The organism is Campylobacter volucris (assembly GCF_008245045.1).
In the GTDB taxonomy this organism is placed as follows: Bacteria; Campylobacterota; Campylobacteria; order Campylobacterales; family Campylobacteraceae; genus Campylobacter_D; species Campylobacter_D volucris.
In genome coordinates, this window is the sequence record NZ_CP043428.1 from 973,754 (window position 1) to 1,031,424 (window position 57,671).

Consider the following 57,671-nt stretch of genomic DNA (forward strand, 5'->3'; position numbering starts at 1 on the left):
TTTCTTTGAGTTTTAAAAATGTTCCTTTTCCAAGTTTATCTAGCACAGGCACACCGCTACTTGCACCTATATATTTATCAATCATATACAAATTTTCAACAGGCAAAAGCAATTTATCATTATTTAAATATCCCAAAGCTACAAATTCTTTTTGAGCACCGCTGATAATGATTTTTTCAAGTCCTAAAAATTTAGCTATACCATAATCTTCATGCACTACATAATCACCCACCCTAAGCTCATCGATAATCAAGCTTGCTTTTTTAATTTTTTTGTGTTTTTGTTTTTGATTAAGTGAAATAATCATACCATCTTGGATGATTAAATTTAATCTAATATCGCTCATTTTTAAAGTGATATTTGAAGTTTCTTCTATCTGTAAAGCCTTAAACAATACCTCGTTTTTAGCTAAAATGAGAATTTTTTTATCCTTATGAAAAGAAAAAAAATCTTGATTATAAACACTGATTAAATCTTTACAAATTTTAGCTTGTGGTATAATTTTTTGATTGATAATGCTAATATCTTCTTCAAATTCTTCAACTTGAAATTTTTTAATACTTACAAAATTTAAATTCAAATAATCATAAAAATCATCAATACACCAAAATCCTAAAGAATTAACATCATTGATAATACTTTGACTTTCAAAATTTTGAATTTTTTCTTGCAAAATATCATATTGTTCTTGAGTAAAATTACTCAAAAAAGGACAAATTTCTATACTAGATAATTCATTTGGTATAGATTTTTGCGTATTGATATCAAAATATCTAATACTTTCTATCTCATCTGAAAATAATAAAATTCTATAAGGTTGCTCTTCATTAATAGCAAAAATATCAATAATTTCACCGCGAATAGAAACTTCACCTTTATCTTGAACTATATCTACAAATTCATATCCACTATGTAAAATATCTTCTTTAAATTTTTCTAGTCTAATGAGAGAATTCTTTTTTAAAACTATATTTTTAAGATTATTTTTCCCAGGTAATTTTTGTAAAATAGTTCTAATTGGAGAAATTAAAATTTTTTTATGGATTTCTTTATGGTATGAATTTAAAACTTTGCAAATTTCAAATAATTCTTTTGAAAAAGAACGCAAATCACTCCCAAAATGCGCTCTAAAATCAGGCAAAACAAAAGTTTTGAAATCTAAATACAAGCAAACTTGAGCTAATTCATCTGCTTCTTTATCATCTTCACAAATTATAAGCTCAGCTTGATTTGCTTGTAAAAATTCATATAAATTAGCTTGCATCTTGTGATTTTTCTTCTATTACATCAACCATTGCTACTTCTTCATCTTTTTCTACGATTTTACTACTTCCGTTAAATTTACCACCATTTTCTATGCTAAGTTGTTTTACAATGATATTTCCATTTAAAACACCACCTGATAAAATTTCTAAAGAATCAACACTCATCTCACCTTCAAAAAGACCATTAATAACGATTTTATTAGCCTTTACTTGTCCTTTTAAAACACCGCTCTTACCTATAACAATTACATTAGATGAATGCACTACTCCTGTAATTTCTCCATCTAAATGAAGCATAGAGTCAAAATAAAAATTTCCCTCTATTCTTGCACCGCTTGAAATGACTGTAGTTTCGGATACTGAAGCAATAGAGCCTTTATTAAAGATTGCCATGGAACTCTCCTTTCTTGTTCAAAAATTTGTTCATAATTTTTATGGTTTAAATCTATAAAAATCTTTGGATCTAAAAGTTTATTAATAAATCTAACTTCATAATGCAAATGCGGACCTGTAGAAAGTCCAGTATTACCCGTATAGCCTAATAATTGTCCTTTTTTAACAAATTCTCCAGCTTTTACAACATCTTGGCGTGTCATATGAGCATACACAGTTTTAAAGCCAAAATTATGGATTAAAATTACAGAATATCCATATCCATTGTTACTATATGCAGCATACTCAACCACCCCATTTGCGGGAGCATAGATTGGTGTTTTTAAAGGCGCTCTTAAATCAATCCCAGGGTGAAATTCTTTTTTATTTAAAATAGGATGATGACGCCAACCAAAATTTCCAGTAACTCCATTATCAGCTATAACATGACCATTTGGAATTTGGGTTAAAAATAAATATGCTTGATCATTAGTTAATTTCACCTTTTCTAATCTTTCAGGTATATCTAAACTTTCATCTTGTTTTAAACCAAGATTTTCTTCAATATCAGCAAGTTGAGTTTGTAACTCATCATATAAAGCAGTTTTTTCTTCTAAATTTTTTTGCATACTTTCATTTTGAGAAAACAATTTAGTATTTTTGGCGCTTAAAGTTTCTTGCTCTTTTAAAAGCTCTGATCTTTTAGTCGCTAAATAATTAATATACAAAGCCCCTAAAACTATCACTATAAAAACAAAAGAAGTAAAATAAATAATTACTTTTTTAATAATTTGACTTAACAAAAAATGCCTAGAGCCATTAACATCTGTTATAGTAAGTGTAAATTTATCTTTCACGATACCCTCTTAAAAAATTTTCAACTAACAAAAAAGAGCCAAAAACTAAATACAAATTATCATTTTCTATATGATTGAATTTTTTATATTTAATATCTAATTCTTTTAAACTTTCAAGCAATTTTTCTCCAGCTAAAGGCCTATTTTCAGTTTTATAATCATAAATTTCAACTATTTTTATAATAGGCTTTAAAGCTTTTAAAATATTATAAAAATCTTTATCTAAAAAACAATTATAAACTAAATGAACTTTTTTTTCCTTGAAAATTGAAGCCAAAGCTAAAGCAGCCATTTCATTATGACCTACATCGACAAAAATATTATCAGAAATTTGCTCACATCTTCCTTTTAAATCAAGCTTTGGAAGATTTTGCATACTTTTAATTAAACTAGTTTTATCTTTATTTAAAATTATCGAAAAACTCTCTAATGCAAGCAATAAATTATCTTGCAAAAAATAAGCTAAATTATATTTTTTAGTATATTCTTGTGTAATATTTTTTAAATCTTTATCTTGAAAAAATGAAGTAATTGTAAGTTTTGAATTTTTTAATAAAGCTATGTGTTTAGCCAAATTTAAGACAATTAAATCTTGATTAGATGAAATTATAGCCTTATCTTTCATAGCTTTTAATTTAGTTCTTGCGATATTTTTAAGTGTTTTTCCAAGAAGTTCTTGATGATCAAAGCCAATATTAGTAAAAATTGTAAATTCTTTATCAAAAACACTTGTAGCATCATACTCACCACCAACTCCAGCTTCAAAAACTACATAGTCACATTTTTCAAAAAGAACCAATGCTAAAAAAGTTGCATATTCAAAATAGCTAAGTCTTGATAAATCTTGCTTCATTTTATCTTCTAAAATTTTATGCGCTTGCTCTAAACTCTCATCATCTACTATAGTACCATTTAGCCAAAATCTTTCATTAAATTTAAATATATGAGGGCTAGTATAATGACCTACTAAAAACCCCTCTTGTTTTAAAAGCATGGCTAAAAATCTGCCTGTGCTTCCTTTGCCATTAGTACCAATGATTTGTATATTTTTAGTTTTGCAAAATACATTTTTATATTTTTCATACATGGCAAACATAAAAAATCTACTAATTTTTTTATAAAACATTTCTTTTTTAGCAAGGGTTTGTTTAAAATTCATTGCACACTTTTATCGATTAATTCTTTTAATATATCCCCATCTACAAAGCTATTTTTTTCTATATACGATGTTGATAAATTTAGCTTAACCACTTCATCTTTATAAATAAATTTATAATCATCTATGGATTTTAAAGCTTTTTGGGTAAAAATTTGTGCATATTCTAAATCCTTGCCAGGAAGTATAACCAAATAAGAACTTTCATCTAAAATCCAAATTTCTTCAGTATTTTTACACAAACTTTTTAAGACTTTTTTAAATTTTTCTCCAATTGTTTTAAAACTATCAATCCCATAAGTATCAATCACTTGTTCTATATGACTAATCTTAAAAAAACACAAAGCATAATTAACCGCATATAAATGATAATTTTCATCTAGTTTTTTTAACTCTTGTGCTAAATTCCACTGTTCTCTTTGCTCATCATCACTTGTTGCGTGAATTTGAGTTTTGATTTGAGCTACTTGCTCATTAGCTTGCAAAAGTTTTTCTTTTAAAATATCAAAATTAATTTGCACATTACCATTTTCATCTTTGGTTAAAGTATTTATAAATTTAACATCTTCTTGAGTATTATCATAAAGCTTAGAAACCATTTGATTTAAATTTTCTAAATGCTTATTAAAAAAAGAAAGATTTTTTTGTATATAGTTTCTATCTATAGTATCTTTTTTTTGCATCATCAAACAAAATTCATGGACAAATTCTTTTCTTGCGATTAATTTTGGATTTTCTTTTAATTGTTCTTTAAAATTATTTATTTCTTTGCTTTCTCCAAATAAAGGATCTAAAGCTATAAGTAGCAATTGTGCTTGTTTTTCATAAGAGCGTTCTTTTAATGCAAGGATTAATTTTTCCACCAAAGAGTGAAAATCTAAAAAATTTTTAATATTAAATTCATCAAGCTTTTTTAAAAGCTCATTATCTTCATAATTTTTTTCAAGTTCTTTCCATTTTGCTCTTAAAAGATAAATGGTTTCAATATCCATTGCTTGCGATAAACGATGTAAAGAATTTTGAGCTAATTCTTTGATTTTTTTATCTTTGCTTATACTAAGTTGCTGGATAATTAATTCTAATAAAGCGTATACATCTTCATATTTTCTACTAGTTTGTCTATTGAGTCTTGATACTAAAAATGCTAAAAATTCATCAATGGTGTGGATATTTTTTCGTTTTAATTCTTGCTTATACACATCATCTAATAAATTAATATACTTTTCAATTCTAGTTTTATTAGGGCTTGCTATGCCTGATTTTTTAGCACATTCTTCAAAAATTTCACTATAATTTTCAGGAGTTGGGTAGAGTTTTCTTTCTTTTAATTTGATTAATGTTTCTTTTGCAATCTCATTAATATGACTTGCCATTATCTATAACCTCTAATTGCTACAATAGAAACAAATTCATCAAAAGCTTGCCTTGATGCATTTTTAATCGCTTCAAATCTAGCTTGATCGCTAATAACCGAATTTGGATTTATATCAAAATAATAACTACCTTTAGTATTTACAAGCTCTTCCTTGCCATCTTTATAACGCAATTTAAACTCCAAATACAATTCTGCTTTATAATTAATAACATAACCATTTTTGTCATAAATCATAGGAGTAAATTTTAAATCTTTCATGGTAACAATAATTACACTATCAGCTTCATTTTCACTTGTAATGCTTCGCCCAAGTTTATTAAGCATTGATTCTCTTAAAACATCACTAATATAAACACTATTTTGTGGATCTTGCTTGCTGATATTAATTTGTAAAAATACATTTTCTCCTAATGTTTTTCCAGCCATATGAGAAGATGGAATATATCCACAAGCTGTTAAAAACACAACTAAAAATGTAAAAATTATTTGTTTCATTTAACAACCAAATTTACAAGTTTTTTATCAATATAAATTTCTTTAAGCAACTCTTTATTAACAATCCATTTTGAAACATTTTGCTTAGCTAAGGTTAAAATTTCGTCTTTATTTGTTTGTGAAGAAATTTCAATTTCCCCTCTTTTTTTACCATTTACACTAATTGCTATGGTAAAACTATCTTTGATAAAAACTTCTTCTTTAATATCTAAAATTTTAAAATTTTCACATTTAAACAAATGCTCACTAAGTTCAAAGCAAACATGAGGGATAATAGGCTCTAAAATATTTAAAATAATATAAAAAGCTTCTTTTAATAATTTCTCATTTTGTATTTGACTTAAAGCATTTAATGCTTCCATACAAGAAGCAATTAAAGTATTGAAAGCAAAATTTTCCTCATAAACTTCAAAGGACTTTTTCAAAGCTTCATAAACTTTCATTCTTGCGTATTTTTCGTCTTTATTTAAATCACTATGAACTATATCTTCTAAATTTCCAGGGGTTAAATTTATAGCTCTTTCATAAAGTCTATTGATAAATTTAAATGCTCCTTCTAAAGCACTATCATTCCATTCTAATTCTTTAGCAGGCGGGGCTGCAAAAAGTATAAATAACCTTGCGCTATCTGCTCCATATTTTTGGATGATATAATCAGGATCTACAACATTTCCTTTTGATTTGCTCATTTTAAAACCATCTTTAGTAACCATACCTTGAGTTAAAAGCCTACTAAATGGCTCATCATCCTTTAAATATCCTAAATCCCTTAAAGCTTTTTGGAAAAATCTAGCATAAAGCAAATGAAGTATCGCATGTTCTATACCACCAATATATTCATCAACACTCATCCAATAATCAACACTTTTTTCATCTACAGCTTTTTCTTGCCAAGTAGCACTATCACTTGCAAAACGCGCAAAATACCAAGAACTTTCAAAAAAAGTATCTAAAGTATCGCTTTCTTTTTGGGCTTTTTTACCACATTTTGGACAAGTGCATTTTTTCCAATCCTCATGCTTATCAAGTGGATTGCCCTCACCATTGATCACCACATCTTCTGGTAAAGTAATAGGCAAATTTTTTATTTCTTGAGCTACTATACCACAATCTTGACATTTAATCATCGGTATAGGAGCACCCCAATATCTTTGCCTTGAAACTCCCCAATCGCGAATTTTAAAATTAGTAACCTTTTTACCAATTCCTAATTCTTGCATTTTAGCAATAATCTTTTCTCTAGCTTCATTGCATTCTAAATTATCAAATTCAGCACTATTGATTAATCTTCCTTCTTTAATAGTGTGACATTCTTTGTCATTGTCATCTTTAAAGATTACTTTTTTTATATTAAGCTTATATTCTTGTGCAAATTCATAATCTCTTTCATCATGAGCTGGCACACTCATAACAGCCCCACTACCATAATCACTTAAAACAAAATTAGCAACCCATAATGAAATTTTTTCTCCACTTAAAGGATGAGTTGCATAAAGATTTAAAAAATACCCTTCTTTTTTTGAAGCTTGTCTTTGGCGAGGAGTTTGATTTTGTATATTTTGAATTTTTTCTACAACATCTTTTTCTAAAAGATTTTTTGTAATTAATTCATTAACAATTTCATGATCAGGCGCTAAAGCAATATAAGAAACTCCATATATAGTTTCTGCTCTTGTGGTAAATACATTGACTTTTGTTACGCTTATTCTCTCATCTTGCAAAGCAAAATCAAAGCTAAGCCCTTCGCTTTTTCCTATCCAATTTTCTTGCATTGTTAAAACTTGATTTGGCCATTTACCTTCTAACTTTTTAAGATCATTTAAAAGTTCATCTGCATAAGCAGTGATTTTAATGTAATATCCTGGCATTTTTTTTCTAACAACATCATGCCCGCAACGCCAACATTTTCCATCTTCTACTTGTTCATTTGCTAAAACTGTTTTATCATTTTCACACCAATTAACTTCAGCCTCTTTTGTATAAATTAGTCCTTTTTCATACATTTTTATAAAAATTTCTTGTTCAAATTTGGTATATAAAGGATCAGAAGTAGCTAGCATTTGTTTGTTAGAAAATGAAAAACCTAATGAAAATAATTCTTTTTTCATATAATCAATATTTTCATAAGTCCATTTTTTAGGATGAATTCCATGTTTTATCGCAGCATTTTCAGCAGGCATACCAAAACTATCAAAACCTATTGGATGTAATACATTGTATCCTTTTTTTCTATAATATCTAGCAATAGCATCTCCAATGGAATAGTTTCTAACATGACCCATATGAATTCTACCGCTAGGATAAGGAAACATAGATAATACATATTTTTTAGGTAAAGAAAAATCATTTTTAGGCTCAAAATACGCACTATCTTGCCATTTTTGCTGCCATTTTTTTTCTATTTTTGCTGCTTCATATGCCATTTTTTCTCCTAATTATCATCCTCTATATTTTTAACAGAATCTACTATAACTAAAATCATAGAAAATATATTAGCCAATAATGCGCCTATTGCCAAAGTATAAACCATAACACTTGCTTCTGGATTGATTTGAGTTAATGCAAAAGCTGGGATTAGATGCAAATCTGCAACCAAAGAACTAGCAAATAATTCTGCTGCTAAAAAATTCCTAACTCCAATTTTTAATAAAGTAGAAATCAAATTCACACAAGCTGCAACAAACAATGCAACATCATTTTGATCATATAAAAAACCTGCTATTGTTGTTAGGCTCATTAGAGCAAAAAATATATAAATAACCTTACCCCAATTCATCTTAAACCGTTCCTTTTTCATACATAGATCTTAGTTTTTCCTTCTCTTGTTTTTTTTTGATTTTCTCTAATTCTTTTTGACGGTACTGCGCAACACTAAATTTAAACCATAAAAGTGCTGGACTTGCTACAAATATAGAGCTAGCAGTTCCTGCTACAATACCTACTATCATAGTTAATGCAAAACCTTCTATCATACTTCCACCAAAAAAATACAAAACTACAACCGTGATCAAAGTCAAACCTGTAGTAAGTGTTGTTCTTGATAAAGTTGCAGATACTGATTCATTTATAATCAAATCAAGTTTTGAATTTTTACTTGTCTTAATACCTTCTCTAATTCTATCAAAAATAATAATAGTATCATTTAAAGAATATCCAAGCACTGTTAAGACTGCTGCTAAAATATCTAAATTTACATCTATTTCAAATAATGCTATAGCACCCAAAGTAATCACAATATCATGAATTTCACAAACTATTGAAGCCATTGCAAAACGCCATTCAAACCGAATGGCAAGATAAATTAATATAGCAATTAAAGAAATACCTACTGCCATTAAACCTTTGTTTCTTAATTCATCTCCAACTTTTGGTCCCACTACATCCACACGACGCACTTCAAATTTACCCGTATCTTGCAATAAATTCGCTATGCTAAGCCCAATATCAGAACCCAAACTATCGCTGCTTCCAGAAAAACGAATGATTATTTCATTTTCGCTGCCAAATTCAGTGACGCTTGCACCTTTTAACGCTTCATTGTTAGATAATGCTTGTCTAATATCTGCAATAGGAGCTTTTTGTTCATATTGTAATTGGACTAATGTTCCACCGGTAAAATCTATACCAAAATTTAATCCTTTGGTAAATAAAATAAAAATTGAACCAAAAAATAAAATAAAAGATATAGAGATTGCCCCAAATCTCATTTTCATAAAATCATAAACATGCTTTTGACTAAAAAATTGCATCAAGGTCTCCTATATCCAAACCACAATCTTGTATTATTACTTTTTTCCATTCGGTTCATAAACATTTCAAACATTCCATGAGTTCCTACGATAGAAGTAATCATTGAAACCAAAATTCCTATGCTTAAAGTTACCGCAAAACCTTTTACAGCACCAGTTCCATATGCATATAAAACTATAGAAGTAATAAGCGAGGTAATATTTGCATCCAAAATAGCACTTATTGCATGTTTGTATCCACCTTCTACGCTTTGCCTTATACTTAAACCTTCTCTTAACAATTCTCTTATTCTTTCATTGATGATAACATTAGAATCTACTGCCATTCCTACTGTTAAAACAAGTCCAGCCATGCCAGGTAAAGTAAGCGTAGCTCCAAACATTGCCATCACTGCAATAATCATCAAAATATTTGCAACCAAAGCAATATTGGCAAAAATTCCTGCTATACCATAATACATAACCATAAAAGCTATCACTAAAATAGAAGCTCCAGTTAAAGCGATCATGCTCATTTTTATACTATCAGCTCCTAAAGATGGCCCAACACTTCTTTTTTCAAGCATTTTCACAGGAGCCAAAAGCGCACCACTTCTTAAAGCAATAGCCACATCATGTGCTTCTTCTACAGTAAAACTACCACTAATTTGGCCGCTACCACCGCCTATTCTTTCATTGATTCTTGGAGCTGAATATACCTTATTATCCAAAACTATAGCTAAGCGTTTTCCTACATTATTTCCCGTATAATCTCCAAATTTTTTAGCACCTTCTGAATTTAAAGTAAAATTAATAACAGGCAAATTATTGCTTTGTCCAAAACCTACTTTTGCATCCGTTAACATAGAACCATCAAGAATTGGGATGGATTTAACAAGATATTTTATTTGTGGATTTTTAGCATCTTCTATAATCAAATCTCCATATTCAGCTGCTTGTGCTGGAGTAAGATTATTTACTTGATCCATTCTTACATCATCTACTTCCATTAATTGCAAATGCGCAGCTTTTGCAATAAGCTCTCTAGCTCTTGCTTCATCTGCAGCTGTTTTGATACCTGGAAGTTCGACTAAAATTTTATCTTCTCCTGATCTTGCAACATTTGGCTCTGCAAGGCCAAACTGATCAAGTCTATTTCTAATAGTCTCAACAGCTTGCAATATAGCTTGTTCATGAGTAAGCTTAATTTCTTCTTGGGTTAAAGATATTTTATAATGAAAATTTTGATGATTGATTGCCAAACCCTTAATATCTTTTAATAATAAGTCAATTTTAGGGACATCATTTTCATCTAAAAGAGAAAATTCTATACTATCATCATTAATCTTAATTTTATCAACAATAATATCTTCTTTATTGATAGAATAACTAAGCGAAGAAGCAATTGATTTAATTTTAGATTTAACTGCTTCATCGACTTCAACGCCTAATAACATATACAAACCACCTTGCAAATCAAGGCCTAAATTTATCTTAGCTCCATTTTGGGTTTGCATAAAAGAAGGTATAGAAAAAATTAATCCTACAAGAAAAACTATAAGAAAAATAATACTTCTATAAGTAATTTTTCCACTACGCATCAATTTTCTTTGCTATAAAATCTCTAGAAATTTTAACAATTACATTTTCATCATTAAGCTTAACTTTGATAAAATCCTCTTCTGGTTTTACCACTTCACAGATTATCCCACCGCTAGTGATGATTTTATCACCTTTTTCTAAAGATGAAACCATTAGCTTGTGATCTTTTGCTTGTTTTTGTTGTGGTCTAATAACCAAAAAATAAAAAATTGCAAAAAGTACAACGAGAGGCAACAATGAAGTCCAAATATTTCCGTTTTCTGCCATTTCTTCCCCTTTTTTTAAAATTCATAAACTCTAATTCTACCATTTTTAAAATAATAAAAGCCTTTTTTTCTGCGCTTTTAATTTCAAATTGTATTTATTTTTCTTTTTTTGAAAATTTATTTTTAGAATTTATTAGTCCTTTTTTGAGTATTTATGGATTAGTGTTACTACTAAGAAGTAAAAATAAAATGTCTTACTTTTTCACCGGATTTTTCATAGGAATTTTGTGGTTTTGGTGGATTGGCTTATCTTCAATTTATTTTAATCTTTCATATTTAATTCCAATTGAGATTTTAATTATTGGAATTGTCTATGGTTTTTTATTTTTCATATGTTATTTTTTAAAATTTGATTTTTTAAGACTTTGTGGAATATTTTTATTAAGTTTTATACACCCACTTGGTTTTGATTGGTTAAATTGGGGAATTTTGAGCGTTTATGGTATTTTCGAAGCAAGCTACAAAGGGGTGATTGTCATATTTTTAATAGCTTATTTTTACTATGAAGGATATATTTCAAGATATTATAAAATGGCTATTATTTTAATACTTATTTTAATAGGTGCTCAATATGAACAAAAATATGCTCAAGATTTAAATTTAAATTATAAATTAGTGCAAACTAATATTTCTCAAGATCAAAAATTTATTCAAGAAAATTTACAAGCACATTCTAATATGATTATCGATGAAATTTTAGAAGCTATAAAAGAAAAAAAAGAACTAATTATTTTTCCAGAAACAGCATTTGCATTTGCGCTAAATAAAAGTCCATATTACATACAAGCATTAAAAGAATTATCACATAAAATCATCATTATAGTAGGAGCAATTAGCACAACTGCTACTAATACCTACAACAGTACTTATGTTTTTAACAATGGTGATATAGAAATTTTTAACAAATACTATCTAGTTCCTTTTGGTGAAGAAATTCCTATTTTTAAAAATTTCTTTAAGAAATATTTTTACAATTTGGATGAATTTTCAAAAGGTGAAAAACTAAATCAATACACTCTAAATAATCAAATCATAACTAATGCAATATGCTATGAAGCAACAAAAGAAAAACTATATCAAAATTCTAATATCGTTATAGCCATATCAAATAATGCTTGGTTTAATCACTCAAGTCAATATAAACTTCAAAATCTTTTATTAAAATTTTATGCAAATAATTATAATGTAAATATTTACCATGCAACAAATGGAAAAGAAAGTATGGTGGTTAAACCTAAAGAAATATTACTATTAAAAATAAAAGAAAAATTTTTAAACAAATGAAGCCTAAGGCTTCATTTTATAAAGATTTAAATTCATCCACTGCATCAAGTTTTTCCCAAGGATAATCAGCTTGTCCTACTTGACCACGAGCAGCAACATTTGCATATAAAAATGTATCTTTACTTGGTTTATCAAGATTAAATTTATTTTTAATCCAATTTGGAGTTAGTGGGAAAGTTTTCATTACAAAATCACTTAAAATATCATCATTTAATCTGGTATTTGTACCCATACAATCAACACTCACTGAAGTTGGTTTTGCAACACCTATAGCATATGAAAGTTGAACTATACATTTTTTAGCAAGCCCTGCTGCTACTATATTTTTAGCAAGCCATCTTGCAGCATACAATCCACTTCTATCAACCTTTGTATAATCTTTGCTAGATTGTGCTCCACCGCCTATTGGAGCATATCCACCAAAACTATCTACTATAAGCTTTCTTCCTGTTAAACCACTATCGTGTAAAGAGCTGTGATTTACATATTTTCCAGTTGGATTTATCAAAATTCTTGTTTTTTCTGGACAAAAAAGCTCTTTTGGTAAATTTGTATCTAAAATTAACTTCATCACCAAAGCTCTTAAATCTTCTATTTTCATGCTTTCTACGCAAGGAGCTGAAACTACTATAGTATGAATACTTTGAGGTTTGCAGTTTTCAAAATTTTCTTTAGTTACATAATCAATAGTAACTTGAGTTTTAATATCTACCCCAAGCTCGTGAGGATTTTTTTTAGCATATGCATAAACTTTATCACAAAGCATTCTTGCATAAGATATTGCAGCTGGCATATATTCATTTGCTTCATTGCTTGCAAAACCAAACATTATACCTTGATCTCCTGCTCCTATTTCTCCATCTTCTTGATCAACACCTTGATTTATATCAGGACTTTGTTCATTTAAAAAAACCATCACATCTAAATCATCAGGATGTAAGCATTGTTTTTTACTAAAATGTGGATGACCATCATATCCAATTTCTGCTAAAGCTTTTTTAACTATATTTTCATAATCTTTTTTTTCTAATTTGTGTTTAGATTTAATTTCTCCACCAATTACAACCTTATTACCCGCAACAAAAACCTCACTTGCAACCCTAGAATCTTTGTCATTTTCTAAAAAAGCATCAACTATAGAATCAGCTATAATATCAGCGCATTTATCAGGATGACCAGCACTAACAACCTCTGAAGTAAATAAATACATTGTTTTCCTTATAAAAATTTCAATTTCACAAAGCATTTATTTTAACAAAGTTTAACTTAAAAATCAAAAACTTTAAGCTTTACTTTGATAGAATAAACTATATTCAAGTAAACAAAACAACAAAGGTTTTAAATGAATTTATTCTCTTGTATAATCAAGCGCTATAAAGATGGAAATTTAATTTTACAAATTTGTATAGGTATAATTTTAGGAATAATAATTGGTTTAATATCAAAAGATTTAGCTGTTTTTGCAAGTATATTTGGAAATTTATTCACAGGAGCTTTAAAAGCTATTGCTCCAATTTTAGTATTTATTTTAATCTTAACCACAATTTGCACCAAAGAATTCAATCATGGAAGTTCTAAAATCAAACATATTATTTTATTGTATATTTTTGGTACTTTTTTAGCTTCATTAAGTGCTGTTAGTATTAGTTTTATTTTTCCTGTTGAACTTGTATTAACTGATATTCAAAAAGCTTCTAGCTCTACTCCAGCTAATATCAATGAAGTTTTTAAAACTTTGTTATTTCAAATGGTGGATAATCCTATACATGCTTTATCTTCTGGAAATTATTTAAGTATTTTAGTTTGGGCTATAGGTGGAGGTTTTGCTCTAAGACATTGTTCTAATCAAGCCAAACAAATTTTTACAGACATAAACGAAGGAGTTTTAAAAATAGTTAAATTTATAGTCAAACTTGCTCCTTTTGGGATATTTGGACTTGTTGCTAATTCTGTAGCTCAAACTGGAGCAGATGGTTTGTTAAGTTATGTAAAATTACTTATTGTTTTAGTAGCAACTATGTTTTTTGTTGCTTTTGTGATTAATGCTTTAATTGTATTTTTATATACTAAAAAAAATCCTTATCCTTTAATTTTTATTTGTCTAAAACATAGCGCTGTATTTGCATTTTTTACTAGGAGTTCTGCTGCAAATATACCTGTAAATATGGCACTTTGCTCTAAATTAAATATCAACAATAGTCTTTATAGTATCTCCATTCCTTTAGGAGCTACTATTAATATGGCTGGAGCAGCTGTTACTATAGCCATATTAAGCTTAGCTGCAGCTCATACTGTGGGTATTGAAATAAATTTTTTACAGGCTATTTTATTAAGTATTTTAGCAACTTTTGCAGCATGTGGTGCTAGTGGAGTAGCTGGAGGATCACTTCTTTTGATACCTCTTGCTTGTTCATTATTTAATATTGATTATAATATTGCCATGCAAGTAGTTGCTGTTGGATTTATCATAGGAGTCATTCAAGATAGCGTAGAAACTGCTCTTAATAGCTCTACAGATGTTTTATTTAGCGCTATTTGTTCTGATAATGAGCTTAATTTAAAAATTTAAGGAGTTCTCATGAGGCATTTAATCACCACAAAAGATTTCAGCAATGATGAAATTTTAGAACTTTTTAAATATACTAAAGAATATTTAGACGAAAAAGAACGCAATGATTTAAAAGGCAAAAGCGTTACAACTATATTTTTTGAAAATTCTACACGAACCCAATCAAGCTTTGAAACAGCTGCAAGAAGATTAGGAGCAAAGGTATTAAAACTAGATGTTTCAAGAAGTAGTTCTAGCAAAGGTGAAACTCTTTTTGATACAGCAGCAAATCTTGATGCCATGGCTCCTAGTGCAATAATAATAAGACATAAAAATTCAGGAGTACCCCATACTCTTGCAAACTATACTCATTGTCCTATTATAAATGGAGGAGATGGAAAACACGCTCATCCAACCCAAGCTTTGCTTGATCTTTTTACCATAATGGAACATTTTAATTATGATGTTATTGGAAAAAAAATTGCCATAATTGGAGATATTAAAAATTCCAGAGTTGCAGCTTCAAATTTAGAATTACTTCCTAGATTTGGTATAGATATTTCTTTGGTCGCTCCACCTCATTTTATGCCAAATTATCCTATAAAAAAATTTTATAAATTAAAAGATGTAATTGATGATGTTGATATTATTATGAGTCTTAGAACTCAAACTGAAAGACACAATGTCCCAACTTATGCTTCATTGCAAGATTATGCTAATGATTTTTGTATTACCAAAGAGCTTATAAAAGATAAAAATATTATCATTTTACACCCTGGACCTGTGCATCGTAATATTGACATTAGCGATGAAGTCATGGTCGATAAACGCTCAAAAGTTCTTGCGCAAGTAAAAAATGGAGTTGCTATAAGAATGGCTGTATTAAAAAAATTAATTTTAGAAAGATAAACTATGCAAAATTGGGATTTAAATGTTTTATTTAAAAACGAACAAGAATTAAATTTATATCTAAATCAAGCAAACAAAGAAGCACAAATTTTTAGACAAGCTTACGAAAATAAACTTTCTACCTTAAATAATGAAAATTTTTTAGCAAGTTTGCAAGAATATGAAAATTTAATTTTAAAAATTTCTCATATTTTAACTTTTGCTTATTTAAATTTTGCCCAAGATACCACCAAAGGTTCATTTTATGCTAAATATGAAAATTTATGCAAAAAAATAGAAGAAAATCTGCTTTTTTTTGAATTAGAATTTTGCCAATTAGACGAAGAAATAAATCAAAAATTTATAGAATTTTGCAAAGATTATGCTTTTTATCTAAACAATCTTATCAAGCATAAAAAACACAATCTTTCTCAAAAAGAAGAAAGAATTATATTGCGTTTATCAAACACTGGAGCTAGTGCTTTTTCAAGATTATTTGATGAAACCTTTAGTGCGTTAAAATTTAAATTTGAAGGCAAAAAACTTAGCGAAGAAGAAATTTTAAGTAAGCTTTATGATGCTGATAAAAGCATTAGAAAAAAAGCTGCAAAAAGTTTTAGCAAAGTCTTAAAAAAACAAAACAAACTTTTAGTTTATATATTTAATATGATCAAAACTGAGCTTGCAAGTATTTGCGAATTAAGATCTTATGAAAACCCTGAAACTCCAAGACACATTAAAAACCAAATTTCAAAAAAAAGCGTTGATGCTCTTATTATGACGGCTGAAAATTCTTTTGATTTGGTTGCTAAATTTTATAATGCTAAGAAAAAAATTCTTGGCTATGCAAAGTTAAAAGATTATGATAGATACGCTCCAATAGGCAAAGACATGAGCGTAGAATTTGATAAAGCAAAAGATATAATATTAAAAGCTTTCAATGGATTTTCTCCGGTATTTTATAATATTGCCAATAAAGCTTTTAACGAAGGATGGATTGATGTTTATCCAAAAGAATTTAAACAAAGTGGAGCTTTTTCTCACTCAAGCACCCCACTAAGCCATCCTTATATATTGCTAAATTACACCAATCAAAGACGCGATCTTTTTACCTTAGCTCATGAGCTTGGACACAGCATTCATCAACAACTTTCTTATAAAGTTAGTTTTTTAAATCAAGATACACCACTAACCACAGCTGAAACTGCGTCTGTATTTGCTGAAATGCTAATTTTTGATTACATAAAAGACAATTTAAACAAAGAAGAGCTTTTGTCTTTATACGCAGCAAAGATTGAAGATATTTTTGCTACCTTATATAGACAGATTAATTTTACTACCTTTGAAAGAAGATTTCATGCTACCCAAGGGGAGCTAAGCGCAGAAGAATTAAGTAAAATTTGGATAGAAGAATCTCAAAAAATGTTTAAAGATAGCATTGAGTTAAGCAAAAATTATGCTTTGTGGTATTCTTATATACCTCATTTTATCCATTCTCCATTTTACTGCTATGCTTATGCTTATGCTCAGCTTTTAGTACTTGCTTTGTATGGTTTATATAAAAGTAAAAAATGTGAAAATTTTGTTGAACTTTACATCGAATTTTTAAGTAGTGGTGGTAGTAAAAGTCCAAAAGAATTAGTGTCTATGTTTGGTTTTGATATAGAAAGTGATGAATTTTGGAATATAGGCTTAGAACAAGTTAAAATTTTAGTGGATGAATTCTTAAGGTTAAGCGATGATAGATAAAATTTTAAACGATAAAAACTTTATTAATTTAATGGAAAAAAGTATATATGAATGTTTGCAAATTTTAATTGCCCAAGATATAGAATTTAGCATACTTGTAAATACAAAATTTGTGACTTTAGAGCCTCCTTTACCGCAAGAACTTGATGTAGTGAGTAAAAATCCATATTGTGTTTTTGCATTAGGAGGATACACTTTTAAATCCATAGTTTTAAACAAAGAAAATATGGAATTTCATGCAGGATTTGGACCGGATGATTTTGCTACTTTTGTTAAGGTTGATTTAGGTGCGATAGCTCAAATTCAAGTAGAAGATAATATCATTTTTGTAAATTTTTCTAATTATTTTAAAAAGAAAAACGAAAACAAACTTAAAGAAAAATCCATGAATGCTTTTTTAAATAATCCACAAAACAAAGATTTGCTAAAAAAATGAATTTATTAGAAGGCTTAAACCAAAGTCAAAAGGAAGCTGTATTGCACATAGATGGTGCCATGCTAATACTTGCAGGCGCTGGAAGTGGTAAAACAAAAACAATTACAACTAGACTTGCTTATTTGATTGATCAAGTAGGAATTCCAGCCCATCACACTCTCACACTCACTTTTACAAATAAAGCTGCTAATGTAATGAAAAATAGAGCTTTAGCTTTAATTAAAAATGAAAATTTACAAACTCCCTTACTTTGTACTTTTCATAAATTTGGACTTTTGTTTTTAAGATTGTATAGCGAAAGAATTTCAAGAGCTAATAATTTTGTAATCATAGATAGTGATGATAAGAAAAAAATTTTAAAAGATTTAACTAATGAAAATTTAAAAAACTCATTAGCTACCATAGGAGCTTATATATCTAATTTTAAAAATCAAAGCAAAAGTGCCCAAGAAATTCAAAAAGAGCTTGAATTTTTAAAAGATGAAAAAAGTAAAAATTATGAAGAAATCATCCGCACTTATGAGCAATATGAAAATTTTTTAATACAAAATAATTTTATGGATTTTGATGATTTGTTAATGCTCACAAATAAAATTTTAGAAGATGAAGAATTTGCTAAAGAACAAAGTAAAAAATATGCTTATATAACCGTGGATGAATACCAAGATACCAATGCTTTACAATATCAAATTTTAAAAAAATTATGTTCAAGTCATGAAAATATCTGTGTGGTTGGAGATGATGATCAAAGTATTTATGGATGGCGCGGGGCTAAAATAGAAAATATCTTAAATTTCCAAGAACAATTTTGCAATGTAAAACTTATCAAATTAGAACAAAATTATCGCTCTACTAATGCCATTTTACAAGCTGCAAACGAACTTATAGAACATAATAGAAAAAGATTAGGTAAAACACTAATTTGCACAAAAGACAAAGGTGAAGAGATAGAAATCTTACAAAATGATGATGAAAAAATAGAAAGTTTTAAAATAGCAAAAGAAGTTTTTAAACTTTTAAAATCTAATATCAACCCAAGCCAAATCGCTATACTTTATAGAGTTAATGCCCTTTCTCGTGCTCTAGAAGAAGCTTTTAGTAAAGAAAAAATTCCTTTTAAATTGCTAAGTGGGATTAGATTTTATGAAAGAGCAGAAATTAAAGATATCATTTCTTATTTAAGATTATTATCTAATTTTAATGATGATTATTCTTTTAAACGCATCATTAATAGGCCTAAAAGAAATTTTGGTAATGCAACTTTGCAAAAATTGCAAGATTACGCTTTGAATAATAATTTATCATTATTTGAAGCGCTTTGTGCTTTAGTTGGTAATGGATTTTTTACTAAAAAAACAGACAATGAAGTAGAAAAATTCATACTAAGTATGCACAAACTCAAAGAAAAAGAAAATTTATTAGAAATCATCACTTCTTTAGAAAATGAATTTAAATTTAAAGAATTTTATAAAGATAATCCCGAAGGAGAAGACAAGCTTCTAAACATAGATGAATTTTATGCAAATTTAAAAGATAAAATTTCTCATGGAAATTATTCCAAATTAGATGATATTTTAAATGAGATTTCATTATTAAACGAACAAGATGGCTTAGATCAAGAAAGTATTTGCATTATGAGTATCCATGCTAGCAAAGGACTTGAATTTGATTATGTGTTTATAGTAGGTTTAGAAGAAGGTTTTTTTCCGCTTACTAGCGAATCAAGCAATATAGAAGAAGAAAGAAGACTTGCTTATGTGGCCATTACAAGGGCGAAAAAGAAGTTGTATTTAAGCTATGCAAATTCAAGATTTTATAAAGGCAGTAGAACAAAACTAGATAAAAGCAGATTTTTAGGTGAAAGCAATGTAATCAAAAAAGAATTAACTCTTGATAATAATCAAAAATCTTACAAAAAAGGTGATTTAATAAAGCATAAAATTTTTGGCATAGGAAGAATTACGAGTGTGAGCAAATTTAAAAATGAAGAAAAATTAACTATAAATTTTGGCGGGATTGAAAGAATGATAATGTCAAGTTTTGTGGAAAAAATCATATGAATAAACTTTTTGTAGCTTATAAACCAAGTGGATTAAGCTCTAATGCTTTTTTAACCAAACTTAAGAAAAAATACAAAAATAAAAAAGCAGGTTTTTCAGGAACTTTAGATCCTTTTGCAAAAGGTGTTTTATTAATCGCTTTTGATCAATATACAAAATTATTTCGATTTTTTAACAAAAGTCCTAAAATTTACAAAGCCACACTTTGGCTTGGAGTGCATTCTAAAAGCTTGGATAATCAAAATATCGAACAAATTTCACTCATAAAAGCCTTTGATCTTTCAAAATTACAAAAAATACAAAATGAACTTTTAGGCAAAATCAATTACACTCCTCCAGCATATTGTGCAAAAAAAATTAATGGCATAAGATCATATGAGCTAGCAAAAAAAGGGCTTCAAAGCAATCTAAAAACAACTCAAATGGAAATTTTTCACTCAAAAATTTTACATTATAATCATCCTTTTTTAACTATGGAAATTTCAGTCAGTGAAGGTGGGTACATTAGATCTTATTGTGAATTATTTGCAAGAAAATTAAATATTAATGCGACTTTAAGTTCCCTAGAAAGACTCAAAGAAGGAGATTTTTTTTATGAAAATGAAAAAGAACTAAATGCATTAGATTATTTAAATCTTAGAAAAAATACGATAAAATACCCACAAAAATTACACAATGGACAAAAAATCTTTTTAGACGATTTAGAAATTCAAGAAGAAGGTTGCTACCTCTTAGAAGAAGCTGATTTTTTTTCTATTATAAATATTAAAAATGATCAAGTAGAGTATTATTTAAATAAGGTTTTAAAATGTTAATTTTATCAAGAAAAGAAAACGAAAGCATACAAATTGGCGATGATATAGAAATAAAAATAGTCCAAACAGGAAAAGGCTATGCTAAAATAGGCATTGAAGCTCCAAAAACTTTAATGATTTTAAGAAAAGAATTAATCGAACAAGTTAAAAGTGAAAATTTACACTCTATTAGTGATGAAAATATCAAACTTGATGATCTAAGCAAAAAGCTTAAAAAATGAGAGCTTACGCAAAGGCTAATATTTTTTTAAAAATTACTGGATTTGATTTAAGATCATACCATTTAATCTCTTCTCGCTTTATACTTTTAAAGCATTTATATGATGAGTTAAGTTTTAGTGATGAAAAATACAAAGATGGTTTTGAAATTATAGGAAATTTTAATCAAGATACCATCATACACAAAGCTTACCAAGAACTTGAAAATTTAGGATTTAAAAACGAACTTGATGAATTTTTTAAACACAAAAGCTTAAAATTAATCAAAAATATCCCCATAGGTGGTGGCCTTGGAGGTAGTAGCACAGATGCTGTGACATTTTTACTTATGATAAACGAAGAATTAAATTTAAAACTATCCAAGCAAAAATTAGAACAAATTTGTCACAATCTAGGATCAGATTTGATATTTTTTTTATATGGCTATGAAAGCGCAAATGTCAGCGGATGTGGAGAGATTATAAAAGAATTTGAAGATGATTTGCCTTTATTAAATTTTGCTTTTCCATCTTTTTCTTGCTCAAGTGCTGAAGTTTATAAAAGTTTTGATGAGCTAAAATATAATTTAGATGAAAATTTACAATTAGCCAAAAAATTCACTCATTTAAAAACCACTCAATTGTTAGAATTTGACAATACCACACTAAATGATTTGTTTGCTCCTTGTGTAAAAATTTATCCTAAAATGCAAGAATTTCTTTCTCAAGGGTATTTTTTAAGTGGAAGTGGAAGCAGTGTTTTTAAGGTTTTATAGATGAAAAAAATCATTGTTAAAAACAAAAAAGCTTTTCATGATTATGAAATTTTAGAGAAATTTGAAGCTGGTATGGTTTTAAAAGGCTCGGAAGTAGTAGCCTTAAGAGCCTTTAGAGCAAATTTAAAAGACTCTTTTGTGCGTATAATCAAAGGAGAAATTTTCTTGCTTAATGCTCATATTTCTCACTTAAACACAACGCATGCTTTTTACAAACACGAAGAAAAAGGAGCAAGAAAGCTTTTAATGCATAAAAAGCAAATTGACAAACTTTTTGGGAAAATCAGCACCCAAGGTTTTACCATTGTGCCAATAGAGCTTTATTTTAATGAAAAAAATAAAGTCAAAGCTTTGATAGCTCTTGCAAAAGGAAAAAATTTACATGATAAAAGAGAAGCTTTAAAGAAAAAACAAGCCGATCTTGAAGCAAGAGCTGCAATGAAAAATTATTAAATTTAAAAAAGGATATTCATGAAAAAAATTATGTATTTATTTTTAGTAAGTATTTTTGGTATTTTAATTAGTGCTTGTTCAAGTCAAACTACCATAGAAGATGAATTTGCATTTAAAGAATTTAAAACAGGTGAAGAAATAACTTTACAAAGTGTAAATGGTGGAGAAAAAACCTTAATTAGAACTGAAAATGGTTTTGCTATCAAAGGTGAAGAAAATAAAATTTTAATGTTTGATTTTTTTGGTACTTTTTGCACTCCTTGCCAAGAAGAAGCACCTCATCTTACTAGCCTATGGCAAAAAAATAAAGAAAATTTTACAATCATAGGACTAAGTCATTTTGAAAATGTAAGCGATCAAGCTGTAAAAGATTTTGCGCTTAATTATGGTGCGTATTATTTTTTAAGTAATTCTAAAGAAAATGATAGAATTGTAGCACAAGCTCTAAAAGACATTAACTATCAAAATATGGAACAATTACCATTTAAAGTAGTTTTAAAAGATGGAAAATATCAAGATTTGACAGATTTTTGGAATAAAAATACAAAAAGTTATGTAAAGTATTATCTTGGAAAAGTTTCAAGCCAAACTATGCAAGAAGATATTGATAGGATACTCAATGAGTCTAAAAAATGAAATTTTAGAACAGCAAAAATTAGCCCAACCAAAGCTATTTAAGGTTTTATTATTAAATGATGATATTACAACTATGGAATTTGTTGTGGATGTTTTGATTAATATTTTTCATCATGATTTTGAAAAAGCAAGTGCAATCATGCTAGAAATTCATCACCAAGGAAGTGGAGTTTGTGGAATTTACACAGAAGAAATTGCACTTAGCAAAAAACAACAAGTTGATATAGCAGCAAAAAATAACAATTTTCCACTCCAAACAAGGATAGAGGAACAATGAAATACCAAGAATCAATCGACTCTTTTATACCTAATGCAAGACATCTTAGCATCATCAATCATCATGAATTTATCACTTGCGAGCATTTGCTTTTTGCTCTTGTTAAGCTTAGTAGTGATTTTAAAAATGTATTAGAAGAAATTGGAGATGGAGAATTAGAAATTTTTGAAAATGAACTAAAAAATTATTTAGCTAAAAACAATGAAGTGTTAAAAAAAGAAATTGAGCCTGTTTTTTCTATCATATTAAATAATATTTTGCAAAATTTAACACAAAAAAATCAAACTAGTGTTTTGGATTTTTTAATCGCCTTAAGTAAAGAAGAAAAAGCTTATTCTTACCATATTTTAAAAAAACACTTAATTGATAAAAATAAATTAAAAGAACTTTTGCAAAATGCTGAATTTGAAAATATAAAAACCCATACAACAGAACTTGTAGAACTAGCTAAACAAGGCAAAATTGATCCTGTAATTGGTAGAAAATTTGAACTTGAAAGAATCATACAAATTCTAAGCAGACGCAAGAAAAATAATCCTATCTTAGTTGGCGAACCTGGCGTTGGAAAAACAGCTGTTGTAGAAGGTCTAGCTTTAGCTATTGCTCAAGAAAAAGTTCCAAATCATTTAAAAAATGCAAAAATTTACACTTTAGATATGGCTAGTTTGCTTTCTGGCACTAAATACAGAGGCGATTTTGAAAAAAGATTAAAAGATATTATCAATGAACTTGAAAAAATTCCAAACGCTATTTTATTTATAGATGAAATTCATACTATAGTTGGCACAGGAGCTAGCAACGAAAGTCATGCTGATATGTCTAATTTATTAAAACCTGCTTTAAGTAATGGCTCTATTAAATGCATCGGAGCTACTACTTTTATAGAATATAAAAATACTTTTGATAAAAACAAAGCGCTAAGTAGAAGATTTGCTAAAATTGACATAGATGAACCAAGCGAAGAAGAATGCTTTTTAATATTACAAGGTTTAAAAAGCAAATATGAAAATTTTCATAAAATCAAGCTTAGTGATGAAATTTTACAAACTAGCATTAAACTAGCCAAACAATTTTTGCATGATAAATTTTTACCCGATAGTGCCATTGATTTAATAGATGAGCTTGGAGCTAGTTTTGCTTTGATTGATAAAAAAACAAAAAAAATTATTAAAACTAAAGATTTAGAAAATACTCTAGCTAGAATGACTCGCTCGCATAAAATTTATGAAAGCGATCAAGGAGTAATTTTAAAAAATTTAGAAAAAAGTCTAAAAGATAATATCTTTGGTCAAGATGAAGCTATTAAAGCTTTATGTTCAGTTTTAAAGCAAAGTTATGCAGGATTAAAAGCTAAAAATACTCCTAGAGGCGTGTTTTTATTTACAGGCTCTAGCGGAGTTGGTAAAACTGAACTTGCTAAGCAATTAGCACAAAATCTAAATTTAAATCTTGAAAGATTTGACATGAGTGAATACGCTCAAAAACATGATGTTAGCAAACTCATAGGGACATCTGCTGGTTATGTAGGATATGAAGATGGGGGTTTGTTAAGCAATAGTGTAAGAAAAAATCCTTTTAGCCTAATTCTTTTTGATGAAATTGAAAAAGCTCATCCTGACTTAACCAATACTTTTTTGCAAATTTTTGACAATGCAAGTTTAACTGATAATAGCGGTTTAAAAGCTGATTTTAAAAATACCATTATTATCATGACTTCTAATTTAGGCTTAAAAGAAATAAACGAATTGGGATTTTTAAGCAATAATCAAGAAAAAAGTAATAAAGCTATTAAAGATTTTTTTACACCTGAATTTATCAATCGCATCGATAAAATCATACATTTTAACGACCTAAATGATGATATTTTAGAACAAATCGTGCAAAAAGAACTTGATTTAATATCATTCAATTTAAAAAATATTAGCATAGAAGCAGATAAAAAAGTGAAAGAATTTATCGCTGCTAAAGCCACTTCAAAAGAATTTGGAGTGAGATTGTTAAAACGCATTATTGCAGATGAAATTGGTGAGAAATTAAGTGATGAGATTTTATTTGGTAAATTAAAAAATGGTGGAAAAGTTAAACTAAAACTTTCTAAAAATGCAAAAATCGAATTTATATTCTAAGCTTTTAAAAAGCCCTGATGATGCACCAGTTTTTATAAGTGATAAACTAGAGGTAGATTTTATACCTTTTGCTTATAGCTTAGGGCTTTTTCCTTGGACAAGTAATCCAGTAACATGGTGGTGTCCATCTCCTAGAATGATACTTTTGCCAGATCAAATTCACATTCAAAAAAGCATCAAAAAAGCTTTAAAAAACTATAAAATCAAACTAGATCAAAATTTTTGTGATTTGATAAAACTTTGTGCTTTGAGAAAAAAAACATGGATATCAAAAGAATTTATTACAATTTATACTCAACTTTTTGAAAAAAATATCGCTCATAGCGTAGAAGTTTATGAAAACGATGAGCTTATAGGCGGATTATACGGGCTTATCATAGGAAAAGTATTTTTTGGAGAAAGTATGATAAGCCTTAAAAAAGATGCTTCTAAAACTGCTTTAATTAAGCTTTGTGAAATTTTAAAACCTTATGATTTTATAATCGATTGTCAAGTTCCTAATGAGCACTTAAAATTTATGGGCGCAAAAGAAATTTACAAAAAAGATTTTTTGAAAATTTTAGAGCAAAAAGTTACCTTTGAAAGTGGTTTTGAAAATTTCAAAAATTTACTATAAAAAGATATAATTAAACCTAAAAATGATTATATATATTTTTGGAATGTTTTTTGCTTTTATTTTTGTAAAGCTTTTAAGAAAGGAAAAATATGATAAGCCCTTTTAAATCAAAAGAACTTATTGTTGATGCACTAGCAGGAAGAAACCTAAGAAGTCAAATGATTAATTCTAACCTTGCAAATGTTGATACTCCTTTTTATAAAGCAAGAGATATTGAATTTGAAACTGCTTTAGTTAATAGAGCAAATGAAATTTTTAAGAAAAAAGATAACAAAGAGCTTGAAATTGCTACTACTCATGAAGGTCATCAAAAGCCTTGGAAATTTCCAGATCCAAATAAATCTACTATTTATTTAAGAGATGGTCATTTAGCAAGAAATGATGCAAATACTGTTGATTTAGATGTTGAAACAACAGAAATGAGTAAAAATACAATGATGATTACAGCTTTAGATGGTGTCTTAAGAAGACAAAGTAATATTTTTTCAACCATCATTGAAACAAGTTCTAAATTAGGCTAGGAGATAAATAATGGCTTATTTAAGTGATTTTGATATTAGCGGATATGGACTTAGCGCTCAGCGTTTTAGAATGAATGTTATTAGCTCAAATATAGCTAATGCAAACACCACTAGAACAGCAGAAGGTGGGCCTTATAGAAGAAGAGAAGTGATTTTTAAAGCAACAAATTTTAATGAAATTTTAAATAAACAAATCGAAAAAAATAATAATTTTTTAGAATATGAAAATCCTTTAAATGATCCAGATGCTCAAAAATATGCAAAACCACCTATAATGAGCGTGGTGGTAGATAAAGTTGTAAGAGATGATAAAGATTTTCGTATGAAATTTGATCCTTCTCATCCTGATGCTAACGAGCAAGGATATGTTGCTTTTCCTAATATCAACCCAGTTATTGAAATGGCTGATTTAATAGAAGCAACAAGAGCATATCAAGCAAATGTTAGTGCATTTACAAGCACTAAAACCATAGCACAAAGTGCTATAGATTTACTAAGAGGTTAAGATGAATACTATAAATAATATCAATCAACTAAACAATACCAATAATAAATCTAATACCAATGCAAACACAAATAATATCGGTGATGAATTTTCAAAATTATTAAAAAATTCCATCAACGATCTTAATAAAAACCAAGAAGTTGCAGAAGCAGCAATGGTAGATATAGCAACAGGTGAAGTAAAAGACTTACACCAAGCAGCTATTGCCATTAGTAAAGCTGAATCAAGTATGAAATTTATGCTCGAAGTTAGAAATAAAGCTATAAACGCATATAAAGAAATTTCAAGAACTCAAATATAATATATGCTCCAAAACACTATTAAAAATAGAGTTTCGAAGGTTGCCTTTGCATTTTGTATGACTCTGTTTTTTATGGTTTTATTTTTACTTTCTACCTTTTTTCTTACCTCTAAACGCCACATTCCTAATACAGAAAAAGAACAATATTTATCAGCTTTAAGGGGGAATATCATTACTAGTGATAATTTTACTATTACTTCTAGTAGGCAAATTTATAGAGCTGAGATTGATTTAAGAAGCCTAAATCCTGACAAAAAAGAACTTTTTTTAAAACTTTTTCAAATTTATAGTGGTGCTAGTGATGAAGAAATGCAAGATATCAAAAAAAGAATGAATGCGAAGAAAAAAAGAAGTTATAGTTTTATACTCTTGCAAAATATTAATTCTAAAAATGCAAGCTATTTAAAAGAACTTGCTAAAAAACTTTACACGCAAGGTTATTTTAAGGCCTTTACAAATAGCAATGGTCGTGTTGAAACAAGAGGGCTTGACATCATCGAGCACAAAGAAGATCGTATTTATATGCCAAAAGATTCCTTAACTCCAGTTGTGGGATACACTAGAACCTATATGGATGAAGAAAGTGAAATTTTTAAAAATACAGGTATCAAGGGCTTAGAAAAATACTACAATGATTGTCTTAATCCTTTACAAAATGCAAAAATACAAGGTTTAAAAGATATAGGTGGTAATATCATTTTAAATTTATATTCTTATGAACAACGCAAAATTAATGGCTGTGATTTATACTTAAATATATCATTAAAACTGCAAAAAAGCTTAGAAAAAGCAATCGATCAAAGAAACGAAGATCTAAAAGCAAATGAAATCATCGTTGGAATTATGGAAAGTAAAAGTGGTAAAATTTTAGCACTTGCTAGCTCAAGAAGATACGATCCTCAAAATCGCGGAAGAGATTTATCTGTATTAAATGCTAGTGCTATTGAGTATGGATATGAAGCAGGTTCAGTTATAAAACCTTTTATATTTACCACCGCACTAATGCTTGATAAAATCAAAACTAATGAAATCATAGATACTAACAAAGGCCAATACAAACTTGGAAGATTTACCATACGCGATGATCATATTAAAAACAAAATGAGCATGGAAGAAGTGATTACTTACTCATCAAATGTGGGCATGATTAAAATCGCTCAAAGACTTAGTAATCTTGAAATCATTTCTGGTCTTAGAATTTTTCGTTTTGGAGAAAAAAGTGGTATAGATTTACCTTATGAGCAAAAAGGAGAAATTCCTAATCCAAAAAGACTAAGAGAGATAGAAAAATCGGTTTTAAGCTATGGCTATGGTCTTAAAACCACTTTCATACAACTTCTAGCTGCTTATAATGTTTTTAACAATGATGGAATTTATATCACACCGCAAATTGCAAATAAATTTTATCAAAATGGTAGATTAGTAAAATTAGACGAAGATATCAAAAAAGATAAAATTCTTTCAAGCAAAGCAGCTAAAGAAATGCAACAAATTCTAATCAATGTTATAGAAAAAGGCACAGGAAAAAAAGCTATCACAGAAGGTATTATCATAGGTGGAAAAACAGGAACAGCAAGGATAGCTGAAAGAAAAGGATATACTTCAAATCGCTACAATGCTTCCTTTTTTGGCTTTGCTAATGATGCAACTCATGCATATACCATAGGAGTTTTAGTAAGAAATCCTACAAAAGCTTATAGCTACTATGCTGCACAAAGTGCTTTACCTATGTTTAAAGATACGGTAAATATTTTGATTAAAGAAAGCTATTTACAACCTATCAAAACCCAAGATTAAATTTTTAAATAATTTAAAATAAATTCTATAAATTCATCGCTATCATTTGGACAAGAAATTAATTCATAATCACATTTTGCTAAATGCTTATACTCCATACCTAATTCAAAAATAGTTTCAGAACAATCTATACAAAAAGATATAGGATAGATCAAAGCTTTTGAATTTAAATTCGCTAAAACATCGCTAGTATTTGGCTCAAGCCATTTTACAGGACCAAGTTTTGATTGATAAGAAAGATAAATTTCATCAAATTCATCTTTTAATTTCTTTTTTAAAATTTCAACATGTTTTACCACATGCTTTTCATATAAATCACCTTTTTTAATGATAGAAAGCGGTAAAGAATGCGCAGAAAAAATCAAAGTCTTATAATCAAAATGGCTTTTTTTCTCTAAAATATGCTTAATAATCATTTGATTATACAAATCATCATTATAAAACACATCCATTACCCTCACACTAGCTTGAATTTTTAATTTTTTTAATTCTTTTTCCATCATTTCCAAAGAAGTACTAACAGTGGTTGTAGAATGATGAGGATACAAAGGAAATAAAATTATTTCATCTTCTTGTTTGAATTCATATTTACTTAAAACATCTAAAGCAAAAGGAGGTACATATAAACTAATAAAATCAAATTTATACTCATTATTTGCTAAATTCAATTTATCACACAAATTTTGAGTTATCTGTGTTAATGGTGATTTACCGCCCATTTTTTCATAATTTTTTCTCATGGCTTTAAGTCTAGATTTTGTTATCATAAAAGCAACAAATTTTCTAAGAAAATTGTTTTTAATGCCTAAAATATAAGGATCATTAAACATATTTTTTAAAAAAACTTCACATTCTTGTAGTTTATTAACTCCACCCATATTTAAAAACAAAACCAATTTCATATAAAAGCCTTTTTATCTTGATAAAATCTAAAATACATCAAATTTCTAATACACTTTTTTGATTTTATTTTTATTAAAATCAAAAATTTTCTAAAATTTCTTGCACCGCATAAGCATCAGCGATAGCAGCCAAATAACTTGGTTTATCTAAAAACAAATCAAGCAAAGCCATATGTTCGCCAAAAAGTGGTGTTTGGATATCAAATTTTAAAGCAACTCCATCTTTACTTAGATAAAAATTTAACAAATCAACTTCATAAAAATGATTTTTACTTACAAGTGAAATTTTTCTTAATCTTTGAGTGCTATTCCAACTTTCATGCGCACAAGCTATAGCACCACTTGTAAATTCGCATAAAATCATGCTTTCATCTTCTCTTATTTTATCTTTATTAAAATATTTTAAAATATTAGCCTTAGTGATTTTTTTACCACTTAAAAAATAAAACAAATCAAGATCATGCACAGCTAAATCTTGCAAAATTCCCACATCGCTAATTCTTTGTGGATAAGATGAAAATCTTTGTATATTTATACTAACAATTTCTTCATTTACAAGTTCTTTTTTTAAAGCTAAAACAGCAGGATTAAATCTTTCGCAAAATCCCACGCTGGTTTTTACATTATATTTATAAGCTAAATTAGAAATTTCTTTTATCTCTTGTAAATTTAATGCTAAAGGTTTTTCGATCAATACACATTTACATTTACAAAAAACTTTTTTTGCTATTTCTAAATGCGATTTAGTAGGAGTTGCTATAATGATGATATCATTATTTTGATTTAAAAATTGCTCTAAATCATCATAAAAAATATCTTCATAAAAGCTTAAATTTGAATTCTTATGAAGATCAAAAAGTGCATTTATTTTAAAATGCTTATTTTTGCTAAGCTCATTTAAATGGTTTTGACCCATTTTTCCAAGGCCTATAATACCTATTTTCATCGTTTTAATCTTTAAAAAGTAAAACTACTTGTTCTTGATCTTTTTGTGTTAAAAAAGGCGAAAAAGGTAAAGATAAAATATGCTTGCTTGCATATTCTGCATTTTTAAGCTCTAAATTTGAAAACTCGCTAAAACAAGGTTGTTTATGCAAAGGAGTTGGATAATGTATAGCATAAGGGATATTTGCTTTTTCAAATTTTTCTATTATCCTAGCCCTATCTTCTACTAAAACACTATATTGAGCGTATGCGCTTATAGCATTTGTGTCTATTTTTGGAATTTGACAATTTTTTAAATTTATATCATAAATTTGTGCTATTTTTTGTCTTTTATCCAATTCTTCTTCTAAATGTTTTAATTTTACATTTAAAATTGCTGCTTGTAAGCAATCAAGGCGTCCATTTATACCTATAAATTGATGTTCATAACGCTTAGTTTGCCCGTGATTGAGCAAAATTTTGATTTTTTTAGCCAATTCATCATCATGACAAAAAATCGCTCCACCATCTCCATAAGCACCCAAAGGCTTTGAAGGAAAAAAACTTGTGCAAGAAATTGGAGCAATAGAGCAAGACTTTTCTCCTTTAAAACTTCCACCAAAACTTTGTGCGCCATCTTCAATTAAAACGATATTTTTTTCTTTTAAAAATTCATTTAAAGCTTTTAAATCACTCATTTGTCCAAACATACTAACTGCTATAACTGCTTTGGTTTTTGAAGTGATAGCTTTTTTCACTGCATCAAAATCAAGATTATAATTTGTTAAATTTATATCTACAAAAACAGGCTTAGCACCTACTAAAGCTACTGCTTCAGCTGTTGCTATAAAAGTAAAACTTGGCACTATAACCTCATCATCTTTGCCAATATCTAAAGCCCTTAAAGCAAGATATAAAGCACTAGTCCCACTCGAACAACCAATAGCATGTTTAATGCCTACATAACTAGCTAAATTTTGCTCTAATTCTTCAAGTTTTGCCCCACCTATAAAAGAAGAACTTTGCAAAACTTCACTAATTGCTAAATCAATTTCATTTTTATATGTATTATATTGAGTGTTTAAATCTATAAAAGGAATTTGCATATTTAAAACCTTATTAAAAGTAAAATTGTGATTATAAGATAGCTTTACTTAATTTAAAGTATTTTTGGTATTATTTTAAGCAAAAATCAATGGGATTAATTTTATGGATATAAGAAAAGAATATTTAGAATTTTTTAAATCAAAAGGACATGAAATCACTCCTAGTGCACCATTGGTGCCTGATGATGTGAGTTTGCTTTTTACAAATGCTGGGATGGTGCCTTTTAAAAGTATTTTTACTGGAGAAATTCCTCGTCCAAATCCTCCAAGAAAAACAAGCTGTCAAACTTGCATACGCGCGGGTGGAAAGCATAATGATTTAGATAATGTTGGTTATACAGCAAGACACCATACTTTTTTTGAAATGCTTGGAAACTTTAGCTTTGGTGATTATTTTAAAGAACAAGCCATTGCCTATGCTTGGGAATTTGTTACACAAATTTTAAAATTACCTAAAGACAGACTTTATGTAACCGTGCATGAAAATGATGAGCAAGCATATGAGCTTTGGCAAAAACATATAGAAAAAGAAAGAATTTATAAATTTGGCGATAAAGATAATTTTTGGCAAATGGGAGATACTGGCCCTTGTGGACCTTGTAGTGAAATTTTTTATGATCAAGGAAGTGAGCATTTTAACTCAGATGAAGACTACATGGGCGGTGATGGAGATAGATTTTTAGAAATTTGGAATTTAGTATTTATGCAGTATGAAAGAAGTGCTGATGGAGCACTTACTCCACTACCAAAACCAAGCATTGATACAGGTATGGGGCTTGAAAGAGTTGTAGCTATAAAAGAAGGAAAATTTAGCAATTTTGATAGCTCTTTATTTATGCCTATAATCGAAGCGATTGCTAAGCTTTGTGGAAAAACTTATACCTATGAAGATGGTGCAAGTTATAGAGTAATAGCTGATCATATCCGCTCATGTGTGTTTTTACTAGCTCAAGGAGTGCGTTTTGATAAAGAAGGTAGAGGTTATGTTTTAAGAAGAATTATGCGAAGAGCTTTAAGACATGGCTATTTATTAGGATTAAAAAAACCTTTTATGTATCAATTAGTTGATGTAGTGTGTGATTTGATGGGTGGACATTACACTTATTTAAATGAAAAAAAAGATTTTATTAAAGAGCAAATTCGCCTTGAAGAAGAAAGATTTTTAAGCACTATTGAAAATGGCATTCATATTTTCAATGAAGAATTAAAAAACACTAAAGATATTTTTAGTGGCGAGGTAGCTTTTAAACTTTATGATACTTATGGTTTTCCGCTTGATTTGACTGCTGATATGTTAAGGGAAAAAAATATTAAAATAGATGAAGTCGAATTTGAAAAATTAATGCAAGAACAAAAAACAAGAGCAAAGGCTTCTTGGAAAGGCAGTGGCGATAAAGCAATCAATGGTGATTTTAAAATTTTACTTGAAAAATTTGGTACTAATATATTTAGTGGTTATGAAAATTACGAAGAAAAAACAAAAATTTTAGCTATTTTAGATGAAAATTTTAAAATAATCACAGATGCCAAAGCAAGTCAAAAAGTATGGTTAATGCTTGAAAAAACTCCATTTTATGCTACAAGTGGCGGACAAAGTGCAGATACTGGTATAATTAACAACAATGAAGTTTTAGACACTCAAAAATTCTTTGATATTAGTTTATCTTTTGTCAAACTTAATCAAGATGTAAAATGTAATGATGAAGTTATTGCTTGTATTGATACCATAAAAAGAGAGCAAATCGCAAGACACCATAGTGCAACACATCTTTTACACCATGCTTTAAGAGTGATTTTAGGCTCACATATTAGCCAAGCTGGCTCTTTAGTAGAGCATAATAAATTGCGTTTTGATTTTACTCACACTAATGCACTTAGCAAAGAAGAACTACTTCAAATTCAAAACCTAGTAAATGACTATATAGCCAAAGCTAGTTTAGCTAAAACCCAATTATTAGAACTAGAAGAAGCCAAAAAAAGCGGTGCTATAGCTTTATTTAGTGAAAAATATAGCGACAAAGTTAGAGTTTTAACCTTAGGTGAGAGTAAAGAACTATGCGGTGGCACTCATGTAAAAAATACTGCTGAAATTGGTAGTTTTTATATAGTAAAAGAAAGCGGGGTAAGTGCTGGAGTTAGAAGAATAGAAGCTGTGGTGAGCAAAGCTGCACTTATATATGTAAATTCTATTTTTGAAGAATTTAATAAAATCAAAGAAGAATTAAAAACTAATGATGTATTAAGTGCTTTTAATAAATTAAAAAATGAAAATTTAAATTTAAAAAATGAATTAAAAAATTCAAACAAACTAGATTTAAAACATGAAATAATCAATAATATAGCAGTTTGCATTATGCAAATTCAAAATAAAGATTTAAAAAATTTAGTGGATGAATTTAAAAACAAATTTGATAAGTGTGTAATTTTACTCTTACAAGAAAAAGATTTTAAAGTGCAAATTGTAGCTGGGGTTAAAAATGCTCCTATTAAAGCTGGAGCATTAGTAAAAGAAATTGCTACTATATTAGATGGAAACGGCGGAGGTAGAGATGATTTTGCCACTGCTGGAGGTAAAAATATAAGCAAGATCAATGAAGCTTTAGAATATGCTCAAAAAATTATCAATGAGGGTTTAAATTAATGTTATATCTAGCTTCAAGCTCTAACTCAAGAGCAAATTTGCTCAAAGAAGCTAATATAAAATTTAAACAAATCTTTTTTGACTACAATGAAAAAGGCGTGCAAGATAAAAATCCTTTTTCATATGTTCAAAAAGTAGTTTTTGAAAAAGAAAAACAATTTTTAGAAAAACATTGTGAATTTAAAAATATTTTATTTGCTGATAGTATAGTTTGTGTTGAAAATGAAATTTTTACCAAAGCTACAAATGATGAAGAGGCTTTAAAAATGCTAAAATTTCAAAGTGGAAAAACCATTAGTGTTTTAAGTGCTATGATTCTTATTTTAGATAATAAAAAACTTATAAATTTAAGTAAAAGCGATTTAATACTAAAGCATTTTGATGAAAAAGATTTACAATCATATATCGACTCAAAACTTTATCAAAATAAAGCAGGAGCTGTAATGAGCGAAGGATTTCACAAAAAATATATCAAAAAAATCATAGGAAATCAAAGCACTATCTTGGGTTTAAATATCGAAATTTTGAAAGCATTTTATGATGAAAATATTTAAAATTTTTATTTCTTTTTGTATAGTTTGTGCTATAGGAATTTTTATTTTTATTGCATATTTATTTTCTGATTCTGATTTAAATCAATATACTTTTAAAGATTACAAACCACCTCTTACTACTCAAATTTTTGATAGAAACGGCAAATTAGTAGCAAATGTTTTTGATGAACATCGTTTTTATGCAGATTATGAAGAACTACCTCCAAGATTAATAGAAGCTTTAGTTGCCATAGAAGATACTAGTTTTTTTGAACATGATGGAGTAAATTTTGATGCTATTTTTAGAGCGGTTATAAAAATTGTAAAAAGTGGTGGCAAAACCATGGAAGGAGCTTCTACACTCACTCAACAATTTATAAAAAATACAGAATTAACTCCTGAGAGAACAATAAGTAGAAAATTAAAAGAAGCTTTACTTGCATATAAAATAGAAAATACTTTAAGCAAAGAACAAATCTTAGAAAGATATTTAAATTTTATCTTTTTTGGGCATGGATATTATGGAGTAAAAACTGCTGCTTTGGGATATTTTAGAAAAAATTTGGATGAGCTAAGCTTAAAAGAAATAGCTATATTAGTAGGAATGCCAAAAGCACCCAGCACATACGATCCTACTAGACATTTAGATTTATCTTTAGCAAGAGCAAATAGCGTTATACAAAGAATGTATAATCTTGGGTGGATTAGTCAAGAAGAATATACAAGTGCCTTAAATGAAATTCCAAAAGTTTATGATGACACTCTAACTCAAAATGCAGCTCCTTATGTAACGCAAGAGGTTTTAAAACAACTAAGTGGTATTAAAGATCTTAAAAGTGGTGGTTATAAAATCGAACTAGCCATAGATCTTGAGGTACAAAATATCGCTAGAGAATCTTTAAAATTTGGCTATGATGAGATAGTCAAAAGAGACAAAGATGCAAATTTAAGCACGCTAAATGGAGCTATGATAGTTGCAAACCATCAAACAGGAGATATTTTAGCCTTACTTGGTGGCGTAAATTATACAAAAAGTAATTTTAATCGTGCAACTCAAAGTTTAAGACAACCTGGAAGCTCATTTAAGCCTTTTTTATATCAAATAGCTATAGATTTAGGCTATTCTCCAATGAGCAAGGTAGCAGATATTTCAAGAATTTTTGAAAGTACTGATAAAAATGAAAAAAATTGGAAACCAAAAAATTATGGAGGAAATTTTCAAGGATTGATCACACTAAAAGAAGCTCTAACTGGCTCAAGAAACCTAGCAATCATCAATCTTGCTTTATCGCTTGGACTTGATGTAATACATGAAAAATTAAACGAAATGGGCTTTAAAAATATTCCTGTTGATTTATCTATCGTGCTTGGAAGTTTTGGAATTTCAATTTATGATTATGCAAAATTATATACAGTATTTGGAAATTACGGGGTGCAAAAAGACTTGATACTCATTAAAAAAGTGCTTGATAAAAATGGAAATATAGTTGTAGAATTTAATTCTGGCGAAAGAAGAGTTAGTGATGAAGCTCAAGCTTTTTTGGTTAATGATATGATGCAAAATGTCGTAAAAAATGGCACAGGTAAAAATGCGAAAGTAGAAGGTATAGAAATAGCAGGTAAAACAGGAACTTCAAATAAAAGTATAGATGCTTGGTTTTGCGGATTAACTCCAGAAATTGAAGTGATTATTTGGTATGGTAATGATGATAACAAACCTATGAGACAAATCGAAGGAGGAGCTAGGACTGCAGCTCCTGTGTTTAAAGATTTTTTAACTAAATACTTAGAACTTTATCCTGATAGTGCTAGAAAATTTAGAATTCCAAATGGAGTTTATCAAGGATTTTTTGAAAGAAATAAAGAATATTATACCAACACCTCTCCTTTTCCTAGGCAAAATCCTATATTATCTGAAAACAACGAGATCATTTTTTAAAATATTTTTTATAAAATAATAAAAATTATCTTTTGTTTTCCTTTATATGTTTTAATTTTACAAATCATATAAAGGAAAAACATGAACATTACCCCTGAAAATTTATACAATAATAGACGCCATTTTTTAAAACTTGGCGCGGGAGCGCTTATTGGAACAAGTTTAATACAATCAAAATTAATGGCTTTAAATTTTACCCCTAGCGAAAATGCACAAAATTTAAAAATAAGCGATGAAAAAGTTGCAACCAATTATGTAAATTTTTATGAATTTTCTACTGATAAAAAAAGAGCAGTTGAGCTTGCTAAAAATTTTAATACCAACGGGTGGAAGATAGAAATAAGCGGAGAAGTAGAAGAACCAATGACTTTAACAATGCAAGATTTATTGTCCTTTCCTTTAGAAGAAAGAATTTATAGATTTCGCTGTGTTGAAACTTGGTCTATGGTGGTGCCTTGGGTTGGCTTTGAACTTAGAGCTTTAATAGAAAAATGTAAAGTAAAAAGTGATGCAAAATTTGTTAAATTCACAACACTTTTTGATAAAGATCAATTTGCAGATCAAGCTTCATTTTTTCCTACTATTGACTATCCTTATGTAGAAGGCTTAAGGATGGACGAAGCTATACACCCTTTAACTTTAATGGCTGTTGGTATGTATAAAAAGCCTTTATTAGGACAAAATGGAGCTCCAATTCGCTTAGTCGTGCCTTGGAAATATGGTTTTAAAAGTATCAAATCTATCGTAAAAATAGAATTTGTTAAAGATCAACCAAAAAGTACTTGGGAACTAGCTAATCCTAGAGAATATGGCTTTTATGCCAATGTAAATCCAGAAGTTTCTCACCCAAGATGGTCTCAAGCAAACGAGCGTCCTTTGGGAGAATTTTTTACTAAACCTACTTTAATGTTTAATGGCTATGGTAAAGAAGTAGCGCATTTATACAAAGATATGGACTTAAAGGTTAATTTTTAATGAAAATAAAATTAGCAAATTTAAGTGCTTTAGTTTTATTTATCTTAAGCATTGCTTTTAGTATCTATAAGCTTTTAAATGAATTTGATATAGTTAAGGCTGTATATTTTTATAGTGGTATATTTGCCTTAACTTTTTTTGCTTTGAGTTTATTTTTTTCTTTATTTAAATTTAAAATCACTAAAGATTTTCCCAAATTTTTAGGTTTTTATGCCTTTTTTTGGACACTCATTCATTTTTTAAATTATTTTATCTTTACAAAAAGTTTCAATTTCTTTGTATTTTTAAAAGATACATTTAGTAAAAATTTAGAATTTAGTGGATTTTTAGCATTTTTCATACTTGTTTTAATGTTTATTAGTTCTTTTAAAAAATTCAGAAAAATTAGCAAAGTAAGAAAATTAGGATATATTTGTTTTGCAATTAGTTCGTGGCATTATTTTATATCAGCTAAAGTTCCACAACTACCGCATTTTACTTTTATTTTAATTGCTTGTTTATTTTTATTATTCAAAATATTTAAATTGCTTAAAAAGAGAAAAAAAGTAACCTTTTTTACAAAATCACTTCAAGCAAAATAAACATTAAGATTTAGATAATTATCAATTTCTTAAAATAAGATGATTTAAATCTTATTTTAAGGAAATTTTATGCAAAGAAGAGATTTTTTAAACGGAATGGCATTAACCATACTTGCTGGTATGACTCCCTTGCAAGTACTTTATGGAAAAGATGCCAAAGTTGAAGATTTCACTAAAGAATACTACCCACCAAAATGGCTTGGATTAAGAGGTAGTAATAACGCAAGTTATGAATTTGCTCATATGTTAAGAGATGGACAAAAATTTGATTTTAGTTCATTAAAGCCAAAACAAGAATATGATTTAGTTGTAGTTGGAGCTGGTATTAGTGGATTAGCAGCTGCCTGTTTTTATCAAAATAAATTTGGCAAAAATAAAAAGATTTTAATCCTTGATAATCATGATGATTTTGGTGGGCATGCTAGAAGAAATGAAATAGAACTTGATGATGGAACAATTTTAAGCTATGGTGGAAGTGAATCATTTCAATCTCCAAAAGCTTTGTATTCTAAAGAAGTAGTTGATTTATTATCTTCTTTGGGAGTAAATATTGATGATCTTGCAAAGCGTTTTGATGTGAATTTTTATCCTGATTTAAATTTAAGCAGAGGGGTGTATTTTTCTAAAGCTGAATTTGGAGTAGATAAAGTAGTAAGTGGTAATCCTAGAAAAGTAATTTGTGATGATATCCCAGAAGGAAAACATAATGGAAAAAGCATAGAAGCTTTCATAGAAGATTTTCCGCTTAGCAAAAAAGATAAAAAAGATTTAATTGCATTATTTAAAAGCGAAAAAGACTATTTAAAAGGTATGAACAAAGAACAAAGGGAAGAATATATTGCTAAAACAAGTTATAAAGACTTTTTACAAGATAAAGTTAAACTTTCTCCTCAAGCTATTAAATTTTTTGAAGGAATGACAGATGATTTTCTAGCTTTAGGTATAGATGCTACTTCATGCGAAGATGCTAGAATTTCTTTCTTGCCAGGATTTGATAAGCTTGGGCTTGATCCTATAGAAGGTGAAGCTTTGGCTGAAATGGAAGAGCCATATATTTATCATTGTGCTGATGGAAATGCCACGGTTGCAAGATTAATGGTAAGAAGATTAATCCCTGAAGTTTCTTCCAAAGGTAAAGATATGGATGATATCACCTTAGCGCATTTTGATTATTCTAAACTTGATTTACCTAAAAATAAAGTAAGATTAAGACTAAATAGCACTGTTATTAATGTAGAAAATATAAAAGATGGAGCTTTAGTAACCTATATCAACAAAGGCAAAAGCTATAGAGTCAAAGCTAAAAAAGTTGTAATGGCAAATTATAACAGCATGATACCTTACATCATCCCTACTTTACCTGCTGAACAAAAAGAAGCTTTAAGTAAAAATGTCAAAACTTCTCTTTTACATACTAAAGTTATCGTTAGCAATTGGGAGCCTTTTATAAAACTTGGTGTTCATGAAATTTACTCTCCGAAAATGCCTTATGCAAGAACCAAACTAGATTATCCAGTAGATATGGGCGGATACCATCACCCAAGAGATCCTAAAAAACCAATTTGTATCCATATGGTATGTTCACCATTAGCATTTGCTAATATACAAGGAATAGATCTAAATGGTATGGATGCAAGAGATAGAGCTAGAGTTGGAAGAAATTTATTATTTACAATGAGTTTTGATGAACATGAAAAAATCATACGCGATCAACTCCAAGGTATGCTAGGCTCAGCAGGATTTGATCATGAAAAAGATATTAAAGCTATTGTTGTAAATCGTTGGGGACATTGTTACTCATATACAGAAAATTCTCTTTATGATGATGCTGATGAAGCACAAAAAACCATAGAACTTGCAAGAAAACCTTTTAAAAATATCGTTATAGCAAATTCAGACTCTGATTGGTCTGCTTATATGCATTCTGCTATTGATCAAGCTTATCGCGCTATTAATGAATTATGATATTTTAAACTCCTTAATCTTAAGGAGTTTAAAACTACTGCTATGGAACTACAACTCATTGCTAAAGCTGCTAAATGAGGGCTTAAACTAACCCAAGGCACAAAACCCGCTGCTATAGGAATGCATAAACTATTATAAACAAAAGCCCAGAATAAATTTAATTTTATAATTCTTTTAGTTTTTTTAGCCAATGTAAAACAATAATCAATCAACATCAAATCATCTTTAATTAAAATAAAATCACCGCTTTTTTTAGCCAAATCACTCGCTTTAGAAAAACTTATACTCGCACTAGCTAAATTTAAAGCAGGAGCATCATTAATCCCATCTCCGACAAAAAGTACTTTTTCTTTATGCATTTTTGCTTTAATAAATTCAAATTTTTCCTCTGGTTTAAGAGCAGCATAAAATTCAGTGATATTAAGATTTTTAGCTATTTTAGCAACACTTTCTTGATTATCTCCGCTTAAAATAATACTTTTTATATTTTTATTGGTTAAATTTTGTATTAATTTTTTGGCTTGAGGTTTTAACTCATTTTTAAAACAAACTCCACCTAAACAAACTTTATTTTTTATAAAATAAATAGTCGTTGGGGCTGTTTGTTTAAATTGATCTAAAAATTTTTTACTTTTAGCGATATTAATATTTAATTGATTACAAAATGATTCATTAACTATAAAATATTCATCATTTTTATCTTTATATATAATACCACTTCCAACCATCACTTCGATTTTGCCTGATAAATCTTCCTTTATATCTGAATTTTTTATCAAAGCTTTGGCTATAGGGTGAGAGCTAAATTTTTCAATTTGAACTAATTTTTTAAAATCTTCTTTGTTTAAATCGTGCTCATAAACACTAAGTTCATCTTCGCTTAAAGTGCCTGTTTTGTCAAAAATAGCTAGTTTAATGTCTGATAAATTTTCTAAAACTGCTGGATTTTTTATCAAAATAAAATTTCTAGCACCATTTGATAATGCACTTACTATTGCTATAGGCGTTGCAAGCCCTAAAGCACAAGGACAAGAGATTAAAAGTGTTGCACAAGCATGCAAAAAGGCCAAATTTAATCCTTCTTTAAAATACCAAAAGCAAAAAACACCCATAGCAAGTAAAATAATAAAACCCACAAAATATGCTGAAATGATATTGGCTAAATTTGCTAAAGGAGTTTTTATATTACCTGCTTTAAAAACTAAATCTTTAATTTGCTCTAGCGAACTTTCTATGGACTTTTTACTCGCTTTGATTTTTAAATTTCCATTTATCAAAACACTTCCAGCTAAAATTTCATCTCCTTCTTGTTTTAAAAGAGGTAAAAATTCACCCGTTAAAAAGCTAACATCTACCTCAGCTTTGCCACCAAGCACTACACCATCAGCAACAACACTCTCTCCTTCTTTAACTAAAATCACATCATCCTTTTTCACAAAAGAACTAGAAATTTCTTTAATACTACCATCATCACAAATTACATTAGCGTATTTAATATCTATATTTTTTAATTGATCATGATATGCTAAAGATTTTAATTTAGCTTTTTCTTCTAAATATTTGCCTAAAAGTATAAAACTTATAATCATACTTCCGCTGCTAAAATATAAATACCCATCCTTATTAAACACATCAAAATAAACCAATAAAGAATACACAAAAGACACCAAAGCACCCAAAGAAACCAAGGTATTCATATCTAAATTTTTACAAAACAATCCTTTTATGGCATGAGCAAAAAAACTTTTACCACAATAAAAAATTCCAACAAAAGATAAAACTAGCTGGATTAAATTAGAAATTTGTCCTTGCACAAACATTTCAAAATACATCACAATAATGCTTAATGCTATGCTAAGCAAAAGATTGTTTTGAAGTTTTTTTAATTCTTGTGTTTTGTGTAATTTCAAATTTTGATCATCTTCTAAAATTTCAAAACCTAAAGTTGTAATTTTTTCTTTGATTTTTTCTATACTTTTATCATCTTTTAACAAGAAAACACCACTTGAATTCACATAAGAAACACTTACATCTTCAACACCATCGATTTTAGAACACACTTTTTCAATTGCATTAGAGCAATTTACACAAGTCATTTTAGCTATTTTGAGTTTTAATTCAATCATTTTCTATTATTTCAAAACCTAAATCTTTTAAATCATCTTTAAATTTTTGAATTTGATCAGGATTTAAATCAATATCAATTGTTTTACTTTCTACATCTATACTCATAATACCATATTCATCTTCTAATGAAACTTTAATTAAATTTACACAACTTTGACAATTAATATTTTTTGTTTTTATTTGCATCAATTTCCTTTTTAAGAATTTAAAAGCACCACTGCGATTAAAACCACAACAATACCAGCTAAACCAATTTTATTTAATTTTTCCTTATAAAAAATCCAACCACCAAGACAAGTTCCTATAATCCCAACAGCACCCCAAGTAGAATATGCAATACTTAATGGAACATATTCTAAACTAAAAGAAAGCATAAAAAAAGCTAAAATTGCACAAAAAATCGCTCCAAATCCCCATTTTTTATGCTTGAAACTTTCAGATTTTTTTAGCAACAAATTTGCCACTATATCAAGTATGGCCGATAAAATAATTACTATTAAATATAATTTCATTCTTCTTTTACCTCGCCTAAATTAATCATCACAATTCCAATTATCGATAAAATAATTCCTAAAATTTGCAAATTAGTTAAGCTTTCTTCAAACAACACAAAAGAAACCAAAAGAATTAATATCATCCCTAAAAGTTCCCATACTGCATAAGCAATACCAATTTGAATTTTTTTAATTGCAAGTCCCATAAGAAAATAAGAAAAAGCAATAAATAAAGCCATGAAAAAATAACCAAAAAGCTTATTTTCCATTTTTAAAAAACTAGTTCCTATAACTTCAAAAACAATAGCGCCAATTAAAAAAAACCATGCAACCAAAACTTCTTTTTTTGCACTCATAATTTTCCTTAGATTTTTGATTTTATGTCGTGAGAGATAAATTTAAGATTTGTTTATTTTATCTAAGAAATCTTTAAAATCAAATTTAGACTTCTTAGTTTATACTTTTGTGTTAAAAATTATTTAGAAAGAGAGATTTTATGGGAAGAGCGTTTGAATACCGCAGAGCCTCAAAAGAAGCAAGATGGGATAAAATGAGCAAACTTTTTCCAAAACTTGCTAAAGCCATACAAGTAGCCGCTAAAGAAGGTGGAATCGATCCTGATATGAATCCAAAACTAAGAAGTGCCATAGCTACAGCCAAAGCTAATAATATGCCAAAAGATAATATCGATGCAGCTATAAAAAGAGCAAGTGGTAAAGATAGTGCTGATATTAAAAACATACATTATGAAGGAAAAGCAGCACATGGAGCTTTGATTATAGTTGAATGTATGAGTGATAATCCTACTCGCACAGTAGCAAATGTAAAAGCTATTTTTAGTAAAAATGGCGGAGAAATTTTACAAAATGGTTCTTTAACATTTATGTTTTCGCATAAAGCTGTGTTTCATCTTGAAAAAATTGATACAGATTTAGAAGAACTTGAATTAGATTTAATCGATGCTGGGCTTGAAGAATTAGAGCAAAATGAAGAAGAATTGTTAATCATAGGAGACTATACTGCTTTTGGTGAACTTAGCAATGCTATAGAAAAAAAAGGTTTAGTACTTAAAAAAGCAGGACTTGAATATATCGCAAATAATCCTGTAAGCTTTAATGAAGAACAATTAAACGATATAGAAAAATTACTTGATAAATTAGAAGATGATGATGATGTTCAAGCAGTTTATACAAATATAGAATAGGAGAAAACATGCTTAAAAAAATCGACACTAAAAATGCTAAAAAATACAATTTTGCCATTATTAGCACTGACAAAGGTGATATGACTTTAAAATTATTTCCTAACGAAGCTCCACAAACCGTGTGTAATTTTGCAAATTTAGCAAATGATGGTTTTTACGATGATTTGATTTTTCATCGCGTGATTGCAGATTTTGTTATACAAGGGGGTTGTCCTCATGGTATAGGCTCAGGTGGACCTGGATATGAAATAGAATGTGAATGCGATGATCAAAAACACAAACACTTAAGAGGGACTTTATCTATGGCTCATGCTGGTAAAGATACAGGTGGATCGCAATTTTTCATTTGTCATAGCCCTCAACCTCATTTAGATGGAGTTCATACTATCTTTGGACAAATTGATGAAAATGACAAAGAAAGCTTAGAAGTTTTAGATAGTATCAGAGAAAATGATAAAATCAAAACTATAAAAATTTTAGAAAAACTCGAAGAAAAATAATTTTATTTTAGGGAAAATAATGCTTGGAGAAATTGTAGATTTTTTACTTACACTAGCAAAAGATTGGGGTTATCTAGGCATTATTTTTTTAATGCTTGTTGAAAGTTCTTTTTTTCCATTCCCTAGCGAAGTGGTTATGATTCCTGCGGGTTATTTAGCTCATCAAAATGAATTAAACTTTTGGATTTGCCTTTTTTGTGGAACATTTGGAGCACTTTTAGGAGCTTTATTTAATTATTATCTTTGTTATTTTTTAGGACGCAATGTGGTTTTAAAAATATGTAAATATTTTGGCATAAACGAAGAAAAGTTTCATAAATTTGAAGTATTTTTTAATAAACATGGAGAAATTTCAACCTTTACAGGCAGATTAATCCCTGGTTTACGCCAATACATTTCATTACCTGCTGGACTTGCAAGAATGAATTTGAATAAATTTATTTTTTACACAAGCTTAGGCACTGGAATTTGGTGTTTAATTTTGCTTATACTAGGATATATTTTAGGAAAAAATGAAGACTTGATAAAACAATATTTACATTTAGTAATTATAGCTTGTCTAATTTTTGTTGTTATTATGGTAGCAATTTATATATTTTTTCAAAAAAGAAAGCAAACTAATTAAATAAAAAATGTATAAACCAAATATCCAAGAATTAACCAATTTTTTAATTTCTTATATAACTGTGTTTTTAGGAGCTGGAACTTATACAGCAAGAGTTGCAAAATGTGTAGATAGGATAGCTCGTGCTTATGGATATGAAATCAATATGAATTTTTTCTTTCACCATACTGCAATTAATATTTATGATAAAGAAAACAACTCTAATCAAAGAACTTTTATCATTCCTAATAATTACAAACATATAAATTTTAAAATCATTTTAGAATTAAGTGCTTTAAGTTGGCAAATTTATGATCATAAATACAATTTAACACAAGCAAAAAAATCATTTGAAAAAATAATCCAAACAAAAGAAAATCCTATACTTTTAAATCTGTTTTTAATTTCTAGCGCTAATGCTGCATTTTGCAAACTTTTTGGTGGGGATTTGTATGGATGTGTTTTTGTATTTATCGCAACATTAATAGGATTGAGTTTAAAATTTATACTTACTAAAATAAAAATAGATTTAAGAATTCAATACATCATATGTTCATTTGTTTCATCTTTGATAGTATTTGTAGGAGTTGATTTAAATCTTATAAAAGATCCCAATGTAGCACTTGGATCAAGCATTTTATATCTTATACCTGGAGTTTATTTTATTAATTCAATTGTAGATATTTTAAAAGATCATATTTTAATGGGACTTAGTCGTATTATTAGCGTTGCTATTTTAATTTGCTGCATAGCTATTGGAATTTACACAACTTTAAGCATTAATAATTTTGGAATTTTACAATGATTGATTATAGCTCTATACTTTGGGATATGTTTTTTGCAGCACTTACAGGATTTGGTTTTGCATATGCTTGTAATCCTCCGCTTAAAACACTTTTTTTATCTGCCTTATTGGCTGCGCTTGCTCATAGTTTGCGTTTTACCCTGATAAATTATTTTAATTTTCAAACTCTTGCCATAGCAACATTTATTGCCTCATTTACCATAGGATGTATAGGTTTAATTTTGGCAAAAATTTTTAAAACACCTGCAGAAATTATAGCCTTTCCAGCTCTTATACCTATGATACCTGGAATTTATGCTTATAAGGCAATTTTATATCTTATAAGTTTTATAAGATCAGATGATACCATCATTAAAACAGAAGCACTTATACAATTTTTTGATTATTTTTTTACTACTCTTTCAGTTACATTAGCTTTAGCCACAGGAGTAAGCGTGACTTTGCTTTTATTTTTCGAGCAAAGCTTTATGATGACAAGAAATATTAAAAAACACGATTAAAAAATTAATCGTGATTCATTTTATTTTTAGCTTCAATTCCCATTAATGCAAATGCAGTTTTAATACTCAAAGCACAAACCGCAAAAAGTTTTAAAAGCTCATCTTCGTTTGATGAACCAACGACTTTGTTTTCGTTATAAAATTTATGAAAAAGTGCTGCTAAATTTTTTAAATAATCAGGAATTTTTTGTAAAGCCCTACTTTCAAATGCATCATACAACACAGCTTTTAAATTCAAACTTTCAAATAAAAGATTCATTCCATCTTCATTTAAGGTTTGAATTTTTACATCTAAGACATCTTCTATATTTTTACTAGCCTTAGCAAAAACTTGATGAATTCTTGCATGCGCATAATTGATATAATAAACAGGATTAGAGCTATCTTCTTTTTTAAATTCATCTACATCAAATTCTAAATGCGTATCGCATTTTTTGCTTAAAAATATGTATCGTAGTGCATCGCTACCAAGTTCTTCTAAAACATCACTCATTAAAATAAAATTTCCAGCTCTTTTGCTCATTTTATAAGGCTGACCATTTTTTAACAAAGACACCATTTGAGCTAAAATGATTTCTAAATTTTTCGCATCAAAGCCTAAAAATTCCATAGCCGCTTTCATCCTAGCTATATAACCATGATGATCAGCTCCCCAAATATTAATACATTTAGTATAAGGTCTACTCATTTTATCCTTATGATAAACTATATCAGCAGCTAAATAAGTACCCTTGCCATCATCTTTAATAATCACACGATCTTTTTCATCGCCTTTTTTGGTAGAAGCAAGCCAAATTTTTCCTTCTTTTTCATAAGTACCATTATGTGTCTTTAATGCTTCTAAAGTATCTTGTAATTGGATATAATAGCTAGTTTCGCTAACATAAGAATCAATATAAATTTTAGCATCAGCTAAATTTTGCTTAATCAAATCAAGCATTTTATCTTTAGCCCAATTTGCAAGCTTAGGTATATTTTCATCGATAAAAAAAGTTTTATCAAAATTAATAAAAGCTTCTTTAGCAATATCTACAATATACTCACCTTTGTAATACTCTTGAGGATATTGCACACTTTCTTTTAAACAATGCTCTTTTACAGCAAGCAATACTGATAAACCTAAAAGATAAATTTGATTACCTGCATCATTTATATAATATTCTGTATCAAATTTATAGCCTAAATGTCTAGCAACTCTTGTTAAGCTATCTCCAAAAATAGCACCCCTTGCATGACCTATATGCAAAGGACCTGTAGGATTTGCGCTCACATATTCAAGTAAAAAACTTTCATTTTTTAAACTATCTTTTGCAAAATTCTCAGGATCTTTTAAAGCTTTAGTGGATAAAAAATCCAAAAATGTTTTTGAAAGTTTAAAATTTACATAACCATTAACTGCTTCAACACTTTCAAAATATTCACAATCTTGCAATTTTAAAACAATATCTTGTGCTATTAACATAGGATTTTGCTTTAACTCTTTAGCCAAAGAAAAGGCTAAAGGAGTTGCAAAATGTGCTAAATTTTTATTTTTGGGATTTTCTAAAACAAAATCCCTACCAAGTTTTTCTTTAATTGCTTCATAAATTAAAGTTTTCAAAGCTTGCCTTTATGTAAAAATTATGCTTTTTTTATATCTTCATTTTCTTTTATAACAGCGTCTTTTTCATCAACTTTTTCTATTTTTTGAGCATTATCTTGTGCTAATTTTTTATCATCTTCAGTGTTCATTTCATCTTTAAAAGTCTTAATACCTTTGCCTAATCCTTTTGCAAGTTCTGGTATTTTTTTAGCACCAAATAATAAAACTACTATAAGAAGTATAATCAACCATTGAGTTCCACTTGGCATATGCATGCTAATCTCCTTTGTTCCATTGGATTTGAATTTGTTCTAAAGTGAATTTTTTGCTTTTGATCTTAGATACTTCAAACACAGCTTCTAATTGTTTATAGCTTGTTTCAAGATCTTCATTAATAATTAAAAAATCATACTGAGATAAAAATTTCATCTCCTCACTAGCATTTTCTAATCTTTTACCAATATCTTCTATTTTATCAGTATTTCGCTTAAGCAATCTTTTTTCAAGCTCTTTTTTGTTTTTAGTAGTAACAAAAACAGAAGTGATAAAATTTGGTATCTTTTCTTTTGCTATGCAAAAACCTTGGACATCAATATCAAAAATAACACTCTTTCCATCTTCTAAAGCTTTTTTAACAGGAATCAAAGAAGTGCCGTAATAATTTTTATGTACCAAGGCCCATTCTAAAAATTCTCCATTTTCTATACCTTGCTTGAATTCGGCTTCACTAATAAAATGATAATCTACTCCATTTTTTTCATTTTCTCTTGGAGCTCTTGTAGTGCTTGATATAGAAAAGTAAATATTTTCTTTTTCTTTGAAAAGCCTTTGTAATAAAGTGCTCTTACCAGCGCCACTTGGACCAGATATAATTAAAATTTGGCCACTCAATTTTTATTACTCTCATCAAAACTAATGTTAATATTTATATTCATCTTCATACCTTTTAATGCTGCTTTTAAGGTATCATCAGTAATGCTTGAAGTAATTGTTTGAGCTATGCTTTTACTTAATTCATCAACCATTTCTTCATTATTCTTAACATCTTCTAAATCACTAATGTTATCATTATCCATTTTAACATCATCTTGCAAATTTGCATCATCAGACGTTGTTTCTCCTAGAGCCATTTTAATTTCTTCTTCACTTAAAGAAGCAAAATCATCTTGTTCATTTTTCATATTTTCATCCATGTTATTAAATTCATCCATTGTTTTTTCATCCAATTCTTCTAATTCCTCATCAAGCTCATCAATAGCAGCTAATTCTTCTTTTATCTTATCTTGAGTGCTAATTTCCTCATCAAAAACAAAATCTTCTTGAATATTTTCATCTTGAGACTCAAGTAATTCTTCTACTTGCGGCTGTTCATCATCTAAATTTTCATCTAAATTTTCATCCTCATCACCAATAAATTTCGCATCTTCTGGAATATCGTCAAAATCCACTTCTTTTTCACCAAGCTCTTCCACCAATGGTTCTTCTAAATCATTAATATTTTGTAAATGCGCGGCATTTTCTTCTACATTTTCTTCTACATTTTCTTCTACATTTTCTTCTACATTTTCTTCTACATTTTCTTCTACATTTTCTTCTACATTTTCTTCTACATTTTCTTCTACATTTTCTTCTACATTTTCTTCTACATTTTCTTCTACATTTTCTTCTACATTTTCTTCTACATTTTCTTCTACATTTTCTTCTACATTTTCTTCTACATTTTCTTCTACATTTTCTTCTACATTTTCTTCTACATTTTCTTCTACATTTTCTTCTACATTTTCTTCTACATTTTCTTCTACATTTTCTTCTACATTTTCTTCTACATTTTCTTCTACATTTTCTTCTACATTTTCTTCTACATTTTCTTCTACATTTTCTTCTACATTTTCTTCTACATTTTCTTCTACATTTTCTTCTACATTTTCTTCTACATTTTCTTCATCTAAATTTAAATCTTTTAACAATTCATCTGTATCCAATAACTCATCATCTTCTAAAATTTTATCTTCATCAAAACTAAGCAATTGCTCATCTAAGTCATCATTTGATTGTTCTTGATCAATTTCACTAAATTCTTTAATTCCACCTAATAATTCTATAAAATCAGTAGGTAAAAAAGGCTTATGCAAACACTCTATATCTTCTTTTTTTTCTTGATTTCTTGGTAACAAATAAATCAATCTATCACATTTTGTTTTAAGTTCATTTAAATCAACATCACTATCATGATCTACAATAATAATATCATAATGCGAAAGTTCACCTTCGATATTTGCAATTTCTTCAAAATCATAACCAAGTTTTTGCACACCCAAACTTACTAATTTAGATACAGCAACATTGGAATTTACAAGTAAAACTTTCATTCATTTCTCCTAAAAACTTAAAAAATGTGTTATTTTAAAATAATTTTAATTATTTATTGCTTATAGATTAAAAAATAATAATTCAATATGCCCAAAACTTTTCATTATCAAATTTTTAAAATATTCCATCATTACAAGTAAAATAGCTATCAACACAGCAAATGATAAAAATATTTTTATTGGATATCCCACAACTAATAAATTAAATTGAGGCATTGTCTTCATAAGCATACCAAAAATCACATCTGATAATAAAGAAATAGCCAAAATAGGAAAAGCCATAGAAAAACCTAAAACAAAAATATTAACCATAGCTTTATTTAGATAAAGCATTAAATTTTCATGCGGATAAAATCCGCCTAAGCTGATATAATCTAAAGAATTTGATATGAAAAGCAATACCAAATGATGTCCATCAAAAGCTAAAAAAAATAATAATGCTAATAAATTCAACACTTGAGAAATCACTGGAGTATTAGCTCCAGTTGATGGATCAACAATGCTAGCCATAGAAAATCCCATGGTAAAAGACACTTGTTCTCCTGCCATTTGCAATATAGCAAAAACCATTTGTAAAATCAATCCCGCAATCATTCCAAATAAAACTTCACCCAAAAGAAAAAGTATAAAAAAAGAATCAGGTGTATTACCTTCTACTTTTGCCAAAGGAAATAAAAACATAGTTAAAAATAATGCCAAAGTAGTTTTAATGACTATAGGAATGCTATTGTGAGAAAAAAAAGGAAAAAAAACAAACAAACCGCTCATTCTTGCAAAAAGCAACATGAAAGCAACTACATTTTGATCACCCAAATACTTAACAAATTCCATGATTTCCTAAATGAAAAACAAAATCACATTTTTTTGCAAGTTCTTGATCATGGGTAACAAATACCAAAATCGCATTATGATTTTTAACATAATCAATCAAAATTTCCATCACATTATGAGCATTTTTATAGTCTAAATTTCCAGTTGCTTCATCAGCAAAAATAATTTTAGGTTTTTTACTTAAAACTCTAGCAATACTTACTCTTTGCTGTTGACCACCACTTAATTTTGTAATTTTTTGCTCTAATAAATCACTTATACCTAATTGCTTTAAAAGCTCATGATCAATTTCTTGTTTGCTTAAAATACTAGCTAATTCAATATTTTCAAAAGCAAAAAAACCTTTAAACAAATAATGTGTTTGAAAAATAATTCCAAATTCATTTCTACGAATTTTTAATAACTGCTCTTCTTTGAGTTGATATATATTTTGATTTTTATAAAAAACATTTCCAATTTTTGGTTTTAATAAAGTAGAAAATATATGCAAAAGAGTTGATTTGCCACAACCACTACTTCCTTGTATGGCAATACAATCTCTTTCATATAATGATAAATTCAAATTTTCAAAAAGCGGATATTCAAAACTATGTCCTAAATTCTCCGCTTTTAAAATTTCCATAATTAGCTCATTTGCGCAGCAACTTCAGCAGCAAAATCTTCAGTTTTCTTTTCTAAGCCTTCACCCACTTCAAAACGGATAAATTCAACTATTTTTATACTTCCACCAAGTTCTTTTTCTTTTTCGGCAATAACTTGTTCAATGGTTTTTTTATCATCCATTACATAAAATTGACCCATTAAAGTAAGTCTGCTATCAAGCTGAGAATTATCAGCAATAAAGCTATTCATCTTACCAGGAATAATATTATCCCAAATTTTTTCAGGTTTTCCTTGTGCTTTAAGCTCTGCTTTGATATCTTCTTCAGCTTGTTTTAAAATAGCTTCGCTAAGTTGCTTTCTACTTGCAAATTTAGGAATTTTATGTTCAGGTTTGTTTGGATCTTTTAATCTTCTTCTTTCTTCATTATCTTTTTCCAGTTCAGCTACTAAAGCTTTGTATTCATTTTCTACAAATTCCATATCTAAATCTTCATAAGATAAATAGCTAGGTTTCATAGCTGCTATATGCATACAAATATGTTTTAAAAATTCTGAACATTTAGAAGCAGTAGCTTCACTATCACAAGCTGCAGCAATAACAACACCAACGCGACCATTGGTATGAATATAGCCATTTACCACACCATTGGCACTTGCTTCTAAAGTATCAAATCTTCTCACAACTAAATTTTCACCTATGGTTGCAATTTGACTTTTTAAATATTCTTCAAATTTCACTCCATTAATTTCACTAGAGTGCAATTCTTCAATACTTTGAATATTTCTAGCTTGAATATGACTTGTAGTATCTTTAGTTAAAGCGATAAATTGTTCATTTTTAGCAACAAAGTCTGTTTCTGAATTAATTTCACTAACAGTTGCAAATTTAAAATCATCGCTTACTTTTACACTAACCAAACCTTCGGCTGCTAAACGATCGGCTTTTTTTTCTGCTTTACCAAGACCTTTTTCTCTTAAAAGTTGAACTGCTTTTTCAAAATCACCATCTGTATCTTTCAAAGCATTTTTACAATCCATCATACCTGCGCCAGTGCTTTCGCGCAGTTCTTTTACCATTTGTGCAGTGATTTCAGCCATTATTCTTTATCTCCTTCAAAATCTTCTTCACTCATAGCTTCTTCTAAAACTTCTTTTTTTTCTTCTTCGCTAATTGGTAATTCTGTTTGTGCATCACCATCTTGCTCTCTTAAAGCTTTACCTTCATTAATTGCTTCAGCCATCTCTTGGCAAAAAAGTTGCACTGAACGAATAGCATCATCATTGCCTGGAATTGGATAATCAACCAAATCAGGATCACAATTTGTATCTAAAGGAGCTACTACAGGAATTTTTAGTCTATTTGCTTCTTGTACTGCTATTTTTTCTTTTACCGTATCTATTACAAATATCATATCAGGTTGAGTTTTCATATATCTAATTCCACCAAGATATGCTAATAGTTTTTCTTTTTTTCTAGTAAGCATTAAAGCCTCTTTTTTTGTTAAAAGCTTGATGCTTCCATCTTCTTCCATTTTTTCTATAACTTCTAATTTTCTAATTGATTGACGAATAGTACCAAAATTAGTCATCATACCACCAAGCCATCTGTGATTAACATAAGGCATACCACATTTTTCAGCATATTCTTTAATAGCGCCACCAGCTTGTTTTTTTGTTCCAACAAAAAGTATAGTTTTACCTTCAGCTGCTGCATCACGAACGATATTATATGTGTATCTAAAATATCTTAAGGTTTTTTGTAAATCAATTACATATATACCTTTTCTTTCACCAAAAATAAATTTTTTCATTTTTGGATTCCATCTTCTAGTTTGATGTCCAAAATGAACACCACATTCTAATAAATCTCTCATGCTTACCATGATTTTCTCCTTGTGAAATATTTTAGGTTTATTCCTCCGCATTCATTAAACCAAATAAGCAACCTAAATAAGGAAATTAATGCGTGTGAAATGAGAAAGTATTTTATCAAATTTTGTTTATATTTAGCTTATTGTAAGACAAATAACGCCAAAAAGCGTTATTTGTTAAATTTTTAATGAAGTTTTGACCAAACCGATCTTTTCCAACCAATAGCAAAAATACTTAAGATAACAAAGAAAATCATAATATAAATTCCAGTTTGTTCTCTTTCTTCTTTTTTGCTATCGCCAACTTTTTCAAGATAATCAACAACTTGCTCTTGAGCTTTTTCGTTTAAACCTACTCTAGGCATAGCTGTGCCATGAATTTTCTTTTGAGGTTCGTTAATAAAAATATCAAGATAATCTCTTCCTTTAGATCTAATCATCATTGATAAATCAGGAGGTGTCATACCAAGATAATTTTTCAAATCATCCATATTTGAACTAGAAACAAACCCATCATACTTAACATCATGACATCTTCCACAAGCATTTTCAAAAACTTGCTTATCTTTTGCAAATTGAAGTTCTTTTGCTATTAAAGAATTCTTAGCTTCTTGGGATAATTCTTGATTTTTAGCATATTTTGCTTCTAATTCTTTTTTTGTTGTATCTTCAAAATCTTTTTCATATTTAACAGCAGTATCTTTTAAAAATGCTATTAAATCAGCTAAATCTTGTCCATCTTTAGTATCATCTCCACTTAAAGGATAAGCAGGCATTAAAAAAGGTTTTTCATCATTAAATTTATGTGAAATTTGCATAGCTTTAACTGGATCTATAATCAACGCAGCTAAAAATTTCTCATCATAAATACTACCCGCATCACTTAAATCAGGTGGAGTAACACCCAAAGAAGAATCTGTAATACTAGCTGGAATTCCTGCGGCTTTTACACCATGACATGCTATACAATTTCCTTCAAAAATTTCTTTACCTTTTTGCGCGTTTGCTTTTGAAAAATCAATTTTTGAAATTTTTTCCCACATTTGTTTAGTGCTTTGTTCTTGACTTTGTAAAAGTTCTAAAGCTTTTTGTGTAGCAATAATAGCTTTTTCATTACCAGAAGCTTTAGCTTCTTCTAAAGCCTTTGTTTTTGCTTCAATTTCCTTTTGAAAAAATTCTTCATCAGCTTTTGCAAAATCAAAATTTGCAGGGCTTGAATGTGGGTTCATCACTGAATGTGCAAATGGTTCAACCCCCCAGTATACTAAACCTGTAAAAAATACAACTACGAAAAATATTTTTAATTCTCTCATTATTAGCCCCTTTTTCTTTCCATAATTGTAATAATTGGCAATACCACTAATAATAACAATAAAAATACCATAGATGCATAAAATCCTATCCAAGCATTAATGCCTGTTGGAGGAAGTTTTCCATATACTGTTAATACAATCATGTCTATTAATAATACCCAAAACCAAACAAAAAACATCGGTCTTTCATGCGCTGGTTTTACTACATCACTTCTATCAAGCCATGGTAATAAGAAAAAGATAATTTGTGCTATACCAAATGCAGCCAAACCAATATCAAAAGCTTTGATACTTCCAATATCAAAGAAAAATCCTCTTAATACTTCATAACTCCATAAAAAATACCACTCAGGGTAGATATGCGCTGGAGTTTTTAATGAATTTGCAGGATCAAAGTTGATAGGATCCATTGCAAAATTAAATTTAAAACTAACCAAATAAAAGAAGAAAATCATAAACAATGAAATATACATAAAATCTTTTGCTAAAAATCCTGGCCAAAAAGGTATAACCTTAGAACCTTTAGTATCGCCAGCTAAATATTTTTCAGCTTCTAAATCAAAATCAATTTCTTCTGAAATTTCATTATTTACATGAGGAATTCTTAATGAATAAAAATGGAAAGCTATGATTGCTAAAATAACTATAGGCAACAAACAAACATGTAGCATAAAAAATCTTGTTAAAGTTGGATCTGAAACTGCAAAATCTCCTCTTATCCAAACCACCAAAGCATCACCAATAAATGGAATACCGCCAAAAAGTTGAGTGATAACCTGAGCAGCCCAAAAGCTCATTTGTCCCCAAGGTAACATATATCCACTAAAAGCTTCTGCTGAAAATACAACAAACAAAAGCATACCGCTTACCCAAATCATCTCACGACCTTTTTTATAAGATCCATAATAAATTCCAGTAAGCATATGAATATAAATAATCAAAAATATAATTGAAGCAGCTACACCATGCATATGACGCCAAAGCCAACCATATTCAACTTCTTGCATAATAGTTTTATTTACACTATCAAAAGCCAAAGCTACATCAGGTTTGTAATACATTACCAAAAATAAACCTGATATAAAAAGTATTGCAAAAAGTGTTGTTAAAATAACACCCATTGCCCATAAGAAATTAATTTGTTTTGGTATCCAATATTGTGCCATTAAAACATTAAAGAGCTTATTTACAGCCAATCTTTGATCGAGCCAATCAATGATACCAGTAGCTTTTTTAATCTGTGCCATATTAAGCTTCCTCCATCATTTTTTTATACTCTGGACCTTCTTCTCCTAAAACTAATTTTGTTCCTTCTATTCTAAAAGGTGGGATATCTAAAGGTCTTGGAGGAGGACCAAATACATTTTTACCGCTTGTATCAAATTCACCGCCATGACAAGCGCATTTAAATAATTTTTCACTTGGAGCATAAGCTGGAATACAGCCTAAATGTGTACAAAGACCGATAACAACAGTGTAAGCAACATCGCCTACAACCACATCTCTCTTGCTATCTTTTGCCATATCTGCATCTTTTTTGAGAATAAAAATTGGTTTTTTACGCCATTCTATCGTTCTTAATTCTCCTTCTTTCATACCCGAAAGATCTACAGTTGTAACTCCTGCTGCCTTAACACTTGGAAGTGGATCCCAAGTTTTTTTCATTGCAACCAATGAAAAAGCACCACCTACAGCAGCTACCGTTCCAAAGGCAAATCCCATAAAGCTTCGCCTGCTCTCAGATGTAGCCATATTACTTCCTTTATTTTTGAATTATTTTTTCAGTGTAAAAGAAAGTAGTGTATCGTAAAAATAATAAATTTTTTCTTTTGCAAAAGCCTTATAAATAGGATTAAAATAGTATTATTTAAATTAATTTTAGTATGAAATTTAAAAATAATTTAGACATTTTTAATATCTAAATTATTTTTTCATCTTGATATATATGTATAAAATGTCTAATGCAGCAGGAGTTATACCACTAATTTGCGAAGCAGCAAAAATAGTTGGTGGATTAAATTTTTGTAATTTTTCTACAACTTCATTACTCAAACCACTTACTTTTTTAAAATCAAAATCTTCAGGAATTTTAACTTCATGTAAATGTTTCATTTTATCTATTTGAGCTTTTTGCATTGCTATATAATGATAATACTTTGCTTCATTTAAAATTTCATTTAATGAATACTCATCCATTTTTT

60 protein-coding genes (2 of these 60 running past the window's edge) are annotated in these 57,671 nt (G+C 28.6%); 29 read left to right on the forward strand and 31 right to left on the reverse strand.

Going from position 1 to position 57,671, the window contains the following annotated elements:
* The 11 genes in view from mfd to yajC are tightly spaced (at most 8 nt apart) and all read right to left on the reverse strand, a layout consistent with a single transcriptional unit that may run on beyond the window.
* On the reverse strand, window positions 1–1,264 hold the start of the coding sequence (gene mfd / locus CVOLT_RS05135; protein WP_039665745.1) for a transcription-repair coupling factor. The gene continues 1,673 nt to the left of window position 1, outside the view; only the first 1,264 of its 2,937 coding nucleotides appear in the window; it begins with the start codon at window positions 1,262–1,264; the stop codon falls past the left edge of the window.
* Entirely contained in the window at window positions 1,254–1,658 is a 405-nt protein-coding gene (locus CVOLT_RS05140) for a bactofilin family protein (RefSeq protein ID WP_039665746.1), read from the reverse strand. The genes mfd and CVOLT_RS05140 overlap by 11 nt, the downstream gene beginning before the upstream one ends.
* Window positions 1,586–2,497, reverse strand: coding sequence for a zinc metallopeptidase, M23 family (locus CVOLT_RS05145; protein ID WP_052243178.1), 912 nt, complete (start codon window positions 2,495–2,497; stop codon window positions 1,586–1,588). The genes CVOLT_RS05140 and CVOLT_RS05145 overlap by 73 nt, the downstream gene beginning before the upstream one ends.
* Window positions 2,484–3,653 carry a bifunctional tetrahydrofolate synthase/dihydrofolate synthase gene (locus CVOLT_RS05150; RefSeq protein ID WP_039665748.1) on the reverse strand — a complete coding sequence of 390 codons (1,170 nt, stop codon included), beginning with the start codon at window positions 3,651–3,653 and terminating at the stop codon, window positions 2,484–2,486. Before CVOLT_RS05150 ends, CVOLT_RS05145 begins: the two co-directional genes overlap by 14 nt.
* Window positions 3,650–5,023, reverse strand: coding sequence for a hypothetical protein (locus CVOLT_RS05155; RefSeq protein WP_039665749.1), 1,374 nt, complete (start codon window positions 5,021–5,023; stop codon window positions 3,650–3,652). Before CVOLT_RS05155 ends, CVOLT_RS05150 begins: the two co-directional genes overlap by 4 nt.
* Window positions 5,023–5,520: an LPS assembly lipoprotein LptE gene (lptE, locus tag CVOLT_RS05160; protein ID WP_039665750.1), complete on the reverse strand. Its 498-nt coding sequence runs from the start codon at window positions 5,518–5,520 to the stop codon at window positions 5,023–5,025. Before lptE ends, CVOLT_RS05155 begins: the two co-directional genes overlap by 1 nt.
* Entirely contained in the window at window positions 5,517–7,943 is a 2,427-nt protein-coding gene (leuS, locus tag CVOLT_RS05165) for a leucine--tRNA ligase (RefSeq protein WP_039665751.1), read from the reverse strand. Before leuS ends, lptE begins: the two co-directional genes overlap by 4 nt.
* Window positions 7,944–7,951: 8 nt before the next feature.
* Window positions 7,952–8,296, reverse strand: coding sequence for a DUF6394 family protein (locus tag CVOLT_RS05170; RefSeq protein ID WP_039665752.1), 345 nt, complete (start codon window positions 8,294–8,296; stop codon window positions 7,952–7,954).
* Between the two features lies 1 nt (window position 8,297).
* Window positions 8,298–9,269 (reverse strand): protein translocase subunit SecF, encoded by a 972-nt coding sequence (gene secF, locus CVOLT_RS05175; RefSeq protein ID WP_039665753.1) that lies wholly within the window; start codon window positions 9,267–9,269, stop codon window positions 8,298–8,300.
* The gene (gene secD, locus CVOLT_RS05180) at window positions 9,269–10,849 is read right to left on the reverse strand and encodes a protein translocase subunit SecD (RefSeq protein WP_039665754.1); all 1,581 of its coding nucleotides are present in this window, start codon (window positions 10,847–10,849) and stop codon (window positions 9,269–9,271) included. The genes secF and secD overlap by 1 nt, the downstream gene beginning before the upstream one ends.
* Window positions 10,842–11,117 carry a preprotein translocase subunit YajC gene (gene yajC / locus CVOLT_RS05185; protein WP_039665755.1) on the reverse strand — a complete coding sequence of 92 codons (276 nt, stop codon included), beginning with the start codon at window positions 11,115–11,117 and terminating at the stop codon, window positions 10,842–10,844. Before yajC ends, secD begins: the two co-directional genes overlap by 8 nt.
* On the opposite strand from yajC, the gene CVOLT_RS05190 reads away from it, so the two are divergent.
* Window positions 11,087–12,400, forward strand: coding sequence for an apolipoprotein N-acyltransferase (locus CVOLT_RS05190; RefSeq protein ID WP_039665756.1), 1,314 nt, complete (start codon window positions 11,087–11,089; stop codon window positions 12,398–12,400). The two genes, yajC and CVOLT_RS05190, sit on opposite strands and share 31 nt — an antisense overlap.
* A 16-nt stretch (window positions 12,401–12,416) precedes the next feature.
* On the opposite strand, the gene metK is transcribed toward CVOLT_RS05190, so the two are convergent.
* Complete coding sequence (gene metK / locus CVOLT_RS05195; RefSeq protein WP_039665757.1) at window positions 12,417–13,610, reverse strand: methionine adenosyltransferase; 1,194 nt, start codon at window positions 13,608–13,610, stop codon at window positions 12,417–12,419.
* 132 nt (window positions 13,611–13,742) lie between these two features.
* On the opposite strand from metK, the gene sstT reads away from it, so the two are divergent.
* From sstT to CVOLT_RS05280, 17 genes are all read left to right on the forward strand, one after another.
* Window positions 13,743–14,969, forward strand: a complete 1,227-nt coding sequence (gene sstT, locus CVOLT_RS05200; RefSeq protein WP_039665758.1) for a serine/threonine transporter SstT — start codon at window positions 13,743–13,745, stop codon at window positions 14,967–14,969.
* A 9-nt stretch (window positions 14,970–14,978) separates the two neighbouring features.
* Window positions 14,979–15,857 (forward strand): aspartate carbamoyltransferase catalytic subunit, encoded by an 879-nt coding sequence (locus CVOLT_RS05205; RefSeq protein ID WP_039665759.1) that lies wholly within the window; start codon window positions 14,979–14,981, stop codon window positions 15,855–15,857.
* A gap of 3 nt (window positions 15,858–15,860) precedes the next feature.
* Entirely contained in the window at window positions 15,861–17,585 is a 1,725-nt protein-coding gene (locus tag CVOLT_RS05210) for a M3 family oligoendopeptidase (protein WP_039665760.1), read from the forward strand.
* Window positions 17,575–18,021, forward strand: coding sequence for a hypothetical protein (locus CVOLT_RS05215; RefSeq protein ID WP_039665761.1), 447 nt, complete (start codon window positions 17,575–17,577; stop codon window positions 18,019–18,021). The genes CVOLT_RS05210 and CVOLT_RS05215 overlap by 11 nt, the downstream gene beginning before the upstream one ends.
* On the forward strand, window positions 18,018–20,081 hold the full coding sequence (locus tag CVOLT_RS05220; RefSeq protein WP_039665762.1) for a UvrD/REP family helicase: 2,064 nt from the start codon (window positions 18,018–18,020) through the stop codon (window positions 20,079–20,081). The genes CVOLT_RS05215 and CVOLT_RS05220 overlap by 4 nt, the downstream gene beginning before the upstream one ends.
* Window positions 20,078–20,896 (forward strand): tRNA pseudouridine(55) synthase TruB, encoded by an 819-nt coding sequence (gene truB / locus CVOLT_RS05225; protein ID WP_039665763.1) that lies wholly within the window; start codon window positions 20,078–20,080, stop codon window positions 20,894–20,896. Before CVOLT_RS05220 ends, truB begins: the two co-directional genes overlap by 4 nt.
* Window positions 20,890–21,117 (forward strand): carbon storage regulator CsrA, encoded by a 228-nt coding sequence (gene csrA / locus CVOLT_RS05230; RefSeq protein WP_039665764.1) that lies wholly within the window; start codon window positions 20,890–20,892, stop codon window positions 21,115–21,117. Before truB ends, csrA begins: the two co-directional genes overlap by 7 nt.
* Window positions 21,114–21,869, forward strand: coding sequence for a 4-(cytidine 5'-diphospho)-2-C-methyl-D-erythritol kinase (locus tag CVOLT_RS05235; RefSeq protein WP_039665765.1), 756 nt, complete (start codon window positions 21,114–21,116; stop codon window positions 21,867–21,869). Before csrA ends, CVOLT_RS05235 begins: the two co-directional genes overlap by 4 nt.
* Window positions 21,870–22,322: an SsrA-binding protein SmpB gene (gene smpB / locus CVOLT_RS05240; RefSeq protein ID WP_039665766.1), complete on the forward strand. Its 453-nt coding sequence runs from the start codon at window positions 21,870–21,872 to the stop codon at window positions 22,320–22,322.
* Between the two features lie 18 nt (window positions 22,323–22,340).
* Window positions 22,341–22,958 (forward strand): TlpA family protein disulfide reductase, encoded by a 618-nt coding sequence (locus tag CVOLT_RS05245; RefSeq protein ID WP_039665767.1) that lies wholly within the window; start codon window positions 22,341–22,343, stop codon window positions 22,956–22,958.
* Entirely contained in the window at window positions 22,942–23,235 is a 294-nt protein-coding gene (locus tag CVOLT_RS05250; protein ID WP_039665768.1) for an ATP-dependent Clp protease adaptor ClpS, read from the forward strand. The genes CVOLT_RS05245 and CVOLT_RS05250 overlap by 17 nt, the downstream gene beginning before the upstream one ends.
* The gene (locus CVOLT_RS05255) at window positions 23,232–25,361 is read left to right on the forward strand and encodes an ATP-dependent ClpAP protease, ATP-binding subunit ClpA (protein WP_039665769.1); all 2,130 of its coding nucleotides are present in this window, start codon (window positions 23,232–23,234) and stop codon (window positions 25,359–25,361) included. The genes CVOLT_RS05250 and CVOLT_RS05255 overlap by 4 nt, the downstream gene beginning before the upstream one ends.
* Window positions 25,336–25,977: a leucyl/phenylalanyl-tRNA--protein transferase gene (aat, locus tag CVOLT_RS05260; protein WP_039665770.1), complete on the forward strand. Its 642-nt coding sequence runs from the start codon at window positions 25,336–25,338 to the stop codon at window positions 25,975–25,977. The genes CVOLT_RS05255 and aat overlap by 26 nt, the downstream gene beginning before the upstream one ends.
* Window positions 25,978–26,066: 89 nt before the next feature.
* A complete protein-coding gene (gene flgB, locus CVOLT_RS05265; protein WP_039665771.1) occupies window positions 26,067–26,498 on the forward strand; it encodes a flagellar basal body rod protein FlgB in 432 nt (143 codons plus the stop codon).
* A gap of 10 nt (window positions 26,499–26,508) precedes the next feature.
* Complete coding sequence (gene flgC, locus CVOLT_RS05270) at window positions 26,509–27,003, forward strand: flagellar basal body rod protein FlgC (protein ID WP_039665772.1); 495 nt, start codon at window positions 26,509–26,511, stop codon at window positions 27,001–27,003.
* A 10-nt stretch (window positions 27,004–27,013) separates the two neighbouring features.
* Window positions 27,014–27,304, forward strand: coding sequence for a flagellar hook-basal body complex protein FliE (fliE, locus tag CVOLT_RS05275; RefSeq protein ID WP_084059239.1), 291 nt, complete (start codon window positions 27,014–27,016; stop codon window positions 27,302–27,304).
* Between the two features lie 3 nt (window positions 27,305–27,307).
* Window positions 27,308–29,101, forward strand: coding sequence for a cell division protein FtsI/penicillin-binding protein (locus CVOLT_RS05280; RefSeq protein WP_039665774.1), 1,794 nt, complete (start codon window positions 27,308–27,310; stop codon window positions 29,099–29,101).
* Here CVOLT_RS05280 and hemH read toward each other — a convergent pair.
* The 3 genes from hemH to CVOLT_RS05295 all read right to left on the reverse strand — a co-directional run bounded on the left by hemH (window position 29,098) and on the right by CVOLT_RS05295 (window position 32,027).
* Window positions 29,098–30,003 (reverse strand): ferrochelatase, encoded by a 906-nt coding sequence (gene hemH, locus CVOLT_RS05285; RefSeq protein WP_039665775.1) that lies wholly within the window; start codon window positions 30,001–30,003, stop codon window positions 29,098–29,100. The genes CVOLT_RS05280 and hemH overlap by 4 nt on opposite strands.
* 79 nt (window positions 30,004–30,082) lie before the next feature.
* The gene (locus CVOLT_RS05290; protein ID WP_039665776.1) at window positions 30,083–30,949 is read right to left on the reverse strand and encodes a Gfo/Idh/MocA family protein; all 867 of its coding nucleotides are present in this window, start codon (window positions 30,947–30,949) and stop codon (window positions 30,083–30,085) included.
* Between the two features lie 4 nt (window positions 30,950–30,953).
* Complete coding sequence (locus CVOLT_RS05295; protein WP_039666291.1) at window positions 30,954–32,027, reverse strand: DegT/DnrJ/EryC1/StrS family aminotransferase; 1,074 nt, start codon at window positions 32,025–32,027, stop codon at window positions 30,954–30,956.
* 109 nt (window positions 32,028–32,136) lie between these two features.
* Here CVOLT_RS05295 and alaS point away from each other — a divergent pair, with 109 nt between their 5' ends.
* From alaS to CVOLT_RS05325, 6 genes are all read left to right on the forward strand, one after another.
* Window positions 32,137–34,674, forward strand: coding sequence for an alanine--tRNA ligase (gene alaS / locus CVOLT_RS05300; protein WP_039665777.1), 2,538 nt, complete (start codon window positions 32,137–32,139; stop codon window positions 34,672–34,674).
* Window positions 34,674–35,228 carry a septum formation inhibitor Maf gene (maf, locus tag CVOLT_RS05305; RefSeq protein ID WP_039665778.1) on the forward strand — a complete coding sequence of 185 codons (555 nt, stop codon included), beginning with the start codon at window positions 34,674–34,676 and terminating at the stop codon, window positions 35,226–35,228. The genes alaS and maf overlap by 1 nt, the downstream gene beginning before the upstream one ends.
* On the forward strand, window positions 35,215–37,146 hold the full coding sequence (locus CVOLT_RS05310; RefSeq protein ID WP_039666292.1) for a PBP1A family penicillin-binding protein: 1,932 nt from the start codon (window positions 35,215–35,217) through the stop codon (window positions 37,144–37,146). The genes maf and CVOLT_RS05310 overlap by 14 nt, the downstream gene beginning before the upstream one ends.
* A gap of 81 nt (window positions 37,147–37,227) precedes the next feature.
* Entirely contained in the window at window positions 37,228–38,121 is an 894-nt protein-coding gene (gene msrP, locus CVOLT_RS05315; RefSeq protein ID WP_039665779.1) for a protein-methionine-sulfoxide reductase catalytic subunit MsrP, read from the forward strand.
* Window positions 38,121–38,702 carry a ferric reductase-like transmembrane domain-containing protein gene (locus CVOLT_RS05320; protein WP_039665780.1) on the forward strand — a complete coding sequence of 194 codons (582 nt, stop codon included), beginning with the start codon at window positions 38,121–38,123 and terminating at the stop codon, window positions 38,700–38,702. The genes msrP and CVOLT_RS05320 overlap by 1 nt, the downstream gene beginning before the upstream one ends.
* 69 nt (window positions 38,703–38,771) lie before the next feature.
* Window positions 38,772–40,667: an NAD(P)/FAD-dependent oxidoreductase gene (locus tag CVOLT_RS05325; RefSeq protein WP_039665781.1), complete on the forward strand. Its 1,896-nt coding sequence runs from the start codon at window positions 38,772–38,774 to the stop codon at window positions 40,665–40,667.
* Here the strand turns inward: CVOLT_RS05325 and CVOLT_RS05330 are convergent.
* Genes CVOLT_RS05330 through CVOLT_RS05345 form a run of 4 tightly spaced genes read right to left on the reverse strand, consistent with a single transcriptional unit; the run spans window position 40,643 to window position 43,647 of the window.
* Complete coding sequence (locus CVOLT_RS05330) at window positions 40,643–42,793, reverse strand: heavy metal translocating P-type ATPase (protein ID WP_039665782.1); 2,151 nt, start codon at window positions 42,791–42,793, stop codon at window positions 40,643–40,645. The genes CVOLT_RS05325 and CVOLT_RS05330 overlap by 25 nt on opposite strands.
* Window positions 42,786–42,980, reverse strand: a complete 195-nt coding sequence (locus CVOLT_RS05335) for a heavy-metal-associated domain-containing protein (protein ID WP_039665783.1) — start codon at window positions 42,978–42,980, stop codon at window positions 42,786–42,788. Before CVOLT_RS05335 ends, CVOLT_RS05330 begins: the two co-directional genes overlap by 8 nt.
* An 11-nt stretch (window positions 42,981–42,991) precedes the next feature.
* Complete coding sequence (locus CVOLT_RS05340; protein WP_039665784.1) at window positions 42,992–43,306, reverse strand: DMT family transporter; 315 nt, start codon at window positions 43,304–43,306, stop codon at window positions 42,992–42,994.
* Window positions 43,303–43,647, reverse strand: coding sequence for a DMT family transporter (locus tag CVOLT_RS05345; protein WP_132038004.1), 345 nt, complete (start codon window positions 43,645–43,647; stop codon window positions 43,303–43,305). Before CVOLT_RS05345 ends, CVOLT_RS05340 begins: the two co-directional genes overlap by 4 nt.
* A gap of 137 nt (window positions 43,648–43,784) precedes the next feature.
* Between CVOLT_RS05345 and CVOLT_RS05350 the strand changes: the two genes are divergently transcribed.
* Genes CVOLT_RS05350 through CVOLT_RS05370 form a run of 5 tightly spaced genes read left to right on the forward strand, consistent with a single transcriptional unit; the run spans window position 43,785 to window position 46,901 of the window.
* Window positions 43,785–44,492 carry a YebC/PmpR family DNA-binding transcriptional regulator gene (locus CVOLT_RS05350; RefSeq protein WP_039665786.1) on the forward strand — a complete coding sequence of 236 codons (708 nt, stop codon included), beginning with the start codon at window positions 43,785–43,787 and terminating at the stop codon, window positions 44,490–44,492.
* An 8-nt stretch (window positions 44,493–44,500) separates the two neighbouring features.
* The gene (locus CVOLT_RS05355; RefSeq protein WP_039665787.1) at window positions 44,501–44,992 is read left to right on the forward strand and encodes a peptidylprolyl isomerase; all 492 of its coding nucleotides are present in this window, start codon (window positions 44,501–44,503) and stop codon (window positions 44,990–44,992) included.
* A 19-nt stretch (window positions 44,993–45,011) separates the two neighbouring features.
* Entirely contained in the window at window positions 45,012–45,617 is a 606-nt protein-coding gene (locus CVOLT_RS05360) for a DedA family protein (RefSeq protein WP_039665788.1), read from the forward strand.
* Window positions 45,618–45,624: 7 nt separating this feature from the next.
* Complete coding sequence (locus CVOLT_RS05365) at window positions 45,625–46,401, forward strand: threonine/serine exporter family protein (RefSeq protein WP_039665789.1); 777 nt, start codon at window positions 45,625–45,627, stop codon at window positions 46,399–46,401.
* Window positions 46,398–46,901: a threonine/serine exporter family protein gene (locus CVOLT_RS05370; protein WP_039665790.1), complete on the forward strand. Its 504-nt coding sequence runs from the start codon at window positions 46,398–46,400 to the stop codon at window positions 46,899–46,901. Before CVOLT_RS05365 ends, CVOLT_RS05370 begins: the two co-directional genes overlap by 4 nt.
* Before the next feature lie 4 nt (window positions 46,902–46,905).
* Here the strand turns inward: CVOLT_RS05370 and argS are convergent, their stop codons facing one another.
* From argS to mnmG, 12 genes are all read right to left on the reverse strand, one after another.
* Window positions 46,906–48,501 (reverse strand): arginine--tRNA ligase, encoded by a 1,596-nt coding sequence (gene argS, locus CVOLT_RS05375; protein ID WP_039665791.1) that lies wholly within the window; start codon window positions 48,499–48,501, stop codon window positions 46,906–46,908.
* Window positions 48,502–48,521: 20 nt separating this feature from the next.
* On the reverse strand, window positions 48,522–48,758 hold the full coding sequence (locus CVOLT_RS05380; RefSeq protein ID WP_039665792.1) for a twin-arginine translocase TatA/TatE family subunit: 237 nt from the start codon (window positions 48,756–48,758) through the stop codon (window positions 48,522–48,524).
* Window position 48,759: 1 nt separating this feature from the next.
* Entirely contained in the window at window positions 48,760–49,374 is a 615-nt protein-coding gene (locus tag CVOLT_RS05385; protein ID WP_039665793.1) for a deoxyguanylate kinase / guanylate kinase, read from the reverse strand.
* Entirely contained in the window at window positions 49,371–50,852 is a 1,482-nt protein-coding gene (locus CVOLT_RS07935) for a hypothetical protein (protein ID WP_039665794.1), read from the reverse strand. The genes CVOLT_RS05385 and CVOLT_RS07935 overlap by 4 nt, the downstream gene beginning before the upstream one ends.
* 60 nt (window positions 50,853–50,912) lie before the next feature.
* Complete coding sequence (fliR, locus tag CVOLT_RS05395) at window positions 50,913–51,683, reverse strand: flagellar biosynthetic protein FliR (RefSeq protein WP_039665795.1); 771 nt, start codon at window positions 51,681–51,683, stop codon at window positions 50,913–50,915.
* Window positions 51,670–52,305, reverse strand: a complete 636-nt coding sequence (locus CVOLT_RS05400; RefSeq protein WP_039665796.1) for an ABC transporter ATP-binding protein — start codon at window positions 52,303–52,305, stop codon at window positions 51,670–51,672. Before CVOLT_RS05400 ends, fliR begins: the two co-directional genes overlap by 14 nt.
* Before the next feature lie 2 nt (window positions 52,306–52,307).
* Complete coding sequence (tsf, locus tag CVOLT_RS05405) at window positions 52,308–53,384, reverse strand: translation elongation factor Ts (RefSeq protein WP_039665797.1); 1,077 nt, start codon at window positions 53,382–53,384, stop codon at window positions 52,308–52,310.
* On the reverse strand, window positions 53,384–54,169 hold the full coding sequence (rpsB, locus tag CVOLT_RS05410; protein ID WP_039665798.1) for a 30S ribosomal protein S2: 786 nt from the start codon (window positions 54,167–54,169) through the stop codon (window positions 53,384–53,386). The genes tsf and rpsB overlap by 1 nt, the downstream gene beginning before the upstream one ends.
* A 173-nt stretch (window positions 54,170–54,342) precedes the next feature.
* Window positions 54,343–55,470, reverse strand: a complete 1,128-nt coding sequence (locus CVOLT_RS05415; protein ID WP_039665799.1) for a ubiquinol cytochrome c oxidoreductase, cytochrome c subunit — start codon at window positions 55,468–55,470, stop codon at window positions 54,343–54,345.
* Between the two features lie 2 nt (window positions 55,471–55,472).
* Window positions 55,473–56,717, reverse strand: a complete 1,245-nt coding sequence (locus CVOLT_RS05420; protein ID WP_039665800.1) for a ubiquinol cytochrome c oxidoreductase, cytochrome b subunit — start codon at window positions 56,715–56,717, stop codon at window positions 55,473–55,475.
* 1 nt (window position 56,718) lies between these two features.
* Window positions 56,719–57,222, reverse strand: a complete 504-nt coding sequence (gene petA / locus CVOLT_RS05425; RefSeq protein ID WP_039665801.1) for a ubiquinol-cytochrome c reductase iron-sulfur subunit — start codon at window positions 57,220–57,222, stop codon at window positions 56,719–56,721.
* 171 nt (window positions 57,223–57,393) lie between these two features.
* Window positions 57,394–57,671, reverse strand: the 3' end of a protein-coding gene (gene mnmG / locus CVOLT_RS05430; protein ID WP_039665802.1) for a tRNA uridine-5-carboxymethylaminomethyl(34) synthesis enzyme MnmG. The gene runs 1,573 nt beyond the window's last position; the window shows 278 of its 1,851 coding nt (coding positions 1,574–1,851); the start codon falls outside the window, past its right edge — the gene reads right to left on this strand; its stop codon occupies window positions 57,394–57,396.

Coding starts and splice junctions, on each gene's coding strand:
- CVOLT_RS05140 (WP_039665746.1), bottom strand. CDS start 1,658: ATGGCAATCTTTAATAAAGGCTCTATTGCTTCAGTATCCGAAACTACA.
- CVOLT_RS05150 (WP_039665748.1), bottom strand. CDS start 3,653: ATGAATTTTAAACAAACCCTTGCTAAAAAAGAAATGTTTTATAAAAAA.
- CVOLT_RS05155 (WP_039665749.1), bottom strand. CDS start 5,023: ATGGCAAGTCATATTAATGAGATTGCAAAAGAAACATTAATCAAATTA.
- lptE (WP_039665750.1), bottom strand. CDS start 5,520: ATGAAACAAATAATTTTTACATTTTTAGTTGTGTTTTTAACAGCTTGT.
- leuS (WP_039665751.1), bottom strand. CDS start 7,943: ATGGCATATGAAGCAGCAAAAATAGAAAAAAAATGGCAGCAAAAATGG.
- CVOLT_RS05170 (WP_039665752.1), bottom strand. CDS start 8,296: ATGAATTGGGGTAAGGTTATTTATATATTTTTTGCTCTAATGAGCCTA.
- secF (WP_039665753.1), bottom strand. CDS start 9,269: ATGCAATTTTTTAGTCAAAAGCATGTTTATGATTTTATGAAAATGAGA.
- secD (WP_039665754.1), bottom strand. CDS start 10,849: ATGCGTAGTGGAAAAATTACTTATAGAAGTATTATTTTTCTTATAGTT.
- CVOLT_RS05190 (WP_039665756.1), top strand. CDS start 11,087: ATGAAGTCCAAATATTTCCGTTTTCTGCCATTTCTTCCCCTTTTTTTA.
- yajC (WP_039665755.1), bottom strand. CDS start 11,117: ATGGCAGAAAACGGAAATATTTGGACTTCATTGTTGCCTCTCGTTGTA.
- metK (WP_039665757.1), bottom strand. CDS start 13,610: ATGTATTTATTTACTTCAGAGGTTGTTAGTGCTGGTCATCCTGATAAA.
- sstT (WP_039665758.1), top strand. CDS start 13,743: ATGAATTTATTCTCTTGTATAATCAAGCGCTATAAAGATGGAAATTTA.
- CVOLT_RS05205 (WP_039665759.1), top strand. CDS start 14,979: ATGAGGCATTTAATCACCACAAAAGATTTCAGCAATGATGAAATTTTA.
- CVOLT_RS05210 (WP_039665760.1), top strand. CDS start 15,861: ATGCAAAATTGGGATTTAAATGTTTTATTTAAAAACGAACAAGAATTA.
- CVOLT_RS05215 (WP_039665761.1), top strand. CDS start 17,575: ATGATAGATAAAATTTTAAACGATAAAAACTTTATTAATTTAATGGAA.
- CVOLT_RS05220 (WP_039665762.1), top strand. CDS start 18,018: ATGAATTTATTAGAAGGCTTAAACCAAAGTCAAAAGGAAGCTGTATTG.
- truB (WP_039665763.1), top strand. CDS start 20,078: ATGAATAAACTTTTTGTAGCTTATAAACCAAGTGGATTAAGCTCTAAT.
- csrA (WP_039665764.1), top strand. CDS start 20,890: ATGTTAATTTTATCAAGAAAAGAAAACGAAAGCATACAAATTGGCGAT.
- CVOLT_RS05235 (WP_039665765.1), top strand. CDS start 21,114: ATGAGAGCTTACGCAAAGGCTAATATTTTTTTAAAAATTACTGGATTT.
- smpB (WP_039665766.1), top strand. CDS start 21,870: ATGAAAAAAATCATTGTTAAAAACAAAAAAGCTTTTCATGATTATGAA.
- CVOLT_RS05245 (WP_039665767.1), top strand. CDS start 22,341: ATGAAAAAAATTATGTATTTATTTTTAGTAAGTATTTTTGGTATTTTA.
- CVOLT_RS05250 (WP_039665768.1), top strand. CDS start 22,942: ATGAGTCTAAAAAATGAAATTTTAGAACAGCAAAAATTAGCCCAACCA.
- CVOLT_RS05255 (WP_039665769.1), top strand. CDS start 23,232: ATGAAATACCAAGAATCAATCGACTCTTTTATACCTAATGCAAGACAT.
- aat (WP_039665770.1), top strand. CDS start 25,336: ATGCAAAAATCGAATTTATATTCTAAGCTTTTAAAAAGCCCTGATGAT.
- flgB (WP_039665771.1), top strand. CDS start 26,067: ATGATAAGCCCTTTTAAATCAAAAGAACTTATTGTTGATGCACTAGCA.
- flgC (WP_039665772.1), top strand. CDS start 26,509: ATGGCTTATTTAAGTGATTTTGATATTAGCGGATATGGACTTAGCGCT.
- CVOLT_RS05280 (WP_039665774.1), top strand. CDS start 27,308: ATGCTCCAAAACACTATTAAAAATAGAGTTTCGAAGGTTGCCTTTGCA.
- hemH (WP_039665775.1), bottom strand. CDS start 30,003: ATGAAATTGGTTTTGTTTTTAAATATGGGTGGAGTTAATAAACTACAA.
- CVOLT_RS05290 (WP_039665776.1), bottom strand. CDS start 30,949: ATGAAAATAGGTATTATAGGCCTTGGAAAAATGGGTCAAAACCATTTA.
- alaS (WP_039665777.1), top strand. CDS start 32,137: ATGGATATAAGAAAAGAATATTTAGAATTTTTTAAATCAAAAGGACAT.
- maf (WP_039665778.1), top strand. CDS start 34,674: ATGTTATATCTAGCTTCAAGCTCTAACTCAAGAGCAAATTTGCTCAAA.
- CVOLT_RS05310 (WP_039666292.1), top strand. CDS start 35,215: ATGAAAATATTTAAAATTTTTATTTCTTTTTGTATAGTTTGTGCTATA.
- msrP (WP_039665779.1), top strand. CDS start 37,228: ATGAACATTACCCCTGAAAATTTATACAATAATAGACGCCATTTTTTA.
- CVOLT_RS05320 (WP_039665780.1), top strand. CDS start 38,121: ATGAAAATAAAATTAGCAAATTTAAGTGCTTTAGTTTTATTTATCTTA.
- CVOLT_RS05325 (WP_039665781.1), top strand. CDS start 38,772: ATGCAAAGAAGAGATTTTTTAAACGGAATGGCATTAACCATACTTGCT.
- CVOLT_RS05330 (WP_039665782.1), bottom strand. CDS start 42,793: ATGATTGAATTAAAACTCAAAATAGCTAAAATGACTTGTGTAAATTGC.
- CVOLT_RS05335 (WP_039665783.1), bottom strand. CDS start 42,980: ATGCAAATAAAAACAAAAAATATTAATTGTCAAAGTTGTGTAAATTTA.
- CVOLT_RS05340 (WP_039665784.1), bottom strand. CDS start 43,306: ATGAAATTATATTTAATAGTAATTATTTTATCGGCCATACTTGATATA.
- CVOLT_RS05350 (WP_039665786.1), top strand. CDS start 43,785: ATGGGAAGAGCGTTTGAATACCGCAGAGCCTCAAAAGAAGCAAGATGG.
- CVOLT_RS05355 (WP_039665787.1), top strand. CDS start 44,501: ATGCTTAAAAAAATCGACACTAAAAATGCTAAAAAATACAATTTTGCC.
- CVOLT_RS05360 (WP_039665788.1), top strand. CDS start 45,012: ATGCTTGGAGAAATTGTAGATTTTTTACTTACACTAGCAAAAGATTGG.
- CVOLT_RS05365 (WP_039665789.1), top strand. CDS start 45,625: ATGTATAAACCAAATATCCAAGAATTAACCAATTTTTTAATTTCTTAT.
- CVOLT_RS05370 (WP_039665790.1), top strand. CDS start 46,398: ATGATTGATTATAGCTCTATACTTTGGGATATGTTTTTTGCAGCACTT.
- CVOLT_RS05380 (WP_039665792.1), bottom strand. CDS start 48,758: ATGCATATGCCAAGTGGAACTCAATGGTTGATTATACTTCTTATAGTA.
- CVOLT_RS07935 (WP_039665794.1), bottom strand. CDS start 50,852: ATGAAAGTTTTACTTGTAAATTCCAATGTTGCTGTATCTAAATTAGTA.
- fliR (WP_039665795.1), bottom strand. CDS start 51,683: ATGGAATTTGTTAAGTATTTGGGTGATCAAAATGTAGTTGCTTTCATG.
- CVOLT_RS05400 (WP_039665796.1), bottom strand. CDS start 52,305: ATGGAAATTTTAAAAGCGGAGAATTTAGGACATAGTTTTGAATATCCG.
- tsf (WP_039665797.1), bottom strand. CDS start 53,384: ATGGCTGAAATCACTGCACAAATGGTAAAAGAACTGCGCGAAAGCACT.
- rpsB (WP_039665798.1), bottom strand. CDS start 54,169: ATGGTAAGCATGAGAGATTTATTAGAATGTGGTGTTCATTTTGGACAT.
- CVOLT_RS05415 (WP_039665799.1), bottom strand. CDS start 55,470: ATGAGAGAATTAAAAATATTTTTCGTAGTTGTATTTTTTACAGGTTTA.
- CVOLT_RS05420 (WP_039665800.1), bottom strand. CDS start 56,717: ATGGCACAGATTAAAAAAGCTACTGGTATCATTGATTGGCTCGATCAA.
- petA (WP_039665801.1), bottom strand. CDS start 57,222: ATGGCTACATCTGAGAGCAGGCGAAGCTTTATGGGATTTGCCTTTGGA.